Origin of the sequence: Micromonospora noduli (assembly GCF_003264365.1) — a bacterium.
Classification (GTDB): domain Bacteria; phylum Actinomycetota; class Actinomycetes; order Mycobacteriales; family Micromonosporaceae; genus Micromonospora; species Micromonospora noduli.
The window spans coordinates 1-56,800 of sequence record NZ_PYAK01000027.1; the positions used below are offsets into that span (position 1 = coordinate 1).

The window sequence follows — 56,800 nt, forward strand, 5'->3', positions numbered from 1 at the left end:
CGCGCTCGCTGGCGCTGGCCCTGCCACCGGCCGCCCGAGCCGCCGTCCTGCCGCCCGCCACCGCCGCGTTGCCGCCCACCGCCGCCGCTGGTCAGGGGCCCACCGGGAGCGCGGCCACCTCCGCCGCGACGGCCGTTGGTTCGGGCGGGCCTGAGCTGACCGCTGCCGCCCTGGTCGCGGATGCGCTGGATGCGTTGACCGATGCTGCCGCACGGGCTGCGCTGGCGACCACCACGCTGGCCCGGGGGCTGCGCCCCGGTGGTCCGGTGCCGGCCTGGCTGGCCGCGCTCGCCGGCCCGCAGCGGGACTTCACCATCGACCCGGCCGGGCTGGCCACCCTCTCCGCCGAACTGGACGCCTGGCAGCGCGACGCCGCCGGTGGCCCGGTGCGGGCCAGTTTCCGCCTGGTGGAACCAGCCCCCGACGAGGTCACCGAACCGATCCTGGCCACTCGGGCGGTGCCCGCCGACGGTGCGCCCGTGCCGGTGCCCGCCGACAGCGCGCCGGTGCCGGTCGGGTCGGTCGGTGCCGGACGCTGGCGGTTGGAGTTCGGGTTGCAGGCCGCTGACGAACCCGGCCTGCACGTCGACGCCGGGGACATCTGGCGAGCGCCGCAGACCCTCGGCGGCCTGGTTGGCCGGACGACCAGCCCGCAGGAGACGCTCCTCGCCGAGCTGGGCCGGGCCAGTCGGCTCTGGCCGGACCTGGACGCCGCGCTGCGCACCGCCGCCCCGGAGGCGATGGAACTCGATGTCGAGGGGGCGCACCGGTTTCTCAGTGCGGGCGCTCCGGTGCTGCACGCGGCCGGGTTCGGGGTGCTGCTGCCCTCCTGGTGGCAGCGTCCGTCGGCACGACTGGGCGCCCGGTTGCGGGCGCGCAGCCGCACCGCGCCGGGCACTGTGGGTGGCGCCGATGCCGGTGTCGGTCTGGACGCCCTGGTCGACTACCGCTGGGAGATCGCGCTCGGTGACCAGCCGCTGTCCGCCGAGGAGTTGGCGGCGTTGGCCGAGACGAAGACCCCGCTGGTCCGGCTCCGCGGCCGGTGGGTGGAGCTGGACCCGGGGCGGCTCGCGGCCGGGCTGCGCCTGCTCCGCTCCGCGGGCGAGTTGACCGTCGCCGACCTGCTCCGCCTCGGGCTGGCCGACGGAGAGGCCACCGGCGAGCTGCCGGTGCTGGAGGTGACCGCCGACGGGGCGTTGGGCGACCTGCTCGCCGGCGCGGTCGAGCGGCGGCTCACCCCACTGGACCCGCCACCGGGCTTCCGGGGGACGCTGCGGCCGTACCAGCAGCGGGGACTGGCGTGGCTTGCCTTCCTGCGCTCGCTGGGCCTGGGCGGTGTGCTCGCCGACGACATGGGGCTGGGCAAGACTGTGCAACTGCTCGCGCTGCTCGCCGGGGACCCACCGGAGGCCGGGCCGACCCTGCTGGTCTGTCCGATGTCGCTGGTCGGCAACTGGCAGCGGGAGGCGGCACGGTTCACCCCGGAGCTGCGGGTGCACGTACACCATGGTGCCGAGCGGGCGCGGGGCGCGGAGTTCACAGCGGCCGCGCACGGCGCGGACCTGGTCCTCACCACCTACTCGGTGGCCGCCCGCGACGCCGCCGACCTGGCCGGCATCGACTGGCACCGGGTGGTGGTGGACGAGGCGCAGGCGATCAAGAACGCGTCGACCCGGCAGGCCGAGGCGGTTCGCGCGCTGCCCGCCCGGCAGCGGGTGGCGGTGACCGGTACGCCGGTGGAGAACCGCCTCGCCGACCTCTGGTCGATCATGCAGTTCGCCAACCCGGGTCTGCTCGGGCCGGCCGCGACGTTCCGCAAACGGTTTGCCGAGCCGATCGAGCGGCACGGCGACGCCGAGGCCGCCGAGCGGCTCCGCCGGATCACCGGCCCGTTCGTGTTGCGCCGACTCAAGACCGACTCGTCGATCATCTCCGACCTTCCGGAGAAGTTGGAGATGGAGGTGCTCTGCAACCTCACGGCGGAGCAGGCCGCGCTGTACCGGGTGGTGGTCGACGACATGCTGGCCCGGATCGAGACCAGCGACGGCATCGAACGACGCGGCCTGGTGCTGGCCACCATGACCCGCCTCAAGCAGGTCTGCAACCACCCCGCCCAGCTGCTGCGCGACGGCTCACCGCTGGAGGGCCGCTCCGGCAAGCTGGCTCGGCTCACCGAGATCCTGGAGGAGGTGCTGGCGGCGGGGGAGCGGGCACTGCTCTTCACCCAGTACGCCGAGTTCGGTGCGATGTTGCGGGGTCACCTGTCGGCGCGGTTCGGCCGGGAGGTGCTGTTCCTGCACGGTGGCCTCGGCAAGGCCGAGCGGGACGCCCTGGTGCAGCGTTTCCAGTCGGCGGAGGGCCCGCCGCTGTTCGTCCTCTCCCTCAAGGCCGGCGGCACGGGGCTGACCCTGACCGCCGCGAACCACGTGGTGCATGTGGACCGGTGGTGGAACCCGGCGGTCGAGGACCAGGCCACCGACCGGGCGTTCCGGATCGGGCAGCGCCGGCGGGTGCAGGTGCGCAAGTTCGTGTGCGCCGGCACTGTCGAGGAGAAGGTGGCCGCGCTGATCGCCGACAAGCGCAGCCTCGCCGAGCGGGTGGTCGGCACCGGCGAGCAGTGGATCACCGAGTTGTCCACCGGCCAGTTGCGGGACCTGTTCGCCCTGGAAGCCGGCGCGGTGGTGGAGTGACGGACTTCGCCGACTACGGGCGCCCGCGTCGGGTCGACGGGGGTCTGCGGGCGCGCAGTGCCCGGGGCGCGATCGGCCGGTCCTGGTGGTCGCGGCGTTTCCTGGAGGTGCTGGAGTCGTTCGCGCTCGGCACCCGGTTGACCCGGGGCCGGTCCTACGCGCGGGCCGGTCAGGTGCTCACGCTCGACGTCACACCCGGGCGGGTCACCGCGGTGGTGCAGGGCTCCCGGCCGCAGCCGTACCAGGTGTCGATCGCGCTGAAGCCGTTCCCGGCGGCGCTCTGGTCCCGAATCGAGGACGAGCTGGCAGGGCAGGCGTTCTTCAGCGCCCGGCTGCTCGCCGGGGACCTCCCCGACGAGTTGGAGGAGCTGTTCGCCGCCGCCGGCGCGCCGCTCTTCCCGGCCGCCGTGAACGAGTTGACCCAGCGCTGCAACTGCCCCGACTTCGCGGTGCCGTGCAAGCACCTCGCGGCGACGTTCTACCTGCTGGCCGAGGCGTTCGACGCGGACCCGTTCGAGCTGCTGCACTGGCGTGGTCGGTCCCGCGCGGAGTTGCTCGACGAACTCCGCGCCCGGCGGGCCGTGGCCACCGGTGCCACAGCACCGCCCCCACCGGTCGACCCACCGTCCGGACCGGACGGTGTGCTGTCGACAGTGGAGTCCGTGGCACCGGTCGGTGCCGCCCGGGCGCTCGCCGGGCTGTCGGCGACGCCGCTGGCGGATACGGCGGACCGTTTCTGGTCAGCGCCGGTGCCGCTGCCGGATCGGCCGCCCCGACTGGTGACCGGCACCGACCTGCTGCTGCGCCAGCTCGGAGCGCCGGCCCCGGCCATCGGTGGGCCGGGACTGCTCGAACGGTTGCGCCGCGCGTACCGGGCGTTCGGTCCGGCTGACAGGTGAGCTGTCACGTCCACCGGTTGACCCGTCCCGTTGAGCGGTTGAGCAGTCACGTCCAGCGGCGGCGGAACCGCCACATGATCGCGGCATTGGCCACCAGCACCACCGCGCAGATCGCGCCGGTGAGTCGACCGGCGAACACGGCTATCGCCGGCAGCGACGCCCACAGCACTATGGTCAACAACATCAGGTAGCGGCCCCTGCGGGCTCGGGCCCGATGGTCCAGCCGGTTGAAGAAGGCCGGATCACTTTCCCGGAGCTGACGGGTGATCTGGTCGAATCTGCGCTGATCCTCTTTGCTGAGCATGGCGCTGCCTTCCCCTCACGCGTTCAGCGGTTCGGCGGCATACCCGCTGCGGTGGCGGCTCACGCTCGCCCGCTACTGCTACTTTTCCTCCACGCGAGCACGCCTCATGTCCGGCTTACCTGAACCTTAAGTTTGCCTTTGGTGGTGAACGACGCCGAAACTGTCGCGTACGGCGGCCTGGTCCGATCCGTGCTCGGCTGCCGCGCGTACGCCCTGCTGGGAAGGTCGGCGGGCAGACCCATCCGGCCACCCACCTCCGACGTCGCACTGAGCGCTGTCTTAAGTGCCCTCACGAGTGGGTTCCGGCCACCTTGAAGGGCCCTGGGGCCTTGGTTACCTTGCCGTAGCAACCCCCTCAGGCAACAGTCGCCGCACCTGCCGCACCTGCCCGGTAGCAGCTTCCGGCGCTCATCAGAAATCGGGATTGGTACATGGCCGACCAGAATGTGCCACCACGTCGACCGCGGGACGACCGCGGTTGGGACGGACATCAGCACCCCAACGCTGACGGCTACGGCGACCCCCACACGCCAGCGCCCTACGGCTACGACTCGCCCCACCCCTACCAGGGCGGCTACGCCGCGCAGGCCGACCCGCGTGAGCAGTACGCCGGGCAGCCCGCGCCCGCCCCGCGCGGTCCGCAGTGGGTTGGCCCGGAGGGCCTTGGCCGCCCGGCCCCGGCACGACCGGCCGGTACCGGACTGCCCACCCTCGACGATGACAACGAGCCGGGTCGCAAGGTCGGCCGACGTAAGGCGATGGTGGCCCTCGGCGGCACCGCCGCCGTCGTCGCCGGTGGCGCGGCGCTCGCCATGACCCCGCAGATCCGTGGCCTCTTCGGCGACGAAGCGGCGGCCGGCGACGCGACCGGCAGCACGGTGACCGACGGCACCGCGGCGCGGCCCAGCGGCCAGCAGCCCAGCACCGTGCGTACCTACACCGAGCAGAACGAAAGCTACATGGGCTCCCGGGCCGGTGAGGCGCTGAAGAAGAACGCGCCGGCCGGTGGGCGGACCTTCTCCGGCCCGGCAGCGGCCGCGGCGGCGACCAAGGTGACAGTGAAGACGGTGCTGGCCAAGGACCCGATCCTGCACCTGGCCCGGCGCGCCACCTTCGGCGCGACGCCCGCAGTGATCGCCGACATCAAGCGCGAGGGCATGGACGCCTGGATCCGCGCCCAGCTGGACCCGGGAAAGTTGGAGCCGAGCAAGGGCGAGCTGAAGCTCGCCGAACTGCCGACCCAGAAGCTCTCCGTGCAGCAGCTGCGTGACCAGCGGGACAAGCTCAACGAGCAGGACGCCCACCCGGAGCGGGAGATGGTCGACGCCACCATCGCCCGACAGATCTGGTCCAAGCGCCAGTTGTTCGAGGTGATGGTCGACTTCTGGAACGACTTCCTGCACGTCGCCGCGGACTTCGACGGCGGCGAGGTGTACCGCAACTCGTTCGACCAGGACGTCGTGCGTAAGCACGCGCTGGGCAGCTACCCGGAGATGCTGGTCGCGGCGAACAAGCACCCGGCGTTGCTGATCTACCTGAACCAGAAGGACTCCCGCAAGGACGCGATCAACGAGAACCTCGCCCGGGAGAACCTCGAGCTCTACTCGGTCGGCGTCGACGGCGGCTACAAGGAGCCCGACGTCCGGCAGGCAGCCATGTTGCAGACCGGCCGCGGTGTGGACGACAAGGGCAAGTACGTCTTCCGCCCCGAGCAGCACTACGTCGGCAAGGTGAAGATCCTCGGCTTCACCCATCCGAACAACTCGGCCGACCCGAAGAAGGCCGAAGCGGCGATCGACGCGTACATCACCTACATCGCGACGCACCCGTCGACGGCGAAGTACGTGGCGCAGAGCCTGGCCACCCGGTTCGTCTCGGACACCCCGCCGAAGTCCCTGGTGGACCGGCTGGCCAAGACGTACACCACGAACAAGGGCATGATCAAGCCGGTCCTGATGACGCTGTTCTGCTCCTCCGAGTTCTGGGCCGGTGTGGGCCAGAAGGTGCGCCGGCCGATGGAGTACCTGGTCGCCACGTACCGCACCCTGGGTGTCTCGCCGGAGGCGTCGCCGAAGCACAACAACGGCGACAGCAAGCGCACCGCGTACGCCCGGGGGCTGCGCCAGATCCACGACAAGATGCGCGAGCTGGGTCAGTCCCCGATGGGTCATCCGACCCCGGACGGCTACCCGGACGTCTACGTCGCCTGGACCTCGGCCGGCACCATGGTCAACGGCTGGAACGAGGCGGGCGAGATCCTCGCCGGCTACCGCACCACCTTCACGTACACGGCGCCGGAGAAGCTGGTCGCCAAGCCACCGGCGACGGCCGGGGCGTACGTGGACGCGCTCTCCCTGCGGCTGGTCGGCCAGAAGTTGAGCACGCGGGAGAAGAACCTCATCCTCGGCGTGGCCGGTGTGGCGGCGACCACCAAGGTCGACGCCACGTTCAACGGGGCCATCACCGCCGTCGCGCGGGCGATCCTCGCTTCCCCCCAGCACCACCTCCGGTGAGGCACCCGATGGAGAAGACTGTGTACAACTCTTTCCCCCTGCACCCCGAATGCCCCGACGTGCGACGGCTGGCCGACAACCCGGCCGAGGCGTTGCTGCGCGCCGAGGCGGACATCGTCGCCGCCGAGAACGCCGCCGAGTTCGACAGGTACCGCACCCTGGAGAACCTGGAGGAGGCCCAGCAGGACGGTCGCGGCGTGACCCGGCGGACCTTCGTCGCCGGTGCCGCCGCCACCGCCACCGCGCTGGCCACCGCCCAGTTCGTCACCACCTCGGCGTCGTTCGCGGCGACCAAGACCGGCACCCTGATCCACGTCTTCCTCTACGGCGGTCTGGACGGCCTGAGCCTGATCGCGCCGGACAACGACGCGGTGCTCAACAAGGCCCGGCCCGACCTGCTGCTCGGCAACGACTCGCTGGCTCTGGGCCGCGGCTTCAAGCTGACCGGCGCGTTCAAGCCGTTGGAGAAGTGGCTCACTGCCGGTCAGCTGGGCTTCATCCCGGCGGTCTCCGACGAGCGGCTGTCCCGCAGCCACTTCCAGGCCGCCGACGCCTGCAACCTGGGCGGGCTGCCCAACGAGACCGGCGGCCGGGGTTGGCTCGACGGTCTGGTCGACAACCTGGGCAAGGGCACCGCGTTCCGCAGCGTCGGCATCGGCAGCACGCTGCCCCGTTCGCTGGTCGGCAACAACGGCGCGCTCTCGCTGAACAACGTCGGCTCCCTGCGGCTCAACGGTGACGAGCGGTTCCGGGCCGCCACCGAGAAGGCCATCAAGGGGCTCTTCACCGGGATCAACCACCCGGTCGAGGAGGCCGTGCAGGAGGGCATGGGCGCGCTGGCCACCGCCCAGAAGCTCGCCGCCAAGCCGTACCAGCCCGCCGAGGGCGTCAAGTACGAGGGCGTCGGGAACGCGTTCCAGCAACTCGCCCAGCTGATCAAGGGTGGTGCCAACGTTCGGGTCGCCACTGTCGGCATGGGTGGCTACGACACCCACGAGAACCAGGGCACCCGCGAGGGCGGCCAGCTGTACCGCCGCCTGAACGAGCTGGCCAGCGCGATGGCCGCCTTCTTCACCGACCTCGGCCCGAAGGCCGCCGACGTGACGATCATGGTGTCCAGCGAGTTCGGCCGTCGGGTCGGCTCCAACAACAACGGCACCGACCACGGGCACGGCGGCGTGGTCACCCTGCTGTCCGGCAAGAAGCTGGCCGGTTCGCTGCTGGGCACCTGGAACGGTCTGGACAAGCTGGACTCCGGTGACGTGCCGGAGTACAACAACATGTTCAACGTCTACGGCGCGGTGGCGCAGGGCCGGTTCGGGCTCACCAACGCGGAGGTCGACAAGGTCTTCCCCCGCCAGAAGTACGCCCCGATGAAGCTGTACGCGTGACGCATTCGCACACCCACGCCGCCGGCCGTCGTACCGGGACCTCGTCCCGGCACGGCGGCCGGTCGGCGGTACCCGTACCCCCGCAGATCCCGGACCGGCGTGGGCCCGGCGGCCGACGGCTGCTCGGCGTGCTGCTCCTGGTCGGCCTGCTCGCCAGCGTGCTGCCCTGGTGGCTGGGCACCCCCGCCGGATCGCTGCGGACCACCGCGGCAACCGTCACCTCGGCCGGCCGGATCACCGGCCTGGTCGCCGGCTATCTGCTGCTGGTGCAGGTGCTGATGATGAGCCGACTGCCGGTGCTGGAACGGTGGATCGGCGGCGAGCACATGGCCCGCTGGCACCGGGACGTCGGCGCCACCCTGCTGGTGACCGTGCTGGCGCACATGTCGCTGATCCTGGTCGGCTACGCCGACCTGCGTAAGCAGTCGATCCTCGCCGAGGTCGGCACGTTGCTCGGCGACTACGAGGACATGGTCTCGGCGTTCGTCGCGGCCGGCATCATGATGCTCGTCGGGTTCAGCAGCATCCGGGCGATCCGGCGGGCGTTGCCCTACGAGATGTGGCACCTGCTGCACCTGTCCAGCTACCTGGTCCTGCTGCTCGGCTTCGGCCACCAGTTCACCCACGGCGCGCAGCTCTACCGGCCCGGCCCGGTGCGCACCGGCTGGATCGCGCTCTACCTGCTGGTGATCGCCGCCCTGCTCTGGGGCCGCGTGATCGCCCCGCTGGCGTTCAACCTGCGCTACAAGCTGCGGGTCGCCGACGTGGTCGCCGAGAGCACCGACACCATCTCCATCTACCTCACCGGGGAGCGGCTCGGCCGGCTGGCGATGCTCGGCGGCCAACACTTCCGCTGGCGGTTCCTCACCCGGGGTTGCTGGTGGCAGTCGCACCCGTTCTCCGTCTCCGCCGCCGCCAACGGCCGCTGGCTGCGGGTCACCGTCAAGGTGGTCGGCACCCACACCGCCGACCTGCGCGACCTGGAACCGGGCACCCGGGTCTGGGCCGAAGGCCCGTCGGGCACCTTCACCGCCGCGCACCGGCTCGGCGAGCGGGCGCTGCTGATCGCCGGCGGCAGCGGCATCACGCCGATCCGGGCCATGCTGGAGGAGTTGCCGCCGGGCGCCGCGCTGATCTACCGGGCCCGCACACCGGCCGACGTGCTGCTCAGCCGCGAGTTGGACTGGCTGGCCCAGGAACGCGACACCTCCGTCTGGTACGTCATCGGCTCCCGCGACGACCCGGGCCCACGCCAGCTGATGAGCCCGGACGGGCTGCGGCAACTGGTGCCCGACGTGGCCCGGCGCGACGTCTACCTGTGCGGGCCGCCCGGTCTGGTGGAACAGTCGGTGCGTGCGCTGCGGCGGGCCGGCGTGCCCCGACGGCAGATCCACCTGGCCACGTTCGAGCTGTAGGAAGGGCATCCCCATGCGTCGCGCGCTCCTCGCGATCACCGGCCTGGCCGCCAGCACCACAGCGCTTGTGGTGTTCAAGGGCTCGCCGGGCACCAGTCAGGTCGCCCAGAACCTGCCGACCGCGCAGCCGGTCAACCCCTCCGGGCCGGGCACCGACGCCGGCGCCGCCGCGGGTGCGCCGGGCACCGACCCGGCCGGCGGCACGCCGACGTCATCGGGAAGCGCCAAACCGTCGACGTCGCCCAAGCCCGGCAAGACCACCGCGCGCCCGTCGGGCACCAAGACGACGAAGGCCCCCAGCGCTCCGCGGACCACCACCAAGGCACCCCAGTCGACCACCCGCCGGGTCACCGGCAACGGCTTCGACGCGATTGACGACAGCCAGAAGTACGGGTTCGTGCAGGTGCAGATCGTCGTCTCCGGCAACCGGATCGTCGACGCCGTCGCGCTGTCGCTGCCCAGCGGAGGTGAGTCCGACATCCACAGCGGTGACGTTCGTACCGCCTACGACGGCAGCGGTGCGGAGGTGGTGCAGAAACAGAGCGCCAACCTCAACACCGTCTCCGGTGCCACAGCCACCAGCGACGCCTACAAGAATTCCCTGCGGTCCGCCATCGAGAAGGCATTCTGACGTGCGGGCCACGCTGACCCGACCCGGGCTGTGCCGGGTCGAACAGATCATGGGTACGACGATCACCCTGGACCTCGCCGACGATCTGCCACCGGCGACAGTGCGCGAGTTGGCGGACGAGGTCTTCGCCTGGATGCACGAGGTGGACGCGCGGTTCAGCACCTACAAGCCGGACAGCGAGGTGTGCCGCTTTGACAGGGGTGAGGTGCTGCTCTCCGAGGCGTCCGCGGACCTGCGGTACGTGCTGGAGACCTGCGCCGACCTGTGGGGCGCCACCGACGGGTTCTTCGACGCGTACGCCACCGGTCGGCTCGACCCGTCCGGCTTCGTCAAGGGCTGGGCCGCTCAGGTCGCCTCGGACCGCCTCGTCGCCGCCGGTGCCGTCAACCACTGCGTGAACGCCGGCGGCGACGTACGGGTGCGGGGCCTGTCGCCGTCCGGGGAGCCGTGGCGCATCGGCATCCGGCACCCGTGGGACGCGATGGCGGCCTGCCTGGTGCTCAGCGGGACCGACCTGGCCGTGGCCACGTCCGGCGTCTACGAGCGGGGCCGGCACGTGCTGGACCCGCGCCGGGGGGCACCGGCCAGTGGGCTGCGCTCGGTGACTGTGGTCGGCACCGACCTCGGGTTGGCCGACGCGTACGCCACCGCCGCCCTCGCCATGGGCACCCCAGGCCTCAACTGGCTGGCTCGCCTGGACGACCACACCCACGCGGCGATAACCGACAACGCCCGTCAGTACCACTCCGTCGACCTCCCCCTGACCGACTAGCGGAGGGGGCGGTGGGTGCCGGCTGGACGGGAGCCGGTGGGGCGTGGGCGGCCGGGGCGGGACCCGGACGGTCGGGTGCCGGCCCAGCGGCGCCCCGGGTGGCTGCGCCGGGGCGGCTCGGTGCCGCCGGGGTGAGGCGCTCTGTCGTTGGTGGACATCGTTCCCCCGTTCGTGGCGCGCGTTCGCACCGTCCCCCTGTCAACGAGGACCGACGCCTCGGCGACGCTGTCGGGCACCAGATCGAATCGCCGACCGGGCCGGTTTCACATGCCTCGTCGGGGCAGCGGCAGGTGACCGGGGAGCAGGTCGGGGGCGAGCGTCACCCCGGCGGCGCGCAGCGCCCCGATCAACGTGTTCTGCACGAGGTACGAATCCGGAAGCTGCCAGCGCGCCTGCTCCGGGGCGACCGCCCAGCGGACCGTGCCCTCCGGCAGCCGGGTGGGTGGCGCGGGGATCCACGAGCCAGGCCCGTGCCGGACCACGTGGAAGCAATGCTCCAACTCCGGCCGCAGCGGGTCGCCGGGGCGGACCAGGAACATCCACCGTCCGGTGGGCGTGACCAGCACCGGTCCGCGTACGCCGGTGCCGGCTGGGTGGATCTGGACCGCGTCGAGCACGTGTCGGCCCAGGTGGGCGGGCACCTCCAGCACGTCGAAGGCCCGGCCGGTGGGCAGCAGCACCCCGTGCGGTCGGCTCCGCCACCAGGTCGCCACCCGGGCCGGGTCGGCGCTGGCGGCCAGCTCCCAGTTCTCCAGGGCGGGGTGACAGCCCACAGTGGGACAGCCGGCCCGGCCGCAGACGAAGCGGCTGCGGGCCAGACAGGCACCCGGTGTGACCTCCCAACCATGTACGGCGTACCGGATGGCGACCCGGCGCAGCCGGACCCGCTCCAGCGGCGACAGTTCGGCAACGCGCGGTACGACATTCCCCCACATGTGTGCCAACTCCTCTCGTCGGGCCCGGCGTTCGCCAGGTCGCATGTCGAGCACCGTCACTGCCGTAACCCACGATCGTTGAGGTTGACGAACGGCTCGTGCAACTTGCACGAAAAGTACGAGGACTGGCTGTACGGCTGACGTACATCCTGTGCGACCAGGCAAAACCTGAAAGTGAACGGCAGTCGCCGCACCCGCGGACATCGCCCCGACTCAATTGGTCGTCGGTGGCAGGGGAGGATGGGGAGATGGACGAGCTACCCATAGGACGGCGAGTTGCCTACTGGCGGGGGCGACGCAAGATGTCGCAGCAGGTCTTCGCGGACCGGCTGGGCAAGTCCAAGAGCTGGGTGGACAAGGTCGAACGCGGCGTCCGACGGTTGGACAAGTTCTCCGTCCTCTACGAGATCGCCGACATCCTCCAGATGGACGTCCAGCTGCTGATGGGCAAGGACCCGGAGCGGCGCGCCGACGCCCTCAACTGCATCGACCAGGTCGAGGTGCAGGAGATCCGGGCGGCGCTGGAACGCTACGACTCGATGAGCGCGTACTTCGACGCGGCGCCGTACCCGCCGCCGATGGACGACATGCGCAAGGCCGTCAACCACGCCTGGCTCACCTACCAGTACGGCCGCTACGGGATGCTCACCCGGGCGCTGCCCAAGCTGCTGCGCGACGCCCAGGCGGCCGACGCCGCCTACGGCGGTGGGCAGGCTGCCGAGGCGGCCCATCTGCTCGGCCAGGTCTACCAGATCGCCTCCTCGGTGCTGCGCAAGCTCGGCGAGTGCGAGCTCGCCTGGTTGGCCGCCGACAGGTCGATGGCGGTGGCCCAGCGGGCCGACGACCCGCTGCTCGCCGGGATCGCGACCACCCGGGTGTGCAACGCCCTGGTCGCGATGGGGCGGGCCCGGCCCGCGCTGGAGCTGAACGTCCAGATCGCCAACCGGCTGGCACCGGGTGGGAGCAACGAGGTCTCGCCGGCCCGCCTCTCCGTCTACGGGATGCTGCTGCTCCAGGGGGCGATGGCCGCGTCCCGCATCGGTGACTCGGCCAGCGTCGACGACCTGATCAACTGCGCGCAGGAGGCCGCCACCCTGCTCGGCGGCGACCACAACCACTACTGGACGTCGTTCGGCCCGACCAACGTCGAGCTGCACCGGGCCGCCGCCGCTGTGGAGCTGGGCGACGGAGGGCGGGCCGTGGAGGTGCACCAGCTGCGCATCGCGGAGCCCGCCTTCAACGCGCTGCTGCCCGAGCGCCGCGCCCACCACCTGCTCGACATCGCCCGCGGGTACGCCCAGATAGGTGACGTGGCGAACGCCGGCGAGATGCTGCTGCTCGGTGATCGGCTCGCCCCGTCGGAGATCCGCTGCCGGCCGATCGCGCACGAGGTGATGTCCGACATCCTCCGTCGCACACGTGGTGCGCCGCCTTCTCCGGTAGCGGAGTTGGCTGAGCACATGGGAGTAGGGGTATGAGCGCGGAGCCGGTCTGATGGCCGGTGCAGCGCACAACAGCGGGCACCGCGAGGTGCTCTACGTCATCGCCTGCGGTTCGCCGCTGGCCCGGCACGTCGGTCGTCTGGTCGACCTCGCCCAACAGGACGGTTGGGACGTCTGCGTGGTCACCACGCCGGACGGCGCGAAGTTCGTCGACCAGTCGGCCCTGATTCGGCAGACCGGCCACCCGGTGCGGACGCACTACAAGAACCCCGGTGACCCGGACGTGCTGCCGCCCGCCGACGCCATGATCGTCTGCCCGGCCACCGTCAACACGGTCAACAAGTGGGCCGCCGGGATCACCGACACCCTGGCGCTCGGGCTTCTGGTCGAGGCCCAGGGCAAGGGCGTCCCCATCGTGGCGGTGCCGTACACCAACGCGGCGATGGCCTGCCACCCGGCGTTTCGTGCCGGGGTGGCCCGGTTGGCCGAGTGGGGTGTCACTGTGCTCTTCGGCGACGATGTGATCGCTCTGCACCCGCCCGGGACGGGGGAACAGCACCTGCACGCCTTCCCCTGGGCGATGCCGCTGGCAGCATTGCAGACCGTCTCCTGGACCGCCGCCTAGCGCGTCCGGCAGATCTTCCACCCGACGCGGCCGGGCCGGGTGTCACCGCCCGGCCGCCCCGACGCCGGTAAGCTGGCCCGCCGTGAGCACAAGCGGATCCGCCCCCACAGTCAGCGACGTGGTGGCCGCACTGGAACGGCGCTTTCCGCCGGTCTGGGCGGAGGAGTGGGACCGGGTGGGCCTGGTGCTCGGTGAGCCGGCCGCCCCGGTCCGCCGGGTGCTCTGCGTGGTCGACGTGGTGCCCGAGACGGTCGACGAAGCCCTCGCCGCCAACGCGGACATGATCGTCGCGCATCACCCGCTGCTGCTGCGCGGGGTGTCGTCGGTCGCCGCGACGACCTTCAAGGGGCGGATCATCCACCAGTTGATCCGGGCCGGGGTGGCGCTCTACGCGGCGCACACCAACGCCGACGTGGCCTCCCCGGGCGTCTCCGACGCCCTCGCCGCCCGCTTCGGGCTCACCGGTCTGCGCCCACTTCAACGACCCGCGCCCGGCTCGCCCGCCCACGGCGACGACAGGGGGTTCGGCCGGATCGGCGAACTGCCCCAGCCGATGACCCTCGCCGAGCTGACCCGGCACGCGGCAGCGGTGCTCCCCGTCACGTCCTGGGGAGTTCGCGCGGCGGGGGATCCCGGGCGTATGGTTCGTACCCTCGCCGTCAGCGGCGGGTCGGGGGACAGCTTCCTCGGCGCCGCGACCGCCGCCGGGGTGGACGCGTTCCTCACCGCCGACCTGCGGCACCACCCGGCCGGCGAGCACCTCGCCGCCGATGGTCCCGCCCTGATCGACGCCGCCCACTGGGCGACCGAACGACCGTGGCTGGACGACCTGGCCGCCTTCCTCCGGGAGGCGGCGGACGTCGAGACGCTGGTGTCCGACCTGGACACCGACCCGTGGACCGTGCACGCCGCCGCACCCGCTGTGGACGACAAGGAGCCCGACCGTGAAGGCTGACCCTCAGGTGCAGCGCCGCCTGCTCGACCTCCAGGCGATCGACACCAACCTCGCCCAGCTCGCCCACCGCCGACGGTCGCTGCCCGAGCGGGCCGAGCTGGAGTCGCTGGCCCGGGAGCTGTCGTCGATGGAGGACGAGCGGGTCCGCGCGCAGGTGGCGGTGGACGACCTGGACCGGGACATCGCCCGGTTGGAGAAGGACGTCGAGCAGGTCCGGGCCCGCAAGGAGAAGGACGAGAACCGGCTTGCCGCCGGCACCGGCCCGGCCCGCGAGCTGGAGGCGCTCCAGCACGAGCTGGTCTCGCTCAAGCGCCGCCAGGGCGACCTGGAGGACGCCGAGCTGGAGCTGATGGAGCAGCGGGAGACCGCGCAGGGCGTACTGGACGGCGTGGAGCAGCGGCTGGCCGAGACCCGGGACAAGCGGGCCGCGACCGAACAGCGCCGCGACGAAGCGCTGGCCGAGATCGCCAAGGAGGAGGAGTTCAAGCGGGGCGCCCGTCAGCCGCTCGCCGCCGACCTCCCCAGCGATCTGGTCAACCTGTACGACAAGATCCGCGAGGACACCGGGTTGGGTGCCGCGCTGCTCACCGGGGGCCGCTGCGGCGGGTGCCGCCTGGACCTGTCCGGCGCCGACCTGGCCCGGATCCGCAAGGCCGCCCCCGACGACGTGGTCCGCTGCGAGGACTGCCGACGGATCATGGTCCGCACCAACGAGTCGGGCCTGTAGGTCGTGGCGCCGCGCGTGGTCTCCATGGAGGCCGACGGTGGGTCCCGGGGCAACCCCGGCCCCGCCGGCTACGGCGCGGTGGTCCGCGACCCGGAGACCGGCGAGGTGCTCGCCGAGCGCTCCGAGTCGCTCGGCACGGCCACCAACAACGTCGCGGAGTACCAGGGCCTGATCGCCGGGTTGACCGCCGCCGCCGAGCTGGGCGCCGCCGAGGTGGACGTCCGGATGGACTCCAAGCTGGTGGTCGAGCAGATGTGCGGCCGGTGGCAGATCAAGCACCCCGGCCTGCGGCCCCTCGCCGCCCAGGCCGCCGCGCTGGTGGGCCGGTTCAGCGCGGTCCGGTTCAGCTGGATTCCGCGCGAGCAGAACCGGCACGCCGACGCCCTCGCCAACGCCGCCATGGACGCCGCCGCGGGTCGTCCGTCGGCGACCGCGGCCCCCGCCCGTCCTGCGACGACTGCGGCCGCCGGCCAGCCCTCGACGACGCCCGCCGCCCCGATCATCGGCAGCGACCCGGCGACCGCGCCGGCCTCCTGGGAGCCACGGCCGACCTTCACCGCCACCCGGCTCATCCTGGTCCGGCACGGCGAGACCCCGTACACCGAGCAGCGGCGCTACTCCGGGCGCGGCGACGTGCCGCTCTCCGAGCGTGGCCGGGCCCAGGCCCGCGCCACCGGCACCCGGGTGGCCGAGCTGGCCCCGTCCGTCGCGGCCGTGCTCAGCTCACCGTTGTCCCGGTGTACGGCCACCGCGGCGTCGATCGCCGAGGCGCTCGGCGGTGACGTGCCGGTCCGCACCGAGGACGACCTGATCGAGTGCGACTTCGGCCAGTGGGAGGGGCGCACCTTCGCAGAGGTACGCCAGCAGTGGCCGGGGGAGATGGACGCCTGGCTCGCCTCACCCCGGATCGCGCCGCCGGACGGGGAGTCGTTCACCCAGGTCGCCGAACGCGCGCACCGCGTCATCTCGGGGCTGCTCACCGCGTACCCCGGTGAGACAGTGGTGGTCGTCTCGCACGTCTCGCCGATCAAGCTGATGCTGCGCGACGCCCTCGCGGCCGGCGACGGTTTCCTGCACCGGCTCTTCCTGGACGCGGCCGGCATCTCGGTGCTCGACATGTGGCCCGACGGCGGCGTGGCAGTGCGCACTGTCAACGACACCGCCCACCTCGCCAGCCTCGACTGAGCCGCCGCACCCTTCGTTGGTAGGGCCGGTCGGCCGCGCCGTTCGGCGCAGCCGGCCGGCCGTTCGGCGCAGCACCCTCCGGGCGGGTCAGGTGACCGCCATCACAGAGTCGTAGCCTCCGGCCGTTACAGCCAATGCCTCGACTCCCCGGAGGTGTGTCAGATGACTGCACCCGAACCGGAGGCGCCCACCACGGCGCCGTCCAGGGCGAAGGACCACAGCCCCTGGAACTGGTTGCTCTTCATCCCCATCGTGGTGCCGCTGATCCCGGCGTTCTTCAATGGCGACTCGCCCCGGGTCTTCGGCTTCCCGCGCTTCTACTGGCTGCAACTGGCCTTCATCCTGCTCGGCGTCGGCACCACCACGTTGGTCTACCAGATGACGAAGAAGCGGGGAGGCCGCTGATGTGGCGCGACCATCTCACCGAGATCATCGTCTTCTCCCTGCTGTTCCTTCTGGTCAGCGTGATGGGCTTCGTGGCCGCCCGGTGGCGGGCACCGAAGGACATGGCGCACCTGGACGAGTGGGGGCTGGGCGGGCGGAGCTTCGGCGGCTGGATCACCTGGTTCCTGGTCGGCGGTGACCTCTACACCGCGTACACCTTCGTGGCGGTGCCGGCGTTGATGTTCGGTGCCGGCGCGGCCGGGTTCTTCGCCGTGCCGTACACCATCGTCATCTACCCGCTGGTCTTCCTGGTGCTGGTGCGGCTCTGGTCGGTGTCGCACCGGCACGGGTTCGTCACGCCTGCCGACTTCGTCCGCAACCGGTTCGACTCGCCGGTGCTGGCGCTGCTGATCGCGATCACCGGCATCGTCGCCACCATGCCGTACATCGCGTTGCAGCTGATCGGCATCGAGGCGGTACTCAAGACGATGGGCGTCACCGGCGACAACGCGCTGGCCCGGCACCTGCCGATCATCATCGCGTTCGCCATCCTGGCCGCCTACACGTACCAGTCGGGGTTGCGCGCGCCAGCGCTGATCGCGTTCGTCAAGGACAGCCTGATCTACATCGTGATCCTGGTGGCGGTCATCTACCTGCCGTACAAGCTGGGCGGCTGGGGTGACATCTTCGCCGCCGCGGACGCGAAGTTCGACGCCTCGCCCAACCCGAACGACGGCATCCTGCTCAACGGCAACAACCAGCTTCAGTACGTGACGCTGGCGCTCGGCTCGGCGTTGGCGCTGTTCCTCTACCCGCACAGCATCACCGGTGTGCTGGCCAGCAGGAACCGCGACGTGATCAAGCGGAACATGTCGGCGCTGCCCGCGTACAGCCTGCTGCTCGGGTTGATCGCGCTGCTCGGCTACATGGCCATCGCCGCTGGCGTGAAGCCGCTGCCCGGCAACTCGGCCGGCTCGGTGGACAACAACACCATCGTCCCGTTGCTGTTCGACCAGCAGTTCCCGGACTGGTTCGCCGGTGTCGCGTACGCGGCGATCGGCATCGGCGCGCTGGTGCCCGCGGCGATCATGTCGATCGCTGCGGCGAACCTGTTCACCCGCAACATCTACAAGGAGTACCTGAAGCGGGACGCCTCCCCGGCCCAGGAGGCGACCGTCTCGAAGATCACCTCACTGGTGGTGAAGGTTGGCGCGGTGGCCTGCATCGTCTTCCTCGACCCGCAGTTCTCCATCGACCTCCAGCTGATCGGTGGCGTGATCATCCTGCAGACGCTGCCGGCGGTGGCGCTGGGCCTCTACACCCGCTGGTTCCACCGCACCGGCCTGATCGTCGGCTGGGTGGCCGGCATGGGGTTGGGCATGTGGATGCTCTACCAGGTGGCCAGCCCGACCCGGAAGCACTTCGGCGGCTCGGCGTTCCCGCTGTCGGAGTTCGGGTTCGACACCACCCGGACGATCTACGTCGGCATCGTGGCGGTGGCGGTCAACCTGGCCGTCGCGGCGCTGGTGACGCTGGCGCTGCGGGCCGCGAAGGTCGAGGAAGGAGTCGACGGCACCGAGCCGGACGACTACTTCGCCGACGAGGGCGACCCCCGGGTCACCCCGGGCACGGAACGCGACGCCGACTCGGCCCGCGAACCGGTCGCCTGACCTCAGGTACGGACGCCCGGGCGCCGACGTCGGTCGGTGCCCGGGCGTACCTGTTCCGCCGTGGCGGCCGTGTGGTGTGTCCGCCGGACGCTGTAGAGCTGATGTCGCAGACGATTCAGGCACCGCCTGGCCTCGCCGACGGCCGTGGCGGGGCCCGGTGGCCGTGGCGGGGCCTGGTGGCCGTGGCGGGGCCCGGTGGGCTGGCGGCTCCGGCGGGCCGGGCGGTTTTGCCGGCTTTGCCGCCAAGATCATGCTCGATCCTTGTTGTAGTGGTGTCGGACCGCGCGGGATGCCACTACAACAAGGATCTTGCGCGATCTTGGCGGATTCGGCGACGGGGGCCACGCCACCTGATTGGGTTAGCGGGGGCGGTTGCGGTTTATCAGGGCCTGGTTGAGGCGGCCCAGCAGGGCTGCCAGGGTGGAGCGGTCCTCGGGGCTCCAGTCGGCCAGCATGTCGCCGTAGAGCCGGGTACGGGCGGCCTGGACGGCAGCCATCCGTTGTAGACCGGCCGGGGTGGGGGAGATGACAGTGCCGCGGCCGTCGGACGGGTCCGGGGTACGGGTGATCAGGCCGTCGCGCTGAAGCGCGGAGACCTGCCGGGTGACTGTCGAGCCGTCCAGGTTGAGTCGGGCGGCGAGCGCCGAGACGTTCTGCGGGCCGGCGTCGGCCAGGTGGCGCAGGATGACGTACGCCGCGCGGTCCAGCACCCGGTGCTCGGCGGTGCCGGTGGCCCGCCGGGTGGCCTCGCCGAAGCGCATCAGCAGGGCCACCTCGGTCTCGATCCGGCCGAGGGTGCTCTCGTCATGGTCGTCGCTCATAGCTGTATGATACAGAATAAGTACCTGTACGATACAGCTATCTGAGGAGTCGGAGTGGATCGGCGTTCCGAACCGAACCGCAGTGCCATCTACGCCACCACGCTGGTGGCCTTCCTCGCCATCGCCGGCATCGCCGTCGTCGACCCGATCCTGCCCGCCATCGGCGAGGCGATCGGAGTCACCGCCTGGCAGGTCGAGCTGCTGTTCACCGCGTACATCGCGGTCATGGCCCTTGGCATGATCCCGGCGACGCTGGCCAGTGGCCGGTTCGGCTTCAAGCCGGTGCTCATCACCGGCGTCTCCGTGGTCGGCCTCGCCGCGATCCTCGCCTCGTTCAGCGACAACATCGTGCAGCTCTCCGTGCTGCGCGGCGTCTGGGGGCTGGGCAACGCGATGTTCTTCGCCACCGCCATGGTGGTGCTGGTCAACCTGGCCGTCGACCGGGAATGGGTGGTGGGCCTCTTCGAAACCGCCCTCGGTCTCGGCTTCGCCGTCGGACCGTTGATCGGTGGCCTGCTCGGTGAGGTCAGCTGGCGGCTGCCGTTCTTCGTCTGCGGCGTCTTCATGGTCCTCGCCCTCGGCGTGGCCTCCCGCAAACTCCGCGAGCCCACCAACCGGCAGGCCCCGGTACGCGTCGGCCAGATCTTCGCCACCTACCGCCGGCCGGCGTTCATCGCCCTCTGTGTGGTGACCGCCGCGTACAACTTCGTGTTCTTCGTGGTGCTCGGCTACACGCCGCTCTTCCTCGGCCTGGACGTCATCCCGCTGGGGCTCGCCTTCACCGGCTGGGGGCTCGGCCTGGCCGCCGGCATCATGGTGATCGGTCACCGGCTGGCCCACCGCATCGGCGCGGTACAGACCGTCGGCGTGGCCATCGCCGGGCTGCTGGTCTGCATGGTCCTCTTCGCCACCTCCACAAGCACCACCGAGGCGCTCGTGGTGCTGGTGCTCGCCGGACTCTGCATGGGACTGGCCAACGCCAACCTCACCGACCTGGCGCTCGGCCTCGGCTCCAGCGACCGGCGCGTCGCCACCGGCGCGTTCAACCTGGTCCGCTGGGGCGCCGCCGCGCCGGCACCGATCATCTCCGGCAAGCTCGCCGAGCAGTCGCTGTCGCTGCCGTTCTGGGTCGGCTTCGGGGTGCTCGCCGTCGGCGTGCTCGTCTACCTGGCCTTCGCGCACCTGATGGCCGCCGGCTACGGCGAGCGGGTCCTCTGGTCCCGCTGGAACCGCGCCGCCGCGAAGACCGAACACAGCGCCGAGGAACCGGTAGGCGAGGCCTACTGACCGTCCCGGTCCCGGCCCTGCCGCTCCGCGACGCGCCACCCAAGATCCGCGCAGTTTCGGGGAAAGTGCTGCCTCGCTGCCCGCTGAGGCAGCACTTTCCCTGAAGTTGCTTGGATCTTGGATGGCGCGTCGGTGTTCGCGGGCCGGGCGGCGTCAGTTGAGGGCGCGCCAGAGCAGGTAGAGGCCGATCGTCGTACCGAACACCACGATCACCGTCTTGAGCACCACCGGCGGCAGCCGACGGACGAGCCGGGCGCCCGCGTACCCCCCAATCAGGGTGGCCGGCGCGACCACCGCGACCGCCGCCCAGTTCAAGGGGCCGAACAGGGCGAACACCACGAGCGTCGTGAACCCCACCACCGCCGACAGCAGATTCTTGATCGCGCTCACCCGGGCCAGGGTCGCGTCCAGCACCAGGGCCAGCCCGGCCACCAGCATCACCCCGAGCGCCGCACCGAAGTAACCGCCGTACACCGCACCGAGCGCGACCATCGTCTGCACCGCGATCGTCCGCCGGCGTGGCGACAGGTCCCTGGGATGACCGACCAGCCGGCGCAGCGGGTCCTGGAAGGCCAGGACCGCCGTCGCGCCGAGGACCAGAAAGGGTACGACCAGCTCGAATGCGCGGGCCGGAGTGGCCAGCAGCAGCAACGCCCCGAGGATCGTGCCCACGATGGTGGTGGGCACCAGCGTGGCCAGCGCGCGGGGTCTCGGCAGGTCCTGCCGGCTGCCCGCCACGCTGGCCAGGTACCCGGGGAAGACGGCGACGGAGTTGCTGACGTTCGCCGGCACCGGGGGCAACCCGATCGCGATCATCGCCGGGAAGGTGATCAACGAACCGCCACCGGCCACCGCGTTGACAGTGCCAGCGGCGAGACCGGCGGCGAGCAGCAGCGCGGCGTGGGAGAGATCCATAGCCCCACGAGGCTAGCCGTTGCCCTACGGCACGCATTCGCCGGATCGTCCGTGAGCAGCGCGATCTTGCCCGGGCGGGGCGGCAATACCCGCAGCATGCTCGTCGTTAGGATGAGAGCGCGACGGACGAGTCGACCGGGCGGCCGCGTCGGCGGGCTTCGGCCCGCCGCCGAGGAACGTCCGGACTCCACAGGGCAGGGTGGTTGTTAACGGCAACCCGGGGCGACCCGCGGGAAAGTGCCACAGAAAACAGACCGCCGACCCCAACGGGGACGGTAAGGGTGAAACGGTGGGGTAAGAGCCCACCAGCACCCCGGGTGACCGGGGTGGCTCGGTAAACCCCACCCGGAGCAAGGCCAAGCAAGGGCCGTCACCGCAGGATGACGACCCGGCGCAGACGCTTGAGGGCTGCCCGCCCGATGTCTGCGGGTAGGCCGCTGGAGCCTGCCGGCAACGGCAGGCCGAGATGGATGGCCGCCGCCGGCGCAAACCCCTCGGGGTACGCGCCGCGCACAGAATCCGGCGTACAGGTCGACTCGTCCGTCGCCCACCAGCTCAGAGCCCCGATCAAGGCTCTGAGCTGGTCGTTTATTGGGTGCCGTTGGTTGACCTTGGTCATCGTTGGGTGGCGTTTGACGGCCCGGTCACGGCCTGGGACGGCCTGGAGACGGCCTGAGCGCCGGCTCAGTGTCACCTTGGTCTGGCCCGCTCCGCCGTCTGAGGGGCCTTTCTCGGCCGGCGCTGTAGGGCCTGAGAGTCGATGGTCGGCGGCTGCGGGGGAGGCCCCCACGTCCTGGCGGTGGGGCTGGTGCCGCGACCCGCTGACTCGGGGGCAAGCCAGTCCCGGTGTTGGACTGGCGCGGCAGCCGGAAGCCCCGACGCACGTCCAGACCGACCCGCTGGCTTCCGTCGCGGCCTCCGTGGTCCCATCCGTGGATGGGATGGGACGAGCGGGTGCCGGAGCTGCTGGCGCACTTGAGGGAGATGGGCCTGATCGGGCTCGTCAAGGTTGACGGCGAGCGGGAGCACAAGCCCTGGACGGTGGTGGTCTCAGGTCAGCGGCTCGAAGGTGCGTCGATCAGGCTCGACGGCAACAGCCTTGATTACTGCCTGCGCCATGCGGTCGCCGCGCTTCGTGAGCGCTTTCCGGGCGAAGTCGCTCTGGACTGAGGTCTGACCGTGGGGCGGTGTCCCGGCGGCTGTCGGTGGCTCACCGCCCCGGCGCCGTAGGCGGCCGGGGCGGCTTGCCGCCGGGCGGGCTTGTCGCCCCGCACCGCGCGGAGCGCGGTGCCTTGATCCAGAAGAGAGCGTTTCGGCAACGGCGGCTCTATTCAACTCTCAAGCCACGTCTTAGCCGACGAACGGTCTAGATCGAGAATTCCGCCGGCCGAATGTAGGGTCACGTGCACTGCAGGGCAAGGTGTCGGCGACGACCAGTGCAGCGATTTGCAACGACCACCTGCCCTGGCGTCAGTCGGGATAGAACCGCCATTGCTTGCCAGCCCAACGAGGGGAACGATGATCTCGTCGACCAGCAGCGGCGAAGACGACCTACTCGATGGGAACAGCGTGCTAGGCGAGCAAGTCTTGGAAGTGCTTCGGGGCCGACCGGGTTGGCAGGATGCAGTAGCAGAACTTCGGACGCTCTGGGAACGAGCTGGCGACGATGCTCTGCAGCGAGCGGACCAGCACGGCCTAGTCTACGAGGGTCGGCGAGGCGCCATGGTGGTGGATGTGATCGCCTCGCGACAGCGCAAGTACCAAAGCCGTGTACTGCCTCTGGTCGCCCAGTGGGAAGAGCATGTTGGGGGCTCCACCCTCAGACAACTTGCCGCCACGCCCGATACGGCCACCTTTGGCCTACGAACTGGCGAGGCCGAGACCATGTCGACGACTGCCTGTCGACTCCTGCGCTTCGCCGACGAACACGGCCTCAGCGAGGACGACGCCTGCCGGGCGTGGGCTACCTCCGTGGACGTGCTCAAGCATGCTTACATGCTCGATCCGTACGTCGGCAGTGTTAAGGGCATAGGTCTCGCCCTGTTCAGCTATCTGCGCATGCGATGCGGCGCTGACGCGCTCAAGCCCGACGTGCGCGTGCAGAAGGCACTGAACGCCCTTGGCTTCAATGTGCCGAACAACCCTCATGCGATCCTCGTGATCGCTGAGTCTGCCGCTGCAGAAATCGGGACGAATGCACTAGTTCTGGACCAGCTACTTTGGAGCCGCCAGGCACTCGAACCCTGAGCTTCTACGGCGTGCGCCTGATCCACTCCAACTGGCCGATCGGTCGCCTGACCTCGGTGAGTTCTTCGCTGCCTTACAAGATTCGACAGTCCTTGTCGGCGTTACTTGTGCCCAACTTTTGCCCGATGATCTCTCCTGCTCCGACGGCTGACGCGGGATAGTGGACCGATGCCGATGGACGAGCCTGCGACTTCTCGTGGATTGCCCGATGAGCTGGCTGGCCGCCGGGAGCGCGTCGTCGATGATCACATGTATCGGCTTCCGCCTGGAGCGCGCTACCGAGCGACCTTCCGGCTCCAACTGTTCACCGCCCCGCAGCACCGTCCCGTGGCGGTCGCAACTCAGCTGATGGGCGAAGGCGTCTCCCTGATCAACGCCGCTGAAGCCTGCGCTTCCGCGGTTTGGGAGCAGTGTTGCCCGGATGAGGCTGAGCCGCCAATCTGGATCCAGCGCTTCCTGCCGGAGTCCGGGTCGCCGCGCATCGCCGCTGTATTTTTCACCGTCGACGCCGAGACTCGGCGACTGACCCGCCCTGTGTGGCGGCCGGTACGCGACGAGGACGTAGAAGCCATGGTAGGACAGCGCGTCGAGCGCGACCGCGGCACGGGATTCAGACCGGCCCAGCCGGTTCTAGAGGACGGACCGCAACGCTATGTGCTGGCGTGGGTCGCTCTGTTTCCGAAGCCTGCTCCGTTTCGCCAGGCGGTCTGCATGTCAGCCGGTACAACTCTGTGGCGCCGTCTCGCCCGCCAGTTCGTGCCGTATCGCGGTGCTCGCGGCTGCTGCTGGTACCACGGTGGCGACTGGCACACGGTCTCAAGAGTGGCCATCCGGCTCGTCCGCGAGGCCCAAGCCGCAGGCGTCCCGCACGAGGACATTCCGTACCAGGTTGGCCAACAGGCCGCCACGATCTCCCTAAGTGACTGGGAGCGTGAGGCCCTGCTATCACTGCTAATCGATACTATTCGGCCATACCGGCCATTCGAGGGTGGCTACAACAACGGCCAACACCGCGCGCAAGCGATGCTCGACGCAGGAGTCCGCCGCACCCTCGTTGAGCAAGACTGACCGGACGCGCGCCAATCACAGTCGCGCGGCGACTTGCGATTGGTCTGCCGTCCGTGATGGAACGCCGACATTTCATTTGCAAGCTCTGTGCGCCTCGTCTGGGCTCTTCCATAAGAGGCCGGGACCTCGGGTCCGGTAAGGCACTGCCTGTGTCCGTCCGTCGCCGTCCTGGCTCGCTGCTGTCGGTAGAACCACGCGCCGGCGTTGTTAGGCCCTTCCAGGTGCGATCGCATGACGGTACTGCTGCGGCATTTCGCCCCTGCCGACTACCAGCCGTAGCTCCACATCTTCGTTGCCGAGGCGCACGCAATGTCGTTCATCAGACAGAAGTCGGTTCATCGGCGGGTTCGGCAACATCGGCGGGTGACAGTGCAACAGTTGGCGCGGTACCTTGAACCATGCCAAGTCGCGTGTATTTCTCCGATTATTTTGGCGTCAATGAGGACGATCTAGATTCCTACGGTGCTTTGAACATCTGCCTAGTCTCAGACCTACCTCTTTTTGTCGACCCCTTCCTCTTGTTTCAAAGCGAGAAGGAGGAATACCACGAACTCCACGACTCCATCATCAGATACCTCGGCTTCCTGAAGGATCATTCAGCGATCGCGCGGGAAGACAAGGGACTCCTGAAGGAGTGGTTTTTCTTTGGCGAAGTCAAAGAAAATTGGCTTGGATTTACCTTCCTCGGCAATGGGGGCCGAGGTCTAGGCGAGAAGTTCGCGCTTTCCCTGAGCAGCCATTTAAACACCATCCTAGACAGCGAGAGGGATTCCGTACACCTGGAACACGTTCGGCTGCTAGACAAAGGGGTAGGTCGAGACAGCGTAAGCGACCTCACGACGAATCTCATTAAGAAATATGTCCTTGAGTACACTCAAGATTTCACTCTCCAGCACGTGCCCGCGTCCAAGCGCAGGAAATGCGGGGTAGAACGAGTGGAGTTCGACTACAACACGCGTGCTTGGCGCAGCCGAACCTATGACCTCCCTTTCTTTGAACCACGCAATCAGCATGTACTCCTTACGCCTCTCGACATTCTTGCCCGCGACGAAACCTGGATTAATCGAGAGGACCTCCTACGTAATTTCGATCGAGTCGTAGAGTCATGCGATGACGAGACGTTACGTGGCCGCATGAATCAGTACTTCAGCAAGAAGCTGATGGAGGCTCGTTCTCCTGAGCCTCGAACTGAAGCCATCGAGGCAACCCTTAGGCGCTTTCCTGAATTGCATGCTCTTTATATCGCAACCAAGGAAAGAGAAGGGGATGCAGCCGAGAGGAGAAGTAAGGACTCGGTTGAATATGTGCAAGCCATTTTCGTTGGTCAAATTCGTAGGATAATCGCCGAACTAGAATCTAGGACAGATTTCTATAAGTATGTGCCCGACAGTTACGACGAGGCACTGAAGCGGGTTCGGGCTTTTAAGAACTACGTCGAAAACCAAGATGGCTACCGAGTCATAAACCGCAAAGGAAAACCATTCAGCGATGAAATGGAGGTCCAGCTCTTCTTTGGACTTATCTGGTACGGAACAACTTTCGACGTTAATCGTGAACCCAACAATGGGCGCGGACCAGTAGACTTTAAGGTGTCGTACGGGCGCGGCGATAAGGCCCTCGTGGAGTTGAAGCTCGCAAGCAGTACGAGTTTAGAGCGCAACCTTCGCAATCAAGTAAGGATATACGAGCAGGCAAATCAGACCGATAAGTCAATTAAGGTGATTATCTATTACAACGCACAGCAGGAAGAGAGGTTAAAGAAAGTGCTCAAGAAGCTTGAGTTGGAGAACAAGGAAAACGTAGTCATTGTGGACGCTCGGAGCGACAACAAACCGTCGGCATCCGAGGTCTAGCACGACTCGACGTACTGGTCGAGACTAGTCTGATTAGGCGTGAAGGAGCGGAGGTAGCTTTGCCCGCCCCCGAACTGGCTCTAACGGCCAGCCACGGCGTTCGGCGCTCGTGCATGACGAATCGCGCCGTTCGTCAGCCACTTGGTCGCCCCAGCTCAACCTAGCTGCGACAGCTCCAGGTTCAGAACACGGCGAGGACCGCGACGCCAGCCAGGCTTGCAATCGAGAGTAACAAGGAAACGAGTGCAGACTTATTCCATCGGTACTTCAAACGAGCCACATGCGCGCTCGCCCATATCTGGCTAGAAATTTCGTTCAGCAACTTTTCCTTGTCTTGCAACAAAGCCCTGGTTGCATTCAGAAAGTCCTCCGGCCCGTCCTTGTAGCTTTGGGCAATATGACCAAAGAACAGGCTGCCCGTCGGTTTTCCGCCTTTAGTCAAACGGGGCCACAGGGCCAGACCACAAAAAATTCCGCTGGCGACCGTGCCGAGGGCACACAAAATGGAAGGAGCAAGGATCAGTGGCGACCGAACCTCCTCTTTCAAAAGATTAAATAAGATCCCTGCTGTCACTCCTGTTGCCGCAAGCGTAACGCTAGTTTTTGTCTCCACATGCTTAATGAGGTCCGTTACCAACGCTAACGTTTTCCAGGCGTCTTCTATACCGGTGACACCAGTTTCACCACCCGGGCGTGCGATGGTTGACGTCTTGCCGACAGGCACGCTTCCTCCTTCTCGGTACTGCCCGACCGTGCTTGCAGGGCGCAACTGCATGCCTAGGAAGCTTCGCCTTCAATCACCGGCCTCTTACCTGCGTTCAAGCTGCTGCCGTCGACTGATTCACCGTTCTGCAGAGCAGCAAGCTTAACTGTAGCTTCCGCTAGGACCTCGGCGAAATCGGCCATGGAGGCGGCAGTTACTGATCCAGGAGTTGGGAGCTTGAAAGGCAAGACACCCTCCATGCTCTTGGCCATTGACCGCATCCTTGCATATTCAGCGGCACGGGAGGGTTCATCAGAGTCGAGGAATTCTAGCGTGGGGTCTACGTACTGGTAGATGCTGATCGACTCTCCATGCTTGATGGAGAGGTCTTCATGCAATACGAACCTTTCCGACATCTTTGGGTCATCAACCATGTCGACTAGTTGGTCATAGGCTTCTTTGGTTAGACCGACTTGCCCTGGATCCATTAGGTTCATGACGCGCGCCGCCATGTTCAATGCATTGCCGGCGGCGTTATAATTCCCGTTGATATCGCGATAGACCACCGTCTTGCCTTCTGCCACGCCTACCCGAAGATTGAAGATCGCATGACAGTTGCACCACCCGTCACGGCCAAACAATTCACACTTCGCTAGCTCATTCCGTCTTTCTACTTCCTCCAGCACCCGAAGGGCAAAATTGAGATGAAGGTCGTGTAGTCCGTCGAAGCTGAAGCAGATGGCAGCCCCATCTCCGGTCGGGATGCGGATTACGTCGGTCCCGAAATTGTAATCGTTGGTTTGAGCGTAGGTGACGTTTTCGGCTGCAACCTTCTCCAGGCCCACTTTGATGCAAGCCGTGAACTCATCTACAACCGCTTTCTGCGTCTTCGTTCGTCGCCGGGAATACCTCTCGATGTCAAGAAATACAACCTGGAGGGTAGCGGCACTCTCCCTGAGAGAGATGATCTCGTCAAGTCGCCGACTGTTCACGGTAGCTCCAATTGCTCGAAAACCATGCGTACAAACATGCTTCCAGGGCATCGCCCCGCGGATCCTTGCAGCGGAGCCTCAGGCTATTACTTGAAGTCACCGCCCCGCTAGCTCTAGAACGAGCTTTGATAGCCCTCGATGCGTTCGCGTCTGCCGTCGACCTGCCTTCGTGGGAGCTGGCCGCCACCCGGCCCGCCATGTCAAGCGGACCTTGACGCACGTTCGGAGGCTGGCGGGTCGGGCGGTGGTTTGCTCGGCTTGCCGGGGTCGACGGCAAAGGGCCGCCTTGTGGATGTATCGAAGGTGTGAACTGCTCTAGTGCTCTGCCGGAAGTCGCCGGTAGGTTCTGACGACCGTCTGGACGGCTCCGTCTGCTCGAGCGAGGCTCTGTTGTTCCATCAGGGTCGTGCCGACCTCGACAGCGAAAAGGGCTGCCAGCTCCGGGTCGGCGGCGACTTGGCGCTGTTGAGTCTCCGTCTCGGAACCCTCGTCTAACCCGCGCTCGTGCTGGTGGGGGGTTGCGTAGGTGCCCCGGCCGTGTTCGGTGGCCACCAAGCCTGCCTCGCGTAACGCGGCTATCGCCTGACGAACCGTGCCTCGCGCTGCCTGGAATTCAGCGGTAAGCGCGCTCTCCGCCGGCAACAGGGCTCCGGGCGGGATGCGCCCGCTTTCGATGCGCTCTTTCAGCTGGTTGGCGATGAGTCGGTAACGGGGCTGTCCGTAGTGCGGGGTGGGCACCCGCTCACCGTACCTGGCACTTGTCTTACCAAGTGCCAACCAAGTGACCCGTTTCGACGTCTAGACAACTCGTCCACTTGTAGATACGTTTCCTGGTGTGCGGTCGGGGTGACGGTTCGTGTCACGGATGGTCTTGCGCTGGCCCTGGTCGCACCTGATGCGCGGCGTCCTGTCGGACCGGTTGCGGTAGCCGCGCGTACAAGTTGGCTCGGCGATACCCGACCCCGTCCGGCGTCGGACGGTGCGCCGTGCCTTCATCCGGGCCGGTGGCCGGCCGCATTCCCCCGTGGCTGGCCACCGGTCCCCGTCTACCCGTGGAGGTGCGATGTCCGGCTCCCATCGTCGACACTGTTGGTTCTCGTGCTGGTGGTCTCGGAGGCGCCCATCTGCCCGGTATGCCAGCGGCAACCTTCCATCAAGTCCGCGCGCGGCTTCTACGACCTCCTCGCCGGGGTGGTCGACAGGCGCCACCCGTCAATTGCCTGTGCTCCGGTATGCGCCCCTAATGACACGGGCCCAACTCTTCCGAGGCAACGGCGGGCGGTGGCCGCGATGAGTCGCACGGACAAGCCGGCCGCCGTCACAAGTCACCCGGACTGGTGCGCCCCGGATCGCTGCGGCTACCTGGTGCCGCCGGTTATGACTCATATGGCCCGTCGTCATCGTGGGCCAATGCAGCGGGTCGGCGAGAGTCGGGCGGGTGGACTCGTCGTCACGTACCTCATCAGTAGTGAGGCTCTGGGTGGTCCCATGGTCGGCGTGCACGTAACGTGCAGGGCTGGGAACGCCTGGGCAGAGTTGTCCTTGCCGCAAGCGGCCCAACTGGTCGAGCACCTTCGCGGATCGCTGGCCCAGGCCACCGGGCAGCAGGTGGCCGGCCATGAGTGAGGGCGCTGCCATTCCAGAGGGCCGGTCGCCGTTGTCGATCGCGCCGGTCGTGTGCCCCGTCTGGTGTCGAGGCTGTGGACCGAACGACCCGATGCACCGGGGGCTTCTCTCCACCATCGGACGGGAGCGGACCGGCTGGGTCACCGTCCAACTGGTCGTCGACCGGTTCGCCCGCCGGGACCTAGCCGTGAAGCTCGATGCGACCCGAAACGGCGCGACCCAGACCGTACTCCTGTCGCCCGCGCAGGTAGACCGGCTCATCGACGAGCTGGTCTACGCCCAGCTGGAGATGCTGGCACCGGCAGAAGACGGCGAGCGGGCCGGAGAGACGCGGTGAACGCCAATACCCGTCGGGGCTCAGCCGTTCCTCGTACTCCTGGCCTGCGCCCTGCGCGGCCACCGCGAGCAGCGGTAGCCGTACCGCCGGTTCCTGAACGGCCCGCCGGCGGCACCACCTGGCAGACGTTGGAACGTCTAGGGGGTACGGTGACCGGTGTGCAAGGCCGGGACTGGCGCCCTCGCTACCTGCAACTCGCGGAAGAGTTGCGGGCAAAGATCGTGAGCGGCGAACTGGCCCCCGGCACCTTGATGCCCAGCGAGACCGAGTTGGCCGACACCTCGGGCCTGTCGCGCACGAGCGTCCGCAACGCCATCCGGCAGCTCCGGGAATGGGGCCTGGTCCGCGCGGAGCAGGGGCGCGGCACCTACGTGCGGGCACCCCGCCAGCGGGTACGCCGTCGCAACACCGAGCGGTACCAGTGGGAGAAGGATCGCGTCCTGCTCGACGAGGACGAGCGGCTGAAGACTGGCGCCACCGAGCACGACACCGGCCTGACCGTCGACGACCTGAAGTTCCACGCCGAATACTCCCGGGTAGAGGCTGACGCGGAGATGGCGGCGGTCTTCCAAGTCGAGCCGGGTACGCCGCTGCTGCGCCGGGTCTACTGGACGTCGTCGCGGCACGAGAACGCGCCGCTGACCGTGTCGTACTCCTACCTGCCGCACGACCTGGTGGCCGCGAACCCGGATCTGCTCGACGCGGGCAAGGAACCGTGGCCGGGCGGCACGCAGCACCAGCTCTACACGCTGGGCATCGAGCTGGACCGGATCGACGACGAGATTCGGGCGCGTCCGCCGTCGCCCGATGAGGCCGAGTTGCTGGACATCGACCCGGGCGTCTCCGTGCTCACCGTGCGGAAGACCTCGACCGACACCACGGGCCGGGTCGTCGAGGTCGCTGACGTGGTGATGCCGGGGGACCGCACGGAGCTTGTCTACTCCCACAAACTCCAGCGGTGGAAAACTTGACGCAGCTCGTCTCGGTCATCACCCCGGTCCACGCGCCCAGCATCGAGCACCTGCCTGGCGCCTACGAGTCGTTGGCCAAGCAAGAGATGCCTGACGGCTGGGACTGGGAATGGCTCGTCCAGGAGGACGGGCAGACCGGCGCCCTGGTCGACGCGCTGCCCGGCGATCCCCGGATCAGTCTGGGCACCGGTCGTCCCGGTGGGCCTGGTGTTGCCCGTACCCTCGCGCTCTCCCGGGTCTCCGGGAAACTCATCAAGGTCCTGGACGCCGACGACCAGTTGACCCCCGGCGCGCTCGCCCGGGACATCGCCGCATTCGAGGCGCACCCACAGATCGGCTGGACCACCTCGCGGGTACTCGACCTGCTGCCCGACGGGTCGACAGCCGGATGGGACAAGGATCCGGCCGGCGGGCTCATCGACCGCGGTTCGGTCCTGTCATTCTGGAAGGCCAACGACTACCGCGCATCGGTGCACCCGGCGACCCTGTGCCTGCGGCGGGATCTTGTCTTCGCCCTGGGCGGCTGGATGGCGCTGCCGGCCTCCGAGGACACCGGCCTCCTGCTCGCCGCCAACGCGGTCACCGCGGGCTACTTCACCCGGGAGTACGGCCTGCTCTACCGCAAGTGGCCTGGCCAGGTCACCAGCCAGTCCGCGCACCGGGAACCGGCCGAGTACCAGGCACGAATGAGGATCATCGAGGCCCGAGCCAATGCCCTAGCCTCGATGATCCCGAACGGCTTCGGCAGCAGCGCTACGGCGTAGCCTCGTGCCCCGGCATCCCGTGGGTTCGCCGCCGCTCCTTCATCTCCGCTTCATAGATGTGCCGCCGGCCCCCGGCCAGCTTCTCCCGCGCGTCCCGCTCGATTTCCTGGAACGCCGCGTAGTAGCCGTCGTCGAACTCCTCCATGATCTGGAAGGTCCACCGGCCCGGTAACACGTTGCGCCCCAACAGCTCGCGCTCGACCCGGTCGGCCGTCTCGTCGTGCCCGGCCTCGCGGAGCAGCTTCACCACCCGGTCAAGGGTGAGGTCTGCCCCGCCTACGAGTTGGTGTGCCGAATACAGGTGGCCTCGCACCCGATGAATCGTCTCCATCGCCTTGCTCAGTTCACCCAGAGCTTCGACGGTGGTGTCATCCAGCCCTGGTGGGCGGGAGTGCTGCTTGTCGGTCGAATCCTCGCTATTCACGACATTCCCCTACCCATTGGCTGCCCTGCTACTCGTGGCCAGCTTCGTGCGTAGCCGCCTCGCTCATCCGCCGGGTGAGTAAGGCGGCGCCGCGGAGGAGCAGAGCGAGTAGGACGCCGATGATGCCGGCGGTAAGCAGGGTCCAGGGGTCCCCCATGATCAGGCGCACCAATGCGTAGGCGGCCAGCGCTACGAGCACAGCCAGTAGAGCCCACCAAAGCCGGCGGTAGATCCGGCCGGCGGTGGCCAGCCTTTCCCTGAGTAGCCCAGCATTGTCGTCCGACCGGGCGTAGATGAGGGTCCCGACGAGGACGGCAACGGCAACCTGCGCGGTGGCGCCACCGACGGCGAAGGGCAACCCGGGCAGCTCGCCAGCGATCACCATGGCCGTACCGCTGGCGGTGAAGCCGGTCAAACCGAGGAACACGAGTATGCCTATCCGGATGCTCCTACGAGCGCTGCGCCGAGCTGCGGTCGGGTCGACAAGCGGCACGCGGTCATTGCGTACATCCATGGTTCCAGGTCTCCGTCAGCTCTTGATGTTCCAGTCCAGGGTCTTGCCGCCATCGCGGACACGCCCGTCCGAGAGGTCCGAGACCAATGTCGGCCAATTGCCGCCCGGAAGTCCGTCGCTAGTGTGTAGGCGCTGGTCTAGGTCCCGCATCTGCGTCCATAGGCTGGTCAGGTAGGTGATGGCCGCAGTAACGACGCCGATGGTCAGAGCGATGGTCCTAGCGGTGGAAGCACCCGCTGCGGCCGCAGCTGGGGGCGCTGCGACAACTGTTTCGGCGGCGATCACCTCCGCGATCAGCTCCACGATGTACGGCACAAACACCGCAGCGATGCCGAGCCAGAAGGCAATGATTCCTGCGGCAATCTTCCAGAGCGCGTCATCGAGGTCATCGGTTGCGGCCTTGATGCTGGCGAGGGCCTTGCCTTGGAGCGGGAGTAGGCCGGTGTAAGCGGTCGCGGCGACCCCGGTCCAGTAATCATCGACATGGAGTTGCCCTGCGTCGACCCTGGCGGCCTGCTCGTGCACCGGCCCGCCGACGTGGCGGGTCCACGTCTCGCCGTGTGAGTACAGCGTCCATGGCACGCCCCAGCGGGTGAGGAACTTACCCACTTCGGAAAAGAAGCGGATGGCCAGATCTCGGAAGCGCTCCATGAGGCGCAGCGTCTCCCGAGCGAACGGCCCGAGCCAAGGAAGGTGGCTGTTCACCCGCTCGATGAGCTGGTTAGCGAGCCCTTCGATACGACGAACACCAGCTTCGATATGGTTGATAAGTTCATTGAACTCGGCCTCGGACAACGGAAGTGGGCGGGGGAAGGGGAACGTCACCAGCCGGCCTTTCAGTAGATGTTGTTGAGCCGGTGTACGCCGTCTGCCTCGTCGCGCTCGTAACCGTCGGCGGCATGACGCAGCGACATCGCGATCGTCTCGAAGGTATGGCTGCCCTCGGTGAGGAGCCGAATCAAGCGGTCTTGGAGTTGCTGGTACACATCGACCAGCCCGATCTGGTCACCGATGTATGAGAAATGCAGCGCAGCTAGCTCAAGGCGGGCGGCGACTTGGGCCGCGTCTCGCATGATGTCGCCGGCGTCGTCCCAGACAGCCGCGTCCTCACGCAGCTTCCCGATCGACACCGTCAGCTTCTGAGGGCTCGGAGGTGGCATGCTCAGTCACTCCTTGGGGCTTGTCGTGGACCCAATCCGAGGTTGGCGAGGAGTTGCGCCGGATCGCCGGTCATCCGCTCCAGCTCGTCGTACGGCCAAGAATTTCGCAGCCGGATGGCTTGCTCGCGATCCGCGTATGCCTGCTGTAGAGCTTGGATCACAGCAGCCCCCACCTGATCGGCGTGCGCCATGCGCAACCAAGCATTGTCGATGGATACAGCCGACAATCGCTCACCGCTCAGCGTCACTCGTACGCGGTCTTCTGGGTCGGCGCTGGTGGAGATGGCGAGCGCTGCACGCTCCGCTTCCGCCGCGAGGTCGTCGAGGCGGGCGAAGGAATCGGTGAGCACGTGGAACAGCCCCCGGGCGAAATTGACCGCCGACTCGTCTCCCGGCTCAGTGAGGCCACTCCCTGTCGGGGACGAAGCCGGCGCAGGTACATCCGGTTCGTTTCCCGTCGCTTGGCTGACGCCGTTCGACCACGCCTCAATCCGCAGGCGGGCTGCCTCATCGGCGGCCTCCACCATGGCTGCACCCAGCTGGTCGCTGCTGATCCGTCTGTGCCAGTGGAAGAAGACATCAACTTCGCTGATTCGGCCGTCCGAGGCCAAGACCACGCGCACGACTTCGTGTGAGTCCCGGGCGGACACCTCGGCTGCTTCCCGTTCGCCGGCTGCGAAGCGCCGCGCCAGGTCCTCCGCCTGGAGGCGGAGCTCTTCAAGTTCCGCGATGTCGTCCAGCGGATGTCCCATAAATCGCCCCCGATCGATCAGGTTGTCGCTGGTCACCACAACTTAACGTGCTCGCTCCACTACTGCTGTCCCTCCAATCAGCGTTCGCTCGCGCTTGGACGACTATTCCGAAGCTTGTTGACTTGTCTGCCAAGTGCCGTCTACCTTGGATCTCAACTTGGCAGACAAGTTAACAAGTTGGAGGTTGAGCGATGGCTCTGCGTGGCGGTACGAGGTTCGCGGTGCGGTGTGAGGACGTGTTCCCGGCGGGGTGCGCGTTGGTGCCCGAGTCTCTGGGCGAGGTCGAGGACTACGACGAGAAGACCGGTCGGCGTAGCCCGGCGAAGGACAAGCTGACCGGCCAGCGGGTGTGGCAGGTCCGGGTGATGGACCTGGATCCGGAGCTGGGGAAGCGGTCGAGGGAGACGACGGTGAAGATCTCGGCGGACTACCAGCCGGTGCCGCCGACGGGTGGCCTGTTCGAGGCGGTGGAGTTCGACGGCATGACCGTCACGCCGTACGTGGGCAACAACGGTCGGATGGCGTATTCGCTGCGGGCGACCGGGATGCGTGCCCCGGCGGGCGTGGCGACGAAGGCGGCGCAGTAGCCGCATTTGGTGGGGGCGGGGCTGTCAGGTCTTGGCGGACGGCAGCCCCGCCCTCTGTCTCTTTCCCCTGCTCTGTCGAGAGAGGTAGTGACATGTCCAAGCGTATGCCCGCCGCCCTGCGGCGGCCCACAGTGGCGGGTGCGCGATGATTCGCCGGCCGCGGGGCGAGGTCGTGATGACCACCGCCGGGGACCTGATGGTGATCCGTCCGCGCCGGCTGGAGCTGCCGGTCTGGCTGATCGCGATCGGCCTGGTGCTGCGCTGGCTGTGGCGGGGCCTGTGGTGGTGTCTTCGTCACCCGGTCGCTGTCGGCCTGGTCGTGGCCGGTGTGAGCCTCTACCGCGAGTTCGGTCGGGCCGGTGTGATCGTGCCTGTGGTCCTGGCCGCTGCCGTGTCGGCGCTGTGGCGGTGGCGGCACGAGTCGTCCTGGTGGACCTGGTGCGCCGGTCCGATCCTCGGCCGGTTCCGTCAGCTCTTCGTCTACCGGCGGGCCTGGCGTGAAGCGATGACGCTCTGCGGCCTGGCCAAGGTGTACGACCATCGCACGGTCCTGCCGGAGCTGTTGCGGGTCCGCTCGGATCAGGCGCTCGACGTGCTGACCATCCGCATGGTTCGGGGGCAGACACCCGAGGAGTTCCAAAAGGCAACGGCAAACCTCGCGTACGCCTTCGGCCGGCGGCACGCCCGCGTCTACTCCGAGCGCCCCGATGACCCGCCGATCCGGTCGGGCTACTGGGCGCTGGTCCTAGGCGCGGTGGACCGGCTGCGGTTCCGGGACCGGCCGTCGGTGGTCTACCTGGTGGTGGTCCGCACGGACGCACTGCGCACCCTGGTTGACCCGTTCGACGTCCCGTCGGTGCCCGACTTCACCGCTCTACCGCTGGCGCGACGGGAAGACCTGCGGCACTGGTGCCTGCACCTGCTCGCCACGCACGTACTCATCGGCGGCGCCACCCGGTCCGGGAAGGGCTCGGTGCTGTGGTCGCTGGTCCGCGTCCTGGCCGGGGGGATCTCCTCCGGGTTGGTCCGGCTCTGGGTGATCGATCCCAAGGGCGGCATGGAGTTCGCGATGGGCCGGCCGTTGTTCGCGCGGTTCGCCTGCAAGTCGTTCGAGGCCATGGCCGACCTTCTTGACGAGGCCGTGACGGTGATGCGGGAGCGGCAGACCCGGCTTGCCGGCGCGGTGCGGGTGCACACCCCGACCCTGGATGACCCCCTGGTCGTGGTCGTCATCGACGAGATGGCGGCACTGACCGCGTACCTCCAGGACGTTGACCTGCGCAAGCGCATCGCCGGTTCACTCGGGTTGCTGCTGTCGCAGGGTGCCGGCGTCGGCGTCCTGGTGGTGGCCGCGTTGCAGGACCCCCGCAAAGAGGTCCTGCCGTTCCGGGACCTGTTTCCAACCCGCATCGCCCTCGGCCTGACCGAGGCCGCTCAGGTCGACCTCGTCTTGGGCGACGGCGCCCGCAACCGGGGTGCCCTCGCCGACCAGATGCCCCGCTGGGCCAAGGGCGTCGGCTACGTGATCCTCGACGGCACCCCCGAGCCCGCCCGGGTCCGTTTCTCCTACATCTCCGACGACCACATCCGGGACCTAGCCGCCGAGTACCCGGCACCGGCCGACGCGGCGGACATCCTCGCCCAGGTCGGCCGGGAAACCGCCACCGAGCCAACCCGGCCGCCTCTGCCCCGGCAACGTCGCGGACCACTGCTGCCCGACTCGCTGCTGAACATCCTCGACCGGGACACCGACGGGGGTGAGCCGCGGTGACCGCCCCGACCGACGGCCGAACCTTCTACCGGCTCCGCGCGCCCGGCACTGACGGCGCCGCCAGCACGGCGGTGTCCGTGCGCGTCGACCTCGCTCGGCCCGATGCGTACCCGGTCTATCTCGCCGTGGGCGGCGGCCGGCGCCGCATGTATCTGACCCCCGACGAGGCGTGGGCGCTGTGGCGCTGCCTCTCCGAAGCGGTGGCCTCCCTCGGCGAGCCACCCGACCACATCCGTACCCGCGTCGCCCCGGCCCGGAGGTAACCGATGTCCCTCAAGAGCTTCTTCCTCGGCACCCACCGCCTCAAGCCCCTGCACATCGAACTCAACGGCTCCCCGGACCGGCTCGCCGGCGCCCTGCACGGCCTGGCGCACATGGTCAACCGCCGCCGCGACCTCAACGGCCAACAGATCTGCATCACCCTGACCATCCGCGACAACGGCAGCAGCCGATGATCCGCGAACGTGTCGAGTCCGGCGTCCGGGTGCTGATCCTGCTCGCCATCGGCACCATGGCCGGCGCCGCCGCCTTCACCCACGTCCACGACCTGACCGTCGCCCACGGCCAACCCGACTGGATCGGCTGGGCCAACGCCGTAGCGGTCGAGCTGATGGCCATCTACCTCGGCCTGGAGATCCGCGCCCGCCGCCGTGATGGTCGACCCGTCGGCCTGGTCGGCGTGCTCCTGATCGCGTTCGCGCTGCTCTCCCTCGCCGCCCAGGTCGCCGAAGCCGAACCGTCCGTCTGGGGCTGGATCGTCGCGGCGGTACCGTCGCTGGCCTTCCTCGCTCTGGTGAAGGTCGTCCTGTCCAGCGCACCCACCACCGCGCCGGTACCCGAGCCGGACCAACCGCAGGTCGACTGGAGACACGACGTCTCGGAGCAGGTCATCGAGCCTGAGCCGCAGCAACCGACTCTGCCCATCGCGCCTGTACCTCCGGTTCGCCCGGCCTCGTCCGCGGTGCTGCCCCCGGTTGGCGTCGTCCAGCCCAACCGGCCCCAGGTCGTCGGGATCATCCGATGACGGCTCCAACCCTGCCCGGCCTCGAACCCGCCCCGACCCCGGTTGCTCCTCGTCCGGGGTCGCGGGCGGCCCGCATGGCGCTGCCTCGCTCGGTCGACGTGCTACAGGAAATCGCGGCCGAGTACGGCGTCTGCGTCCGTCCGCTCGCCATGCGCCGCACGGACCTGAACACCGGGCTGACCGAGGTCATCGATCTGCCGTGTGGGGCGACCCGGGAGGACAAGTGCGCCCCGTGCGCCAAGAAGAACCGCCGGCTGCGGCAGGCGCAGATCCGGGAAGGTTGGCACCGCGACGACGAGCCGTTACCGCCTCCGGAGCCGGCGACCGAGGAACAGAAGGCGCTTGTCCTGCTGCGCGGGCACCTGGAGTTCTCCCGTGACGAGGCGTCCCGGGCGAGCCAGTGGGACCAGGTCACCGACCTCGACGAGGCAATCCAGGAGGTGGAAGAGGCAATTGCGGCCGAAGGGCTCCGGGGACGGATCGCGCCGCCGCACTCGGCCGGCGACGAGGACCAGGACGACGAAGACAACGGCCGGCGCCGCAAGCGCTCCACCCGGCGGCGGCAGGATGCCCCGGACCTGCCTCGCCGCAAGGTCGAGCGCCGCACGGTCGGCAAGACCTACACCGCGCCGGACGGCTCGACCTACCGGCCGTCGATGTGGTTGACGCTCACCCTCGACTCGTATGGCCCGGTCCGCCCTGACGGCACCCCGGTCAACCCCGCCCGGTACGACTACCGCCGCGCAACCTGGGATGCGGTGCACTTCCCTCGGCTGCTGGACCGGTTCTGGCAGAACCTGCGCCGCTGCGAGGGCTGGAACGTCCAGTACGCCGGCTGCGTCGAGCCGCAACGCCGCCTCGCCCCACACGCTCACTTCGCCATCCGGGGCACCATCCCGCGCGACGTGCTGCGAATCGTGGCGGCGGCGACGTACCACCAGGTGTGGTGGCCCTCCGTCGACGTGCAGCGGTACACCCTCGACCGGCTCCCGCTCTGGGACGAGCAGGCAGCGGCGTGGGTCGACCCGGACACCCGCGCGCCGCTGACCACCTGGTCGGAAGCGCTCGACGCGATCGACGATGACCCGGACGCCGAACCGGTGCACGTGGTGCGCTTCGGCGCCCAGGTCGACGCGCGTGGGGTCATGCCCGGCACCGAGGACGCCGAGCGGACCATCCGGTACGTCACGAAGTACATCACCAAGCACACCGGCGACGTCCACAAGATCACCAGCGGTCGGCAGCGGGCACACCTGGACCGGCTGTGGCAGGAACTCCAGGTGACCCCGTGCACCGACCGTTGCGCGAACTGGCTGCTCTACGGCGTCCAGCCGAAGGGGTCGAACGCGAAGCTCAAGCCGGGCCGGTGCAAGGGCAAGGTCCACCAGCGGGACACCCTCGGCATCGGCGGCCGGCGCATCCTCATCTCCCGCGACTGGTCCGGCAAGACGCTCTCCGACCACAAGCACGACGTCCGGGCCTGGGTGCGGGCTCTGCTCGGCGTGAGCGTCGGCCTGGATGGCGTCGACGACCAGGGCGTGACAGTCGAACCGGTCCGGCACGCCTGGGAACTCGCCCGGCCCGACGACCCCGACGTGCCGGCCATGGCCCACCGGCTGCTGCGGTCGATCAGCGAACGTGCCCGCTGGCGCTCCGAACTCCTCGCCGCAAAGGACCGGGCCGCGCAGCTACCCGAGGCCGAATCGAGAACGGGAACGGACGGCATAACGGGGGAGAGGCTTTGATGGCGGCGAACGATGGGCTCTGGACGATCCGGGACGTGGCGGCGTACCTGCGGGTGCCGACCGAGACGCTGTACCGCTGGCGCAAGGTCAAGTACGGTCCGCCTGCGGCCCGGGTCGGACGACACCTGCGGTACGAGCCGGAGACGGTCCGGTCATGGGTACGTGAGCAGGCGGCAGCCTGATGGGACACGTAGAGGACCGCTGGTACAAGGTGATCCGGCACGAAGGCGGCCGGAAGGAGCGGATCAAGTCGGATCTGTTCGGCAAGGGGATGCGCTACCGGGTGCGCTACATCGGTCCGGACGGCCGGGAACGTAGCCAGTCCTTTCCCGACCGGGCGAAGCGTGAGGCTGACGCGTTCCTCGTCTCCAACGAGACGGACAAGCTTCGGGGCTCCTACGTCGACCCGTCGGCTGGTCGGATGGCCTTCACCGAGTACGCCGAGAACTGGTTGCGCACGCGAGCTTTCGACGAGTCGACCCGGGAGAGCACGGAGTTCCGGGTACGGAAGCACCTGCTCCCGTTCTTCGGCACTCGGCAACTGGCCGCGATCAAGCCGGGCCACATCCGGGAGTGGGACGCCGGGATGGTCGGCAAGCTGGCCCCGGCGACCCGGGCCGTCGTCTTCGCCCACCTGCGGACCATCCTGGGTGCGGCCGTCGATGACGAGCGCATCGCCAAGAACCCGTGCTCGGCAGCCTCGGTCAAGCCACCCCGGCCGACGCAACGTCGCGTCGTTCCTTGGCGGGCCGACGAGGTTTCGGCAATCCGCGGTGGCCTCGCTGAGCGGTACCGCCCGATGGTCGACTTGGGCGCCGGCTGTGGCATGCGGCAGGGGGAGATCTTCGGCCTGGGCGTCGATGACGTCGACCTTGACTCGGGCTGGGTGCACATTGTCCGGCAAGTCAAGGTGGTCCGCTCCCGGCTGGTTTTCGGCCTCCCTAAGAACGATCGGGACCGCCGTGTACCGCTGCCCAATTCGGTAGTCCAGTCGCTCAAGGAGCACGCCGAGAAGTACGACCCGCTGTCGATCACCCTGCCCTGGGAGGACCCGTACAGCGACGAGCGGGTGACGGTGCCGCTGCTGTTCACCACCACCCGCCGGGGCGCGATCAAGCGGGCCACCTTCGACGACAAGAGCTGGCGTCCGGCGGTGAGGGCGGCCGGCATCGTCCCGACCCGGGCGACCGGGATGCACGCGCTGCGCCACTTCTACGCCTCGGCGTTGCTCGACGCGGGGGAGAGCATCAAGGCCCTCGCCTCTTACCTCGGGCACTCCGACCCCGGCTTCACGCTCCGGGTCTATACCCACCTGATGCCGGCTAGCGAGGAACGCACCCGCCGGGCCATCGATGATCTCTTCCAAGCAGTCCCGCCCGCAGTCTGATCCACGACCTGGCCGAGTGTCAGCCGTAGAACGTGGACTCGATGGGATACACATCGTGAAGCAGCGGCGCCAGCTCAGACCAGCCTGGCGCCACAGTCAGGGGAGGGGTCGGCAAGTGGGCGAGCGCGGAGAGTCCGTTCGGTACGCGTACTGGTCTGATCGACGAGTCCGCTCTATCGCCGATGACGACGGAATCAATATCGACCCGCGTTGGAAGACCAAGATCTCCCTCTTCAAGATCCCGCTGTTGCAGACCGGCATTGACCTTGAGCGAGAGGCCCGCACTCTCCAACGCAAAGAGATAGCAAAGCGCATCGAGCGGGCCATCGGGGACCTTGCCGTCGAGGACTTCGTGACGCCGCCGCCGGCTCGTTACGCGCGAGGCATCGGGCGGGTCGAGTTCTCGCACTTCGTTTGCGAGGAACAGGGCCGAGTGGTCTTGGGTGCGCGCACGGTCGCCTCCGACGGCACTCGCGTAGCCGTCTGTCTCTTCGGCAGTCGAGGCAGCGTCACCGGGTTCATGGGGCCCGATGACCCCGTGGCAGGCGGCTGGAGCTCTTCCGCGATGTGGTCGGTCACGAGATGGTTGGCAGAGAGTTGTGCGGCGAGCGGCCTGCGGCGCGATGACCCGCAGTCGATCTCGGTGGAGGCGATGAAGATTGCCTTCGACCAGGGTTCTACTCAGGAGTCGCGCGAAGCCCCGGACCAGCCGTGGAAGCGGGGATACGCGTTTGGCGATGTGCCTGATGGCGAGTGGTTCGCGGAGATCTACAGCGACGTGGTTCTTGATAAGGATCGGTGGAGCCTGCGTGAGCCTGTAGATCGAATCCTCGTCGGTGCGCCGTTGTGGGTGCGGACTCCACGGGCAGCGGCGCGGAGGTACCGCGACTTCCGGCGGGACATGAACGTCAAGCGCTACCAGTAGCACGCCCTTTGGCCCCGCCCGCTGGACTTCGCGCCTGCGACACCGGACGGCCTGGCGACGGCCTACAGCGGCCTTTGCCAGGCTCCGTCCCTGGTCAGCGGGGGTGCGATGATCTTAATCCGGCGTACAGGTCGACTCGTCCGTCGCCCACCAGCTCACAGCCTCGATCAAGGCTATGAGCTGGTTCTGTGCTCGGGCGTCGCTGGTCATTCATGGTCAACATTTGGCGGCGTTTGACGTCCTGACGACGCCCTGACGCCTTGGAGAACCCCTGAGCGCCGGCTCAGTCGGGCCTCGTGTCGGGTCGCGCGGGCTGTGCCGTCGTGGGCCTTACCGGGGAACACCCGCGGTGGGGTGCATGGCGAATCGCATTCGAGCTGGGTCGCAACGGCTGCCCGCGTCCGGTGCCGTCGCGGATGACGGTCTATCGGGTCCTGGCCCGGCACGGGCTGCACGTGGCGGTCAAACGCCGCCGTGGCCGGAGCGACTATGTGCGCTGGGAACGGACGCCCACGCCGGAGCAACCCTCACCGTCGACGCCGCCGACACCACCTTCCGCGTCTACGACGGCGACCAGCTCGTCGCCGAAGTCCCTCGATCCACCACCAAGGCCATCGCTAGATTCAAAGCCCGTAAACCAGAGCCTCTGCGACGGACAGCGGACAGAGCAACCGCGCCGCTCGCCGGTCCCACGCAGCTGACAAGGCAAGGAGCAGCAGCCGGGTGAGCTTCCATATGCACCTGCGGGCCACCGCCACCAACGAGGTCCCAGAGGACTTCTCGTCGCTGGTTGACCTCATGTCCACCGCCTGGGAGGCGCACCAGAACGAGTACGCAGCTGGCGTCGCCCATTCCATCGACAAGGACTTCGGCCACGTCCACGAGCTCTACATCATGGGCCTGGACCAGAGCGACGGCACAAACCCGGCCAACAACCTGCCGATCTTCGGCGGGCGTCACATAGACGGCCCGGCAAAAGACCAACCACCGTTCGTCATCCTCGACCCGGCCGAAGTGCACAGGACCGCAGACTTCCTCCAGACCCTTTCGTTCGACGAACGCTGGCGCATCGCAGGAACGAATCTCTCCACGCCGTACATCGGATGGGAGGACGAAAACGCGGCCAGAAAGATCTACCTCGGCCATCACGACGCCCTGCGCACCTTCTACCAGAGGGCAGCGCGAGCGGGAGACGCCGTGATCAAAGCCTTCTGGTATTAGGCCAGCAACGCAGCCCAGGAAGGCTAACCGCTCGACCCCCAGCGGACTACTCTCACACAAGATCGTCTAGCCGGACCCACTCCACCAGCGGTCCACAGCCGAGACGTTCCCACCGATTCGGGCGATCTCCGTCGTCGATGCACCGCCTGGAGTCGCCATATTAGGCGTCCGGGTCCGTACCGGACGGATGAGTAGGAAGATGCGCATATGGGGCGTATCTCGGGGATTCGGCGACCGGTGCCGATTGGTGAGGCCCAACGCACCACCCCGTTTGAGGTCTTCTTCGACTTGGTGTTCGCGTTCGCCTTCATCCGCGTGGCCACGTTCATGGCAGGGTCGCCGACGCCGCTCGTCCTGGTGCAGGGCCTGGTGTTCCTGATGCTGCTGTGGTGGCCCTTCACTACCTTCGCCTGGCTGGCCAACCGGGTTCGCGCCGACGTGGGTCTGGTCCGCGCCGGGCTGGTCGTGGTGATGGCCGCAATGTTGGTGGCCGCCTTGATCATCCCGTACGCGTGGGGGCACGGCAGATCGACGGTGTCCGAAGCGCTGACGGTGGCGGTGGCGTACATCGTGATCCGGACCGTGTTTTACCTACTCAATTGGCACGTGGCCGTCGTTAACCCGCGAATCCCGGCGCCCGGCTTCCGCTATGCCATCCCGATCGCGGTGGGCTGGATTCCGCTGCTGCTCGGGGCGGTGCTCGGCGGGGCCACACAAACGCTGTTGTGGGCCGCAGCGTTCCTCATCGACTGCCTCGGTACCGCGTGCGTCTCGGTGTTCAGCAGAGAGCGATTTCGGTTGCGCAGTGCTAGCCACCTGTGCGACCGGCATGGCCTGTTACTGATTATCGCCCTGGGCGAGTCGCTGATCGCGGTGGGCGCCGGCGCCGGATCGGCGGTCACCCGCTGGCCGGTCCTGATCGCCGCACTGCTCGCCGTGGGCATTGCCACGGCCCTGTGGTGGCTGTACTTCGAGAACGCCGCCGCACCGGCCGGACAGGCACTGGCGCGCCTCCCCGACCAGGACCGCGTCCGGCCTGCCATCAGCGCCTACAGCCTGGCCCACTTCCCGCTCATCGCCGGGATCATCTACCTGGCCCTGGGCATCGAACTCGTCCTCGAGCACCTGGCCCACCACCCGTCGCAGCATCCTGCCGGGGCGCCGCTGGATTGGACCTCCACAGCAGCCCTGTTCGGCGGCCCGGTCGTCTACCTCATCGGCCGGGGCCTGTTCCTCCGTTTCACCGTCGGACACACCCCACCCGCCCAACTCGTCGCGGCCGGCATCATGCTCGCACTGCTTCCCGTCGCCCGGAGCCTGCCCGCCCTCGGCGCCTTCGGCGTGATCACCGCTGTCCTCGCCGCCCTCGTCTGCTACGAACGCATCATGTGGCAGCCGACCGCAGGTGCCAGATGATTACCCACCCACACCCCATACCGTGAAAGACCAGCAATATCTCCGTGCCTTGGCCATCAGTCAGCGACGGCGTCCGGCTCAAGACGTGCCGTCCCGGCACAACCCAGGCCACCTGCGCCAGCTCCTCGCCGACGACGGTCAGCCTGCCGGGCCACCACCGATCGCCACCGGACCCGTCCAGGCCGGCACCCCGATCGAGGTCGAACGGCTCGTCAACGCCACCGGCCTGATCAGCCTCGCCGGAGCGGCAACACCCCCGTCGGCTACCACTTCGCCGGCAGGCGCGTCACCGTCCGACTCGACCGCGTGCTCATGCAGAGTGCGACGGCGTCGACGTTCGGTTGGAGTGTCGCCGAAGAAGGTGCCGCCTGATCGACCCCGGACGACCGGCTGTCGCCAGTGGGTCCGGAGCCGCCGAGTTTCTTGAAGTTTTTCGGATCGGCGGCAACCTGCGGGTGGTGGATCGCATGTACCCGGATGTAAGCCAAGACAGCCACGATCCGGAGGACCTGAGATGTCTACGCGTCTACGTTCGCTGTTACCCGTCGCCACCGTCCTGTTCGGACTTGCCGCTTGTAGTTCCACGCCGTCTCCTACGCCGCCCGCCGCTGCTCCGCCCGCCGCTACGTCGACTCCCACTTCGGCTGCTCCGGTTGAGGTGGCCCCAGCCACTTCGCCCGCTGTGGCTGCGAAGGCGTCGGACCGTACGGCCGGGAGCGTCACGTGTCCCTCGGCGAAGGCCCTCGCGAAACTGGTAGCACTGCCGAAGGGCTGGTATTTCGTTCCGTCGAGCGTGGAGTGCTGGAAGGGATGGGCGACGGCCGAGCCGGACGGTCCGAGCACCGGCGACGGCGTCTACCTGTTCCAACACAAGGCCGGCACGGGCTGGCGGTACCACAGCCAGGGCAGCGCTTACGACTGTAAGGATCTCGGTATCAACGAGCCTGCGCCGTTCTGCCAGTATCCCTAAGCCGTGGTGACCGAGGGTAGCGCGCTGGTCCGTACCGGCGACGGTATACGGCATAGTCGGCCCGGGCCGCATCGACGGACAGCGCCGCCGGAACGAATTTCGGCACACGGGGGGCACGAGCGGAGCATGTCGAACTCCATAGACGAGCTTTTTCGCGAGTTCGTCCAGACCCGGTCGCCCGCGCTGCTGCGGACGGCGTTCCTGCTGACCGGTGACCGGCACCTCGCCGAGGATCTGGTACAGGATGCGCTGGCCCGCACTCATCGAGGCCGAAACCGGCTGGATGATCTCGGACACTTCGAGGCTTACACCCGCACGGCCATGTACCACCAGCATGTGAGCTGGTGGCGGCGCCGCAAGGTAGCCGAGTCCATGCCGGGCGATCTCACCGACATGGCGCAGCCCGGCAGTGACCACGCCCGGCGTACCGATCTCAAGCTCGCGCTGCACAAGGCCCTTGCCCAACTCACCCGGAGGCAACGCGCCGTGCTGGTGTTGCGGTTCTTCGAGGACCGCAGCGAGGCCGAGGCCGCGGTTCTGCTGAACTGCTCGGTTGGCACGATCAAGAGCCAGACCAGCAAGGCGCTGGCCCGCATGCGAGAGATGGCACCCAACCTCCTCTCGGCCGTGATGGAGGAAGCCTGATGACCGACAACCTCGGGCCGATGCGGCAGGCCATGTCCGATCTGGCCGAGCACGGCGGCAGAACCGACATGTACGAACGCGCCCTGCGCAAGTCGCGGCAGTCGCAACGGCGTACCGCGTTCACCACCGGCGCCGCGGTGGTGCTCGCCATCGGCGCCCCGGTCACCTTTGCCACCGTCAACCGGCCGGGACCGTCGACTCCGGTCGCGACCCAGCCGCCGGCACCCAGCGTCGCCCCGACCTCCGCGACTCCGAGCACGACGCCGTCGTCGACGCCAAGCGCGACGCCGAGCACGACGCCGTCGTCGTCGACGCCCTCATCCACGCGAACCAGTAACCGACCCCAGTATCCCGACTGTCCCTCGGCGAAGACCCTAGAAAAACTGGTGAAGCTGCCTAAGGATTGGTATTTCGTGCCGTCGAGCGTCAGTTGCTGGCGGGCCTGGGCGACGGCCGAACCGGATGGTCCGATCACCGGCGACGGCGTCTACCTGTTCCACTACAGGGCCGGCGGGGGCTGGCGGTACCACAGCCAGGGCAGCGCCTTCCATTGCGAAGACCTGGGGATCACTTCCGGCAACCCGCCGTTCTGCGAGATGGACTGAAGCGTCGTGGACCAACTACCTACGGCCCAGCGTGACGCTCGGCCGCGGGCTCCCGCCTTAGTCCGGTGAGGTCCAGGTCCGCCGGCCTCGCCGGCACATCGATGCTGAGAAAGAGATGCTCAAAGGGACTAGCCAACGAACCGGCCGGGTGGGTTGCCCCACCCGGCCGGTGTCCGGATCCCTGCAAGCAGGCTCTAGTGCTTCTTGAACACCGGCATGGTGTCCAGCGTGGTGGTGATGTTCTGCGTGGTGCCGCCCCGGTACGTCTTCCCGGTGAAGATGTCGGTCCAGCTGTTGCCCGGCGGGAACCACACCGACGTCGTGGCGGTGGTGCCTGGCGTCGTCACCGGTGCCACCAGGTAGTCCGGGCCGTAGAGGTACTGGGAACCGGCGGTGGCGTACGCGGCCTGCTCATTCGGGTACGCCAGGTACATCGAGCGGACGATGGGCGTACCCGTGCGGGTGGCCTCCTTGGCGGCGGCGTAGGTGTACGGCAGCAGCTTTTCCCGCAGGTTCAGGAACTTCTTGGCCGACGCGTTCGCCGCCGGGCCGTACTGCCAGGGCAGCCGGTCACTGTGGTTGGAGTGCAGCCGGTCGATCGGCTGGAACGTGCCGAACTGCACCCACCGGGCGTAGAGGTCGTCGGGCAGCTTGGTGCTGCCCGGTTCGCTGCCCGGCTCCTGGAGGCCGCCGGTGTGCCCGCCGATGTCGTGGCTGACCGCGGCCAGCCCGGTCGCGGCCGACTCGCCCGGCGTGTAGCCGACCTCCATCTGCAGCGTTGACCAGTCGGAGGTGGTGTCGCCGGTGAAGTGCAGCGTGGTGCGCTTGTCGGCCCACGGTCCGGTCGACACCGGGGTCGGGCTGCTGTAACCACCGGCCTGCAACGAGCCGTACGCCCGGGAGAACGCGAAGCCGGTCTTGTCGGCGTACTGCTGGTTGATCCACGCGTCAGCGGTCACTCCGGCGAGCGAGGACTTCGTGTTGTCGCAGCACCAGTCCAGCCACCACAGGTCCGGGCCCTTGGTGCCCTTCGGCAGCATCCCGTCGTGGAGCTGCATGTACGCAGTGAGCTGGTCCGGGTCGCCGAAGTCGAACGCGTAGCAGTCGGGGCCGCCGTTGCAGCCGACGCGCTGGAGCTTGCCCTTCGCGGTGGCCTGCGCCTGCGCGAACTTCGGGTCCGAGCCGAGGATGCTCGGGTGGATGTTGATGCCGGTGTGCAGGCCCTGCTTCCTGGCCCAGTCGAAGAACGCCTTCGGGTCGGGGATGCGGGTGGGGTCGATGCTCCAGCCGTTCCACTTGTCCGGCGCCTTGACGTCGGTGTCGAGGACGAGCACATCCAGCGGGACACCCTCGGCCTTGGCCCGGGTCACCAGGTTCTGGAACTCGGTGGCGGTGCGGTCGTAGTACTCGGAGTACCACACCCCGTACGCCCACTTCGGCAGTAGCTTCGTGGGCCCGGTGAGGGTCGACAGGTCCGACAGAGCACGGGTGAAGTCCTGCCCGTACGCGAAGACGTAGCCGTCCTGCTCGGCGGCGGGCCGGGGCTTGGTGTTGCTCAGGGCCGAGGCCGAGTCGTCGAGCAGGTACCAGCCGTCCTGGTAGAGCAGGCCCGGAGCGGTGAGGGCGGAACCGGTCACGCCGTCCAGGCCCCGGCGGTAGCCGCCGAGCGGCGCGTGCGGGGCGAGCAGCGGGGAGCCCTTGCTCGTGACGGCGACCGTGTCCACGTTGACGTTGCAACTGGCGTCCGTGGGGCAGCCCAGCGTCACGGTGTTGGTGCCTCGGTCGAGGTGGACCGGGACGGGAACGGTGTTCCAGTAGTCCCACCCGCTGGTCGGCGGAAGGGTCGCCGTGACCGGCGCAGCCGTTCCCGCGGTGACCGACATGGTGCGCGTCTGGGTCGGCTGGGCGCCAGCCTGGCCGTTGGCGTAGCGGATCTGTACCTGGTAGTCACCGGCGGACGGAACATCCGTCACTGTGAGCGTGTCGGCGGACGTGGTGCTTTCCAGGCCGGCCAGGAATCCCGTACCGGAAGCGCCGTTGTGGTCGTTCGCGGGCCTCGCGCCGCCGGTCAGCGCGCCGGTCTCGGCCTCTCCCAGCGTGCCGAACCGCAGGGGCTGCGGCTGGGGCGGGGTCGGCGCCGGGAACGAATCGCCCGGGTTGACCACCGCGAGGCTGTCGACGTTCACGTTGCCGGAGTCGTTGGGACCCCGTACGACGCTGATCTCGTGCCGGCCCGCGGTGAGGTCGACCGGCACGTTGGCCAGGCCCCAGGTGTCCCAGTTCGCGGTGGGCGGCAGCGTCAGCGTGTGGCCGGCGTCGCCGTCGACCTGAACAGTCAGGGTGCGGTCCACGTTCTGGCCGTCGCCACCGGTGCTGTTGGCGTAGCGGACGGCGAGCTGCTTCGTGCCGCCCTCGGGAGCGTCGAGCGCGAATTTGATCGAGTCGCCCGACGAGGCGAAGCCGGCCGCGAAGCCGCGTCCGGTGAATCCCCTGTGGTCGGTGGCCACGCCGGGCCCGTTCAACTGCAGCGATTCGGCCTCGCAGAGCGCCCCGAACGCGCAGGCCGGGGCGGTGTGGCCGGCCCACGGTTGCCCCTGCACGGTCTGCTTGCCGGCCTTGAGCTGCACCGTGAGGTTGTCGGCGGTGAACGCGCCCGAGCCGACCCGGTAACGCAACGTCATCGCGCCGGTGTCGAGGGTGAGCCAGCCGTGATCGACGTGCTTGGTAAAACGCGTACGGGGGAAGTCATCGCGCCCGATGGCGTTGAACGTGGCGGCGTCGGTGAACCTGCCGTCCTTCTGGTACTCGGTGCGGATCAGGGTCGGGGACAGCACTTCGAAACGTGCGTCACCCGACCGTACGGCTCCGTCTTGCGCCCGGTGGCGGCTGGCCTGGGCCGGCGCGGACGGGGCGAGCGCCAGCCCCGTGATGAGAATGCCGACTGCGGCGACTGCTGTCGCGCTGCGGCGGGGTGAGTTCCGATAGAGCAAGATGCGCTCCTCGTCTCAAATGGAGGAAATGAGTCGATGACAACGCTGTCACTCGCTCGAAACGCATGTCAACGGGCCTCGGAGGGTGTCCCTTCTCTCTTTCGTCACCTGCCGTACTCGTCCGGCAGGCGTCGCTGCGCACGGTGACGAAGACGGGCCGCCAGGTTGTGGGCTACCGCCCGACCACCAGCTCAGACGTACGGGGTCCAAGGCTCGGGCTGTTCGGCGTCCCAGCCCAGCTTGTCGAGTGCGCGCAGGACCGCGCCCGCGCGGGGAGTCCAGAAGAGCAGGATCTGGTCGCGTCCCTCGACGTCGAACCAGACGGCGGTCGCCGGCAGCGGGAACCGTCGGTGAAACGGATGGTGCGCCAGCGCGGCCACGTAAAAGTGCTCCAGGGTGTCCGATCCGGTGCGCGACGTGAAGGTCAGGGTGCTGTCGTCGGCGTGCAGCTTCACTGTCGGCCAGGCCATTCGTCGGACGGCTCTGAGGGGGTTGCCTCGGGTGAAGTCGAGGCGGTCAACGTAGGTGAGTCCGCCGCGCGCATCGAAGGTCTCCGAGATCATCGTGAGATGGTACGGCGGGTACCAAGGACGAGGCCGCAGCGGCGGCAGCTACCAGATAGGCGCGCGCTCGTCGATGAATCGAGGCGGTTCACCGAGGAAGGTGTCGGCCGGAACTGCGCCATGTGCCAGGTTGAGCGTGTCCAAGCGGTACAGCCAGGCGCCGTCAGACGTCCCGGTGAAGCGGTAGTTGATCTGCCAGCGCAGCCATTCGCCGTGAGCGAGTCGCACCGCGGGCGGCCGGCGATGACGCCGCGGCCTACCCCAGGCCGACGCGAGCAGTTCAACCCGGAGTTGACCGTCCACCAGCCGGAGACGCACACCGCTCCGGTACGACACGCGTCGCAGGCCCTCGCGAGGCTCGAACCCATCGGCCTCCGCCATGTCCACCTCGTGGGCGAGCGGCGCGGCCCGTGCCGGCAGGGCGAACGCCACCGGTACGGCGTTACGCCGGGTCGCCTCGGCTCCGCCGCGCGAACGCTTGGTCCACGACGTGCGAACCCACTGCACGACAGCATCCACCCGGCGATACTCGGCCGCTACCTGTCCTGACGCAAGCCGGATTCGCCCACCCAGCGTTTCAACACGACGGGCTCCTCACTCGGGGCTGGCCACACCTGCACGCGCAGCCGCTCCATCGTCTGCAGGGCTTCGTCAGAGTCGACCCCCAAGCGCTCCGCCTCGGCGAGATTGCTGCTCGCTGCCCGGACACGAACGGGCCCTATCGGCACCCGGACCCTCACGGCATCCGGCTCGTAATCGGTGCAACCCATGACCACGATGCGGCCCGACCGAACCTGCATGCTCCCCTCGACCACATGGTCGTAGTCGGCGAGGTCGGCGGCGGGCTGAGCGTCCAACACCTCGACTCTTACTGCGACCGTTACGTTGACCGACGTGCCGATGGCCATCGCGTCGTCGACCACGGCCAGCCGGTCGACCACCGCCTGGTCCGTCCATGCCTCGCTCAGCTCGCCCGGCGACCCGTCGTCGCTCAGGTGGATCTGGTGGTAGTCCGCGAAAAGCTCCACGTCCAACGAATCCACGCCACGCTCCTCTGTCGATCTGCCTGCGATGATCTAGTACATGACTCGACGACGCGCAGACAAGTTGGCGAATGCGGTCGGTCTCGTGACGCTCGGCTTCGGTGTGGTGTTGACGGCCATGCCACGACGCAGCGCGGCAGCCCTCGGCTGGGTGGTCGCCCCGTCCTGGCCCGAGGGGTCGGTTTGACTGATCTCGTCGTCGGTTCCGGCGTCTTGTGTGGGCACCCCCCGTTGGCTGACGAGTCCGACAAGCGTTCCGGCAGAGTCCGCACTGCTGACAATGACGACGGCCCGAGAACAGGACGGTCTGCCGTCGAGCGTCGGCTAGCCGACAGTCAATTGCCGAAGGCTGGTAAAGCACATCAAAAGGCGCTGTTTATCGACGTTAGGTGGGGCGGGCAAACCGAAGGGCTGGCTAGAACTGTGAACTCGACGGATATAGTCCTTTCGAGAGACACTCCATCGTAGAGGGAGCTGCTATGCCAGACGTCCCGCCTGCTCAGCCGAACTACGCCGAGGTTCGCAGGGCAGAGGATCAGAAAAAGTACGCCGAAGAGCAGCATCGCCTTCGCAAGAAAGAAGAGGAAGACCGCCAGAAGGCCCTTGTCGCCGAGTCTCGGCGCCGGGCAGCGGAAAACGGGCAGAGTCGCTAGCTGCGACATCGCCGCTCTCGTGAGATGACCCAAAAGGAGGCGTGACGCATCATGCAAACCGAGTCCGTCATCGTGGAGACCGCAATCCCTCTAGCCGAGGCGGCGGCAATACTCAACGTAGCGCTAGCCGGCCACAAGGCCACTATTGAACCCTTGACGGCCAGCAACAACCCCCTTGATCAGCTAGGCCATCAGCCCGACGTCGCATTGTTGGCCTCCCGTAAGGGCCCCAGGGGCGCATGGGGCGTCCGGGTCTACCTGACAGATTACGGGGATCGTCGTGAGATCCACCTGGAGGCACTCGGCGACGGTGGTTTTTCCCGCGCCTTCCATGGCATCAAGAACACCTTTTCTCTGTCGAAGAGCCTGGCCAAGGCGCAGGCATTGGCCGCCAATGTCGTGAATTCCGACGCGACTGCGGTCGTTCGATAGCCGCGATTCGTATGGGCGGGCGGCAGCGAGGATGGCCGCCCTCCTCAGGGGGCGTCGGACAACCTGCCTGCCGCTAGCGGGAAAGGTAGTCCTCGCCCGGCACCCCGTCAGGGCACGACCGGCGCAGAGTTTTCCGTTCGCGGATGTGGTGCGGCGGCAGCATCGGCCCCAGCAACGCAAGCGGCCCATGCTGCTACTGCTGGGCCCGACTCGAGTCGGGATGCCAGGCCCCGCTCAGCGTGGCTGGCCTGCGTGTAAGTGGGCCGCCAGGGACTTGAACCCTGAACCCCACTCGCGTGCCATCGATCATGTCCAATCGGGCAGACCGACCCGTCGACCTGGGCGAACCCTTCCGTTGCCTCACAGCCGCTGTCAGCGCTTGTCGGCCTCAGTTGTGCCCGGTGTGTGCCCGATGATCTTGTCGGTTCTAAATCCGCGTCTGCCGCCGGTCGCTGCTATCGCTCTTTCTGCCTTCTCGCTGAGCCCGTCGGCCGGCGGGTTCGCCCACGCGGGGGCAGCAGGTGGTGGATAGCCCCTGTCATAGTCGTGTGCGCTGGTGCTCGTCCTGTCCAGCTCACCGGCCTTGCATAGGAGATGTCGTGCTGGAATGGATGCAGGCGATAGGGGGATTGGCCGCAAGCTTCGCCGCCGTTGCCGTGGCGGTATTTGCCATCCGCCGACAAGAAGCCTCAAGCGTGCGCGCCTTGGACGCGCAGGCCGAGGCGACCCGCGTGGCCCGAGTGCACCAACGTGAAGTGGCTTCAGCGGACCGGCTCTGGGCCAGACGTGCAGACCTCTACGGGCGCGTCTCGTTGGCCATGCGCGAGCATCTTGACCGACCAAAGGACGAGAGCGGGAATGAACTTCCTCTCTCTGAGGTGCCGCTCATGGCAAACCTCTCCAGCGAAGCCGAGATCCTCGCGTCGTCTCGAACAAGGGACCTCATCGCAGAGTTCGTGTACGGAGATCCTGACAGGGACGAGAAGATCAATATCTGGTCCGAGTTCCAGTGGTCAGCTCGTCGCGAGCTTGCAGGAGGACGTGCCGACCCAGTGACCTCTGACCACCCTTGACGGCGGGCAGACGCAGAACGAACCCCGCCGGGGGAGTCTGGTCGCCCTTGTCAGGCACTGTCAACGAATTGCGTGGGATGGGCTCACCCACGGACGGTGTGTCGCTCGTTCCGCCTGTCACCGCGACACTCCAAGCGTGACCCAAGTCCGGACTCATCGTCTTTGCCAGGGCCTTCGCGCTGGAGTGGATGACGAGAACCGAACCCGCACTGTCAGCTTGGGAGTCGGATTGATCTGCACGCTAGGTAGCCGCCTCACCCCGGACATCTGCTACACACCTTTGATAGCGGACCCGCCGGCACGCCGTTGCGTGCCCGTATTGACCGCTGTATCAGTATCGGGCACGACGCTCGCTGGGCACTCGGCGGACACCGGACGTCGAACGCCTCCCGGTGCCCCTGGCCTACGCGAGCACGGTACGCAGGTGCTCCCGGACCTGGTCATGGGCACCAGTGAGCTCGCCTCTCCTCGACCGCCCGAGGCTGCCTTGGATGCCGCCGATTGGCTCCTTCCAGCCCGCCTACAGCTGTGGACATGGCGGATTGGCTGGGTTGGCACGCGAGCCGGAGATTAAGTCGAAAACTAACGGCCCGTCGAGGACGTCCCAGGACTTTTCAATGCAGGGAATTCTTTCACGGATGCGGTCCCTCTTGACAATTCTAATCTCATTGTTATTGCGGATCAGCAAGGTTGTGAAGTCCTCGGACTCACTTAACACATTTGCGACGGTCCTGCCGGCCTCGCCATCTATCTGAATTATCTCGTTTGGCAGCCACATCGCCTTTGGCAAAATCGCTAACGAAACTATGATCGTGATGCCTGCGAGAATTAGGAATGCGCCAATCCTTCGCACGATGCCAAATATCCGTCCTGGACGGTTGATACGCCTTTTATCAGCAAGGGAGACGAGAAGCCCAGCAGCAGGAATCATGGCCACCGTCAAAGCCGCAATCCAAAGTGGGGATATAAGTAGCATTGCGATAGCTAGTACCAACGATGCGATTCGCACGTTGGATGAGCTGAAGTTCAAGGATAGCGATTTGATAGGAGCGAATTGTCCGCCACGTAGCGCAATGAGCAGGAGTACCAGAGTGAGATAGAAGGGCAGAAAAGGAACCATCGAGGACAAGAGGATGATGCGCGCGTCCATCGTGCGTATGAGCATCGAAAAGACCGCTGAATCTCCCGATGAGACGAACATGATACGAATCGATGCCAATGCAAGGGCAATGACTGGTGCAATGACAATTAGCTCAGCCCATCCGACTTTGCCGCCGCCTACTTCGGGCTCATTTTTTGGTGGCTGTTGCCCATGCCGTACCCGCAGACCTATTGCTCGCATCCTCTTGAAAGTCCGAACATCAGGGCCTGCCATCGAACTTTTCGTCATAACACCTCATCTCCTGGTTGTCGTGCCTTCTAGCAGGAAAGAGAGGTTTAAGGTCCTCGCTCATGTCCGACCCGCCTACCGCGATCTCTCGGGCTTCCGGTGCGACAGCAAAGCCCGCCCGGTCCTAGTACCGATGAGGGCGCGAATCCCGCTACCGGCTGTCCGTGGAAGCCGTTCGCCGGGTACGCCGTCGCAACGACGTCCAGTCCGTTGACGAGGATTCGCATGCGGTGCGACGTGAACTCGGCGGGGAACAGCAGCGGCTCCAGCCTCAGGACGTCGACCACCGGGGCAGTCTAGTCAGCGCAGACCTCGGCCAGCCGCCGCTTATTGCGGCACCGCGACCGGGTCACTCAAGACCAGGCGGTCAGCAGCGGGGGCGGTCGAGTGGAGCGGCGGCACCCGCGAGCGCTTCGACTGTCGGTGCGGCCGACTCCGTCGAGGTCGGTGCGGGCGCGATGGTGGGGCTCAGCGGGGTCGAGGGTGAGCCGCTGGGCGTGGGGGAGGCGCTGGCGAGGGTGGCCGTGCTGCGTTGCACCTGCTTCGTGACCATGCGGATGCCGGTGGCGGTCGCCTGGTGTCCGTACACGTCGGTGACCCTGATGCTGTACGGCCCGGGGCCGATCCCGCCCTCGATGGTCCAGTGGTTGTCGCTCTGTCGGGCCGCCTTGCGGAAGCCGCCGCCCGGTCCCTTCGCCTCGACCGAGCGGAGTGGGTTGCCGTGGTTGCCGACCTGCACCGCGAACCAGTACTTCGAGGCGCCGCCCTTCATCCGGAAGGTGAGCCCTCCGTCGAGCGGCGGGTTCACCACGGCCCGGTACGTCACGGGCGCGATGCCCTGCGACCGGTCGGCGATCCTGGTGAACGCCTCGGTGGACAGGTCGATCTTGCTGGGCCCGCAGCCGCCGCACTGGTCCATCACCATGACCCGGACCTTCCCCTTCGGGCCACTCACCTCCAGGTAGCTGCCGCAAGCCGCCGATCCGGAGTACTGGGATGCGCCGAGCGCCACGTAGAGCCGGTCCGCCGGAGGGCCCGGGAAGGAACAGTTGCCGCCGGAGCGGCCCGCGTCGTAGAAGCTGGCGGTTCCCTTGTGGACGGCGTTGCCCGTCGGCGGCGCGGCGCAGGCCGGGGTGGCGCCGCCGCGAACCGCGAGGGTGATGCCCAGGACGGCGGCCAGGGCGGTGACCCCGGCGCCCGCCAACCAGTGTCTGACCCGCCGACTCGACCGGGGCGTGCCGTCGTCGCCGGCCGGGATGTCGTTGTCGGGGGCCGTGCCTGGTGCCGTCACGGCGCCTGATGTTGCCGCACCGCGCTGTGGCAGCGCAAAGCCGTCCCACCGATCGTCACTCGCCGGATCGGCGGGGGCGCATTCCGTTGAGGGCGGT

The 56,800-nt window shown here is 67.9% G+C and carries 57 protein-coding genes and 1 other RNA gene (1 of these 58 cut by a window edge); 39 read left to right on the plus strand and 19 right to left on the minus strand.

From position 1 onward, the window contains the following. The coding region (locus tag GUI43_RS20185) for a DEAD/DEAH box helicase (protein ID WP_112699513.1) at positions 1-2,690 on the plus strand (2,690 nt) is incomplete at its 5' end. Next, positions 2,687-3,589 carry an SWIM zinc finger family protein gene (locus tag GUI43_RS20190; RefSeq protein ID WP_112601758.1) on the plus strand — a complete coding sequence of 301 codons (903 nt, stop codon included), beginning with the start codon at positions 2,687-2,689 and terminating at the stop codon, positions 3,587-3,589. The genes GUI43_RS20185 and GUI43_RS20190, both read left to right, overlap by 4 nt. 46 nt (positions 3,590-3,635) lie before the next feature. Here GUI43_RS20190 and GUI43_RS20195 read toward each other — a convergent pair whose 3' ends face one another. Further along, the gene (locus GUI43_RS20195; protein WP_091409372.1) at positions 3,636-3,893 is read right to left on the minus strand and encodes a DUF3040 domain-containing protein; all 258 of its coding nucleotides are present in this window, start codon (positions 3,891-3,893) and stop codon (positions 3,636-3,638) included. 431 nt (positions 3,894-4,324) lie between these two features. Between GUI43_RS20195 and GUI43_RS20200 the strand changes: the two genes are divergently transcribed. Genes GUI43_RS20200 through GUI43_RS20220 form a run of 5 tightly spaced genes read left to right on the plus strand, consistent with a single transcriptional unit; the run spans position 4,325 to position 10,615 of the window. Beyond that, the gene (locus GUI43_RS20200) at positions 4,325-6,406 is read left to right on the plus strand and encodes a DUF1800 domain-containing protein (protein WP_112582608.1); all 2,082 of its coding nucleotides are present in this window, start codon (positions 4,325-4,327) and stop codon (positions 6,404-6,406) included. Positions 6,407-6,414: 8 nt separating this feature from the next. After that, on the plus strand, positions 6,415-7,797 hold the full coding sequence (locus GUI43_RS20205) for a DUF1501 domain-containing protein (protein ID WP_091409379.1): 1,383 nt from the start codon (positions 6,415-6,417) through the stop codon (positions 7,795-7,797). Next, entirely contained in the window at positions 7,794-9,212 is a 1,419-nt protein-coding gene (locus GUI43_RS20210) for a ferredoxin reductase family protein (RefSeq protein WP_112699514.1), read from the plus strand. Before GUI43_RS20205 ends, GUI43_RS20210 begins: the two co-directional genes overlap by 4 nt. A 13-nt stretch (positions 9,213-9,225) precedes the next feature. Next, positions 9,226-9,843, plus strand: a complete 618-nt coding sequence (locus GUI43_RS20215) for an FMN-binding protein (RefSeq protein WP_112699515.1) — start codon at positions 9,226-9,228, stop codon at positions 9,841-9,843. Positions 9,844-9,892: 49 nt separating this feature from the next. Then, positions 9,893-10,615, plus strand: a complete 723-nt coding sequence (locus tag GUI43_RS20220; RefSeq protein WP_112699552.1) for an FAD:protein FMN transferase — start codon at positions 9,893-9,895, stop codon at positions 10,613-10,615. Between the two features lie 263 nt (positions 10,616-10,878). Here the strand turns inward: GUI43_RS20220 and GUI43_RS20225 are convergent, their stop codons facing one another. Further along, positions 10,879-11,550: a bifunctional DNA primase/polymerase gene (locus tag GUI43_RS20225; RefSeq protein ID WP_091409390.1), complete on the minus strand. Its 672-nt coding sequence runs from the start codon at positions 11,548-11,550 to the stop codon at positions 10,879-10,881. Positions 11,551-11,798: 248 nt separating this feature from the next. Here GUI43_RS20225 and GUI43_RS20230 point away from each other — a divergent pair, with 248 nt between their 5' ends. The 7 genes from GUI43_RS20230 to mctP all read left to right on the plus strand — a co-directional run bounded on the left by GUI43_RS20230 (position 11,799) and on the right by mctP (position 18,538). Then, the gene (locus GUI43_RS20230) at positions 11,799-13,028 is read left to right on the plus strand and encodes a helix-turn-helix domain-containing protein (protein WP_112582611.1); all 1,230 of its coding nucleotides are present in this window, start codon (positions 11,799-11,801) and stop codon (positions 13,026-13,028) included. Positions 13,029-13,044: 16 nt separating this feature from the next. Continuing rightward, on the plus strand, positions 13,045-13,617 hold the full coding sequence (locus tag GUI43_RS20235; RefSeq protein ID WP_112582612.1) for a flavoprotein: 573 nt from the start codon (positions 13,045-13,047) through the stop codon (positions 13,615-13,617). Positions 13,618-13,735: 118 nt separating this feature from the next. Continuing rightward, the gene (locus GUI43_RS20240) at positions 13,736-14,572 is read left to right on the plus strand and encodes a Nif3-like dinuclear metal center hexameric protein (RefSeq protein WP_373861034.1); all 837 of its coding nucleotides are present in this window, start codon (positions 13,736-13,738) and stop codon (positions 14,570-14,572) included. Further along, positions 14,562-15,299, plus strand: coding sequence for a zinc ribbon domain-containing protein (locus GUI43_RS20245; protein WP_112582614.1), 738 nt, complete (start codon positions 14,562-14,564; stop codon positions 15,297-15,299). The genes GUI43_RS20240 and GUI43_RS20245 overlap by 11 nt, the downstream gene beginning before the upstream one ends. Positions 15,300-15,302: 3 nt before the next feature. Then, complete coding sequence (locus tag GUI43_RS20250; RefSeq protein WP_112699516.1) at positions 15,303-16,484, plus strand: bifunctional RNase H/acid phosphatase; 1,182 nt, start codon at positions 15,303-15,305, stop codon at positions 16,482-16,484. Positions 16,485-16,646: 162 nt separating this feature from the next. Continuing rightward, on the plus strand, positions 16,647-16,889 hold the full coding sequence (locus tag GUI43_RS20255) for a DUF3311 domain-containing protein (protein WP_112582616.1): 243 nt from the start codon (positions 16,647-16,649) through the stop codon (positions 16,887-16,889). Beyond that, positions 16,889-18,538: a monocarboxylate uptake permease MctP gene (gene mctP, locus GUI43_RS20260; RefSeq protein WP_112699517.1), complete on the plus strand. Its 1,650-nt coding sequence runs from the start codon at positions 16,889-16,891 to the stop codon at positions 18,536-18,538. Before GUI43_RS20255 ends, mctP begins: the two co-directional genes overlap by 1 nt. A 359-nt stretch (positions 18,539-18,897) precedes the next feature. On the opposite strand, the gene GUI43_RS20265 is transcribed toward mctP, so the two are convergent. After that, a complete protein-coding gene (locus GUI43_RS20265) occupies positions 18,898-19,359 on the minus strand; it encodes a MarR family winged helix-turn-helix transcriptional regulator (protein WP_112582618.1) in 462 nt (153 codons plus the stop codon). 54 nt (positions 19,360-19,413) lie between these two features. Here GUI43_RS20265 and GUI43_RS20270 point away from each other — a divergent pair, with 54 nt between their 5' ends. Next, positions 19,414-20,646 carry an MFS transporter gene (locus GUI43_RS20270; protein WP_112699518.1) on the plus strand — a complete coding sequence of 411 codons (1,233 nt, stop codon included), beginning with the start codon at positions 19,414-19,416 and terminating at the stop codon, positions 20,644-20,646. 153 nt (positions 20,647-20,799) lie between these two features. On the opposite strand, the gene GUI43_RS20275 is transcribed toward GUI43_RS20270, so the two are convergent. Continuing rightward, the gene (locus tag GUI43_RS20275; protein WP_112582620.1) at positions 20,800-21,561 is read right to left on the minus strand and encodes a sulfite exporter TauE/SafE family protein; all 762 of its coding nucleotides are present in this window, start codon (positions 21,559-21,561) and stop codon (positions 20,800-20,802) included. A 127-nt stretch (positions 21,562-21,688) separates the two neighbouring features. Between GUI43_RS20275 and rnpB the strand changes: the two genes are divergently transcribed. The 5 genes from rnpB (at position 21,689) to GUI43_RS20300 (ending at position 26,729) form a co-directional block, all read left to right on the plus strand. Further along, an RNA gene (gene rnpB / locus GUI43_RS20280) (RNase P RNA component class A) lies at positions 21,689-22,104 on the plus strand. A 393-nt stretch (positions 22,105-22,497) separates the two neighbouring features. Beyond that, complete coding sequence (locus tag GUI43_RS20285) at positions 22,498-22,731, plus strand: hypothetical protein (protein ID WP_112601763.1); 234 nt, start codon at positions 22,498-22,500, stop codon at positions 22,729-22,731. 348 nt (positions 22,732-23,079) lie between these two features. Then, positions 23,080-23,808: a hypothetical protein gene (locus tag GUI43_RS20290; RefSeq protein WP_146763156.1), complete on the plus strand. Its 729-nt coding sequence runs from the start codon at positions 23,080-23,082 to the stop codon at positions 23,806-23,808. Between the two features lie 168 nt (positions 23,809-23,976). Continuing rightward, complete coding sequence (locus GUI43_RS20295; protein ID WP_146765932.1) at positions 23,977-24,876, plus strand: hypothetical protein; 900 nt, start codon at positions 23,977-23,979, stop codon at positions 24,874-24,876. A 410-nt stretch (positions 24,877-25,286) separates the two neighbouring features. Further along, the gene (locus GUI43_RS20300; RefSeq protein WP_211326731.1) at positions 25,287-26,729 is read left to right on the plus strand and encodes a DUF8370 family protein; all 1,443 of its coding nucleotides are present in this window, start codon (positions 25,287-25,289) and stop codon (positions 26,727-26,729) included. A 181-nt stretch (positions 26,730-26,910) separates the two neighbouring features. On the opposite strand, the gene GUI43_RS33510 is transcribed toward GUI43_RS20300, so the two are convergent. The 3 genes from GUI43_RS33510 to GUI43_RS20310 form a co-directional block, all read right to left on the minus strand. Beyond that, positions 26,911-27,453 carry a Pycsar system effector family protein gene (locus tag GUI43_RS33510; RefSeq protein ID WP_146763157.1) on the minus strand — a complete coding sequence of 181 codons (543 nt, stop codon included), beginning with the start codon at positions 27,451-27,453 and terminating at the stop codon, positions 26,911-26,913. A 53-nt stretch (positions 27,454-27,506) separates the two neighbouring features. After that, positions 27,507-28,424 (minus strand): nucleotidyl cyclase domain-containing protein, encoded by a 918-nt coding sequence (locus GUI43_RS20305; RefSeq protein WP_170158760.1) that lies wholly within the window; start codon positions 28,422-28,424, stop codon positions 27,507-27,509. Between the two features lie 315 nt (positions 28,425-28,739). Continuing rightward, complete coding sequence (locus GUI43_RS20310) at positions 28,740-29,162, minus strand: GntR family transcriptional regulator (protein WP_170158761.1); 423 nt, start codon at positions 29,160-29,162, stop codon at positions 28,740-28,742. 979 nt (positions 29,163-30,141) lie between these two features. On the opposite strand from GUI43_RS20310, the gene GUI43_RS20320 reads away from it, so the two are divergent. The 3 genes from GUI43_RS20320 (at position 30,142) to GUI43_RS20330 (ending at position 32,122) form a co-directional block, all read left to right on the plus strand. Then, positions 30,142-30,387 carry a precorrin-4 C11-methyltransferase gene (locus GUI43_RS20320; RefSeq protein ID WP_112699522.1) on the plus strand — a complete coding sequence of 82 codons (246 nt, stop codon included), beginning with the start codon at positions 30,142-30,144 and terminating at the stop codon, positions 30,385-30,387. A gap of 149 nt (positions 30,388-30,536) precedes the next feature. Further along, the gene (locus GUI43_RS20325) at positions 30,537-31,358 is read left to right on the plus strand and encodes a GntR family transcriptional regulator (protein WP_112699523.1); all 822 of its coding nucleotides are present in this window, start codon (positions 30,537-30,539) and stop codon (positions 31,356-31,358) included. Further along, on the plus strand, positions 31,346-32,122 hold the full coding sequence (locus GUI43_RS20330) for a glycosyltransferase family 2 protein (protein WP_249037797.1): 777 nt from the start codon (positions 31,346-31,348) through the stop codon (positions 32,120-32,122). The genes GUI43_RS20325 and GUI43_RS20330 overlap by 13 nt, the downstream gene beginning before the upstream one ends. Here GUI43_RS20330 and GUI43_RS20335 read toward each other — a convergent pair. Genes GUI43_RS20335 through GUI43_RS20355 form a run of 5 tightly spaced genes read right to left on the minus strand, consistent with a single transcriptional unit; the run spans position 32,112 to position 35,008 of the window. Beyond that, positions 32,112-32,546, minus strand: a complete 435-nt coding sequence (locus GUI43_RS20335; RefSeq protein ID WP_112601023.1) for a hypothetical protein — start codon at positions 32,544-32,546, stop codon at positions 32,112-32,114. The genes GUI43_RS20330 and GUI43_RS20335 overlap by 11 nt on opposite strands. A 28-nt stretch (positions 32,547-32,574) precedes the next feature. Further along, on the minus strand, positions 32,575-33,060 hold the full coding sequence (locus tag GUI43_RS20340; RefSeq protein WP_146765933.1) for a hypothetical protein: 486 nt from the start codon (positions 33,058-33,060) through the stop codon (positions 32,575-32,577). Between the two features lie 15 nt (positions 33,061-33,075). Further along, positions 33,076-33,885: a hypothetical protein gene (locus tag GUI43_RS20345; protein WP_112601021.1), complete on the minus strand. Its 810-nt coding sequence runs from the start codon at positions 33,883-33,885 to the stop codon at positions 33,076-33,078. A gap of 11 nt (positions 33,886-33,896) precedes the next feature. Beyond that, complete coding sequence (locus GUI43_RS20350) at positions 33,897-34,190, minus strand: hypothetical protein (protein WP_146765934.1); 294 nt, start codon at positions 34,188-34,190, stop codon at positions 33,897-33,899. A gap of 32 nt (positions 34,191-34,222) precedes the next feature. Further along, a complete protein-coding gene (locus GUI43_RS20355) occupies positions 34,223-35,008 on the minus strand; it encodes a hypothetical protein (RefSeq protein WP_146765935.1) in 786 nt (261 codons plus the stop codon). Between the two features lie 155 nt (positions 35,009-35,163). Here GUI43_RS20355 and GUI43_RS20360 point away from each other — a divergent pair, with 155 nt between their 5' ends. From GUI43_RS20360 to GUI43_RS34315, 13 genes are all read left to right on the plus strand, one after another. Continuing rightward, positions 35,164-35,559, plus strand: a complete 396-nt coding sequence (locus tag GUI43_RS20360) for a transcriptional regulator (protein WP_091402451.1) — start codon at positions 35,164-35,166, stop codon at positions 35,557-35,559. A gap of 175 nt (positions 35,560-35,734) precedes the next feature. Further along, positions 35,735-37,330, plus strand: coding sequence for an FtsK/SpoIIIE domain-containing protein (locus tag GUI43_RS20365; protein WP_112699527.1), 1,596 nt, complete (start codon positions 35,735-35,737; stop codon positions 37,328-37,330). Further along, positions 37,327-37,593 carry a hypothetical protein gene (locus GUI43_RS20370; RefSeq protein ID WP_112699528.1) on the plus strand — a complete coding sequence of 89 codons (267 nt, stop codon included), beginning with the start codon at positions 37,327-37,329 and terminating at the stop codon, positions 37,591-37,593. Before GUI43_RS20365 ends, GUI43_RS20370 begins: the two co-directional genes overlap by 4 nt. A gap of 3 nt (positions 37,594-37,596) precedes the next feature. Next, on the plus strand, positions 37,597-37,785 hold the full coding sequence (locus GUI43_RS20375; RefSeq protein WP_112699529.1) for a hypothetical protein: 189 nt from the start codon (positions 37,597-37,599) through the stop codon (positions 37,783-37,785). Beyond that, on the plus strand, positions 37,782-38,354 hold the full coding sequence (locus tag GUI43_RS20380; protein WP_112699530.1) for a DUF2637 domain-containing protein: 573 nt from the start codon (positions 37,782-37,784) through the stop codon (positions 38,352-38,354). Before GUI43_RS20375 ends, GUI43_RS20380 begins: the two co-directional genes overlap by 4 nt. Then, entirely contained in the window at positions 38,351-40,099 is a 1,749-nt protein-coding gene (locus tag GUI43_RS20385) for a replication initiator (protein ID WP_112699531.1), read from the plus strand. The genes GUI43_RS20380 and GUI43_RS20385 overlap by 4 nt, the downstream gene beginning before the upstream one ends. After that, positions 40,099-40,281, plus strand: a complete 183-nt coding sequence (locus GUI43_RS20390; RefSeq protein WP_112601013.1) for a helix-turn-helix transcriptional regulator — start codon at positions 40,099-40,101, stop codon at positions 40,279-40,281. The genes GUI43_RS20385 and GUI43_RS20390 overlap by 1 nt, the downstream gene beginning before the upstream one ends. Further along, complete coding sequence (locus GUI43_RS20395) at positions 40,281-41,486, plus strand: tyrosine-type recombinase/integrase (protein WP_112601012.1); 1,206 nt, start codon at positions 40,281-40,283, stop codon at positions 41,484-41,486. The genes GUI43_RS20390 and GUI43_RS20395 overlap by 1 nt, the downstream gene beginning before the upstream one ends. A 115-nt stretch (positions 41,487-41,601) precedes the next feature. Next, positions 41,602-42,411: a hypothetical protein gene (locus GUI43_RS20400; protein ID WP_112601011.1), complete on the plus strand. Its 810-nt coding sequence runs from the start codon at positions 41,602-41,604 to the stop codon at positions 42,409-42,411. Positions 42,412-43,134: 723 nt separating this feature from the next. Next, positions 43,135-43,632 (plus strand): DUF1877 family protein, encoded by a 498-nt coding sequence (locus tag GUI43_RS20410; protein ID WP_112699532.1) that lies wholly within the window; start codon positions 43,135-43,137, stop codon positions 43,630-43,632. 237 nt (positions 43,633-43,869) lie between these two features. Beyond that, complete coding sequence (locus GUI43_RS20415) at positions 43,870-45,048, plus strand: low temperature requirement protein A (RefSeq protein ID WP_170158762.1); 1,179 nt, start codon at positions 43,870-43,872, stop codon at positions 45,046-45,048. A 1,096-nt stretch (positions 45,049-46,144) separates the two neighbouring features. Next, positions 46,145-46,663 carry a SigE family RNA polymerase sigma factor gene (locus GUI43_RS20425; protein ID WP_112699533.1) on the plus strand — a complete coding sequence of 173 codons (519 nt, stop codon included), beginning with the start codon at positions 46,145-46,147 and terminating at the stop codon, positions 46,661-46,663. Continuing rightward, complete coding sequence (locus GUI43_RS34315) at positions 46,663-47,268, plus strand: hypothetical protein (RefSeq protein ID WP_211326732.1); 606 nt, start codon at positions 46,663-46,665, stop codon at positions 47,266-47,268. The genes GUI43_RS20425 and GUI43_RS34315 overlap by 1 nt, the downstream gene beginning before the upstream one ends. 194 nt (positions 47,269-47,462) lie before the next feature. Here GUI43_RS34315 and GUI43_RS20435 read toward each other — a convergent pair whose 3' ends face one another. From GUI43_RS20435 to GUI43_RS20450, 4 genes are all read right to left on the minus strand, one after another. Next, positions 47,463-50,102 carry a TIM-barrel domain-containing protein gene (locus GUI43_RS20435; RefSeq protein WP_249037798.1) on the minus strand — a complete coding sequence of 880 codons (2,640 nt, stop codon included), beginning with the start codon at positions 50,100-50,102 and terminating at the stop codon, positions 47,463-47,465. A gap of 347 nt (positions 50,103-50,449) precedes the next feature. Further along, on the minus strand, positions 50,450-50,821 hold the full coding sequence (locus GUI43_RS20440) for a hypothetical protein (protein ID WP_112699535.1): 372 nt from the start codon (positions 50,819-50,821) through the stop codon (positions 50,450-50,452). A 48-nt stretch (positions 50,822-50,869) separates the two neighbouring features. After that, entirely contained in the window at positions 50,870-51,253 is a 384-nt protein-coding gene (locus GUI43_RS20445) for a hypothetical protein (protein WP_249037799.1), read from the minus strand. Between the two features lie 104 nt (positions 51,254-51,357). After that, on the minus strand, positions 51,358-51,864 hold the full coding sequence (locus tag GUI43_RS20450) for a hypothetical protein (protein ID WP_112699537.1): 507 nt from the start codon (positions 51,862-51,864) through the stop codon (positions 51,358-51,360). A 40-nt stretch (positions 51,865-51,904) separates the two neighbouring features. Here GUI43_RS20450 and GUI43_RS33940 point away from each other — a divergent pair, with 40 nt between their 5' ends. The 3 genes from GUI43_RS33940 to GUI43_RS33515 all read left to right on the plus strand — a co-directional run bounded on the left by GUI43_RS33940 (position 51,905) and on the right by GUI43_RS33515 (position 54,022). Continuing rightward, on the plus strand, positions 51,905-52,051 hold the full coding sequence (locus GUI43_RS33940; protein WP_170158763.1) for a hypothetical protein: 147 nt from the start codon (positions 51,905-51,907) through the stop codon (positions 52,049-52,051). A 517-nt stretch (positions 52,052-52,568) separates the two neighbouring features. Further along, positions 52,569-52,949: a hypothetical protein gene (locus tag GUI43_RS20455; RefSeq protein ID WP_112699538.1), complete on the plus strand. Its 381-nt coding sequence runs from the start codon at positions 52,569-52,571 to the stop codon at positions 52,947-52,949. A gap of 599 nt (positions 52,950-53,548) precedes the next feature. Beyond that, a complete protein-coding gene (locus GUI43_RS33515; protein WP_146763121.1) occupies positions 53,549-54,022 on the plus strand; it encodes a hypothetical protein in 474 nt (157 codons plus the stop codon). A gap of 520 nt (positions 54,023-54,542) precedes the next feature. Here GUI43_RS33515 and GUI43_RS33520 read toward each other — a convergent pair. The 3 genes from GUI43_RS33520 to GUI43_RS20465 form a co-directional block, all read right to left on the minus strand. Continuing rightward, positions 54,543-55,412: a hypothetical protein gene (locus GUI43_RS33520; RefSeq protein WP_146763120.1), complete on the minus strand. Its 870-nt coding sequence runs from the start codon at positions 55,410-55,412 to the stop codon at positions 54,543-54,545. Positions 55,413-55,779: 367 nt separating this feature from the next. After that, positions 55,780-56,703 (minus strand): expansin EXLX1 family cellulose-binding protein, encoded by a 924-nt coding sequence (locus GUI43_RS20460; protein ID WP_112601003.1) that lies wholly within the window; start codon positions 56,701-56,703, stop codon positions 55,780-55,782. A 55-nt stretch (positions 56,704-56,758) separates the two neighbouring features. Then, positions 56,759-56,800, minus strand: the end of a protein-coding gene (locus GUI43_RS20465) for a TetR/AcrR family transcriptional regulator (RefSeq protein WP_112699539.1). It continues 561 nt past the right edge of the window; 42 of the gene's 603 nt are visible here — the last part of the coding sequence; the start codon falls outside the window, past its right edge — the gene reads right to left on this strand; the stop codon is at positions 56,759-56,761.

Coding starts and splice junctions, on each gene's coding strand:
- GUI43_RS20195 (WP_091409372.1), bottom strand. CDS start 3,893: ATGCTCAGCAAAGAGGATCAGCGCAGATTCGACCAGATCACCCGTCAG.
- GUI43_RS20200 (WP_112582608.1), top strand. CDS start 4,325: ATGGCCGACCAGAATGTGCCACCACGTCGACCGCGGGACGACCGCGGT.
- GUI43_RS20205 (WP_091409379.1), top strand. CDS start 6,415: ATGGAGAAGACTGTGTACAACTCTTTCCCCCTGCACCCCGAATGCCCC.
- GUI43_RS20215 (WP_112699515.1), top strand. CDS start 9,226: ATGCGTCGCGCGCTCCTCGCGATCACCGGCCTGGCCGCCAGCACCACA.
- GUI43_RS20220 (WP_112699552.1), top strand. CDS start 9,893: ATGGGTACGACGATCACCCTGGACCTCGCCGACGATCTGCCACCGGCG.
- GUI43_RS20225 (WP_091409390.1), bottom strand. CDS start 11,550: ATGTGGGGGAATGTCGTACCGCGCGTTGCCGAACTGTCGCCGCTGGAG.
- GUI43_RS20230 (WP_112582611.1), top strand. CDS start 11,799: ATGGACGAGCTACCCATAGGACGGCGAGTTGCCTACTGGCGGGGGCGA.
- GUI43_RS20235 (WP_112582612.1), top strand. CDS start 13,045: ATGGCCGGTGCAGCGCACAACAGCGGGCACCGCGAGGTGCTCTACGTC.
- GUI43_RS20255 (WP_112582616.1), top strand. CDS start 16,647: ATGACTGCACCCGAACCGGAGGCGCCCACCACGGCGCCGTCCAGGGCG.
- mctP (WP_112699517.1), top strand. CDS start 16,889: ATGTGGCGCGACCATCTCACCGAGATCATCGTCTTCTCCCTGCTGTTC.
- GUI43_RS20265 (WP_112582618.1), bottom strand. CDS start 19,359: ATGAGCGACGACCATGACGAGAGCACCCTCGGCCGGATCGAGACCGAG.
- GUI43_RS20275 (WP_112582620.1), bottom strand. CDS start 21,561: ATGGATCTCTCCCACGCCGCGCTGCTGCTCGCCGCCGGTCTCGCCGCT.
- GUI43_RS20285 (WP_112601763.1), top strand. CDS start 22,498: ATGGGATGGGACGAGCGGGTGCCGGAGCTGCTGGCGCACTTGAGGGAG.
- GUI43_RS20290 (WP_146763156.1), top strand. CDS start 23,080: ATGATCTCGTCGACCAGCAGCGGCGAAGACGACCTACTCGATGGGAAC.
- GUI43_RS20295 (WP_146765932.1), top strand. CDS start 23,977: ATGCCGATGGACGAGCCTGCGACTTCTCGTGGATTGCCCGATGAGCTG.
- GUI43_RS20320 (WP_112699522.1), top strand. CDS start 30,142: ATGCACCGGGGGCTTCTCTCCACCATCGGACGGGAGCGGACCGGCTGG.
- GUI43_RS20340 (WP_146765933.1), bottom strand. CDS start 33,060: ATGGATGTACGCAATGACCGCGTGCCGCTTGTCGACCCGACCGCAGCT.
- GUI43_RS20360 (WP_091402451.1), top strand. CDS start 35,164: ATGGCTCTGCGTGGCGGTACGAGGTTCGCGGTGCGGTGTGAGGACGTG.
- GUI43_RS20365 (WP_112699527.1), top strand. CDS start 35,735: ATGACCACCGCCGGGGACCTGATGGTGATCCGTCCGCGCCGGCTGGAG.
- GUI43_RS20375 (WP_112699529.1), top strand. CDS start 37,597: ATGTCCCTCAAGAGCTTCTTCCTCGGCACCCACCGCCTCAAGCCCCTG.
- GUI43_RS20380 (WP_112699530.1), top strand. CDS start 37,782: ATGATCCGCGAACGTGTCGAGTCCGGCGTCCGGGTGCTGATCCTGCTC.
- GUI43_RS20385 (WP_112699531.1), top strand. CDS start 38,351: ATGACGGCTCCAACCCTGCCCGGCCTCGAACCCGCCCCGACCCCGGTT.
- GUI43_RS20390 (WP_112601013.1), top strand. CDS start 40,099: ATGGCGGCGAACGATGGGCTCTGGACGATCCGGGACGTGGCGGCGTAC.
- GUI43_RS20395 (WP_112601012.1), top strand. CDS start 40,281: ATGGGACACGTAGAGGACCGCTGGTACAAGGTGATCCGGCACGAAGGC.
- GUI43_RS20425 (WP_112699533.1), top strand. CDS start 46,145: ATGTCGAACTCCATAGACGAGCTTTTTCGCGAGTTCGTCCAGACCCGG.
- GUI43_RS34315 (WP_211326732.1), top strand. CDS start 46,663: ATGACCGACAACCTCGGGCCGATGCGGCAGGCCATGTCCGATCTGGCC.
- GUI43_RS20440 (WP_112699535.1), bottom strand. CDS start 50,821: ATGATCTCGGAGACCTTCGATGCGCGCGGCGGACTCACCTACGTTGAC.
- GUI43_RS33940 (WP_170158763.1), top strand. CDS start 51,905: ATGACTCGACGACGCGCAGACAAGTTGGCGAATGCGGTCGGTCTCGTG.
- GUI43_RS20455 (WP_112699538.1), top strand. CDS start 52,569: ATGCAAACCGAGTCCGTCATCGTGGAGACCGCAATCCCTCTAGCCGAG.
- GUI43_RS33520 (WP_146763120.1), bottom strand. CDS start 55,412: ATGACGAAAAGTTCGATGGCAGGCCCTGATGTTCGGACTTTCAAGAGG.